The sequence below is a fragment of the Pseudomonas sp. LBUM1679 genome (assembly GCF_059695565.1).
Genome location: NZ_CP166774.1, coordinates 4,535,366 through 4,593,036 on the forward strand (window position 1 = coordinate 4,535,366; position 57,671 = coordinate 4,593,036).

General features: G+C 58.4%; 49 protein-coding genes and 2 pseudogenes (2 of these 51 running past the window's edge). 20 read left to right on the forward strand and 31 right to left on the reverse strand.

Features of this window, described 5'->3' with window-relative positions; genetic code table 11:
- From ACA062_RS20635 to ACA062_RS20650, 4 genes are all read right to left on the reverse strand, one after another.
- Nucleotides 1–1,126, reverse strand: partial view of a DUF1302 domain-containing protein gene (locus ACA062_RS20635; protein WP_497452757.1) — the 5' portion only. The gene continues 551 nt to the left of window position 1, outside the view; the window shows 1,126 of its 1,677 coding nt (coding positions 1–1,126); its start codon is at nt 1,124–1,126; its stop codon lies beyond the left edge, outside the window.
- 107 nt (nt 1,127–1,233) lie between these two features.
- The gene (locus ACA062_RS20640; protein WP_497452758.1) at nt 1,234–2,454 is read right to left on the reverse strand and encodes an acyl-CoA dehydrogenase family protein; all 1,221 of its coding nucleotides are present in this window, start codon (nt 2,452–2,454) and stop codon (nt 1,234–1,236) included.
- Nucleotides 2,455–2,509: 55 nt separating this feature from the next.
- On the reverse strand, nt 2,510–3,046 hold the full coding sequence (locus ACA062_RS20645; protein ID WP_154850504.1) for a flavin reductase family protein: 537 nt from the start codon (nt 3,044–3,046) through the stop codon (nt 2,510–2,512).
- An 81-nt stretch (nt 3,047–3,127) separates the two neighbouring features.
- Nucleotides 3,128–4,018 carry a VOC family protein gene (locus ACA062_RS20650; protein WP_497452759.1) on the reverse strand — a complete coding sequence of 297 codons (891 nt, stop codon included), beginning with the start codon at nt 4,016–4,018 and terminating at the stop codon, nt 3,128–3,130.
- Between the two features lie 421 nt (nt 4,019–4,439).
- Between ACA062_RS20650 and ACA062_RS20655 the strand changes: the two genes are divergently transcribed.
- Nucleotides 4,440–6,296, forward strand: coding sequence for a sigma 54-interacting transcriptional regulator (locus tag ACA062_RS20655; RefSeq protein WP_497452760.1), 1,857 nt, complete (start codon nt 4,440–4,442; stop codon nt 6,294–6,296).
- Between the two features lie 86 nt (nt 6,297–6,382).
- Here ACA062_RS20655 and ACA062_RS20660 read toward each other — a convergent pair whose 3' ends face one another.
- The 3 genes from ACA062_RS20660 to ACA062_RS20670 are packed head-to-tail and all read right to left on the reverse strand — an operon-like array spanning nt 6,383 to nt 9,163.
- Nucleotides 6,383–6,961, reverse strand: a complete 579-nt coding sequence (locus ACA062_RS20660) for a cysteine hydrolase family protein (RefSeq protein WP_497452761.1) — start codon at nt 6,959–6,961, stop codon at nt 6,383–6,385.
- A 19-nt stretch (nt 6,962–6,980) separates the two neighbouring features.
- Nucleotides 6,981–7,712, reverse strand: coding sequence for an SDR family NAD(P)-dependent oxidoreductase (locus ACA062_RS20665; protein ID WP_497452762.1), 732 nt, complete (start codon nt 7,710–7,712; stop codon nt 6,981–6,983).
- Nucleotides 7,709–9,163 (reverse strand): FAD-dependent oxidoreductase, encoded by a 1,455-nt coding sequence (locus tag ACA062_RS20670; protein WP_497452763.1) that lies wholly within the window; start codon nt 9,161–9,163, stop codon nt 7,709–7,711. The genes ACA062_RS20665 and ACA062_RS20670 overlap by 4 nt, the downstream gene beginning before the upstream one ends.
- A gap of 97 nt (nt 9,164–9,260) precedes the next feature.
- Here ACA062_RS20670 and ACA062_RS20675 point away from each other — a divergent pair, with 97 nt between their 5' ends.
- The gene (locus tag ACA062_RS20675; RefSeq protein ID WP_497452764.1) at nt 9,261–10,211 is read left to right on the forward strand and encodes a LysR family transcriptional regulator; all 951 of its coding nucleotides are present in this window, start codon (nt 9,261–9,263) and stop codon (nt 10,209–10,211) included.
- A gap of 60 nt (nt 10,212–10,271) precedes the next feature.
- Here ACA062_RS20675 and ACA062_RS20680 read toward each other — a convergent pair whose 3' ends face one another.
- The 4 genes from ACA062_RS20680 to ACA062_RS20695 are packed head-to-tail and all read right to left on the reverse strand — an operon-like array spanning nt 10,272 to nt 14,219.
- A complete protein-coding gene (locus ACA062_RS20680) occupies nt 10,272–11,231 on the reverse strand; it encodes an electron transfer flavoprotein subunit alpha/FixB family protein (RefSeq protein WP_497452765.1) in 960 nt (319 codons plus the stop codon).
- A complete protein-coding gene (locus ACA062_RS20685) occupies nt 11,228–12,016 on the reverse strand; it encodes an electron transfer flavoprotein subunit beta/FixA family protein (RefSeq protein ID WP_497452766.1) in 789 nt (262 codons plus the stop codon). The genes ACA062_RS20680 and ACA062_RS20685 overlap by 4 nt, the downstream gene beginning before the upstream one ends.
- A 2-nt stretch (nt 12,017–12,018) precedes the next feature.
- Nucleotides 12,019–13,398, reverse strand: a complete 1,380-nt coding sequence (locus ACA062_RS20690; RefSeq protein ID WP_497452767.1) for an FAD-dependent oxidoreductase — start codon at nt 13,396–13,398, stop codon at nt 12,019–12,021.
- Nucleotides 13,395–14,219 (reverse strand): aspartate/glutamate racemase family protein, encoded by an 825-nt coding sequence (locus ACA062_RS20695; protein ID WP_497452768.1) that lies wholly within the window; start codon nt 14,217–14,219, stop codon nt 13,395–13,397. The genes ACA062_RS20690 and ACA062_RS20695 overlap by 4 nt, the downstream gene beginning before the upstream one ends.
- A gap of 349 nt (nt 14,220–14,568) precedes the next feature.
- On the opposite strand from ACA062_RS20695, the gene ACA062_RS20700 reads away from it, so the two are divergent.
- Nucleotides 14,569–15,918 (forward strand): carbohydrate porin, encoded by a 1,350-nt coding sequence (locus tag ACA062_RS20700; protein ID WP_497452769.1) that lies wholly within the window; start codon nt 14,569–14,571, stop codon nt 15,916–15,918.
- 73 nt (nt 15,919–15,991) lie between these two features.
- The gene (locus tag ACA062_RS20705) at nt 15,992–18,355 is read left to right on the forward strand and encodes a membrane-bound PQQ-dependent dehydrogenase, glucose/quinate/shikimate family (RefSeq protein ID WP_497457466.1); all 2,364 of its coding nucleotides are present in this window, start codon (nt 15,992–15,994) and stop codon (nt 18,353–18,355) included.
- A 60-nt stretch (nt 18,356–18,415) separates the two neighbouring features.
- Here the strand turns inward: ACA062_RS20705 and ACA062_RS20710 are convergent, their stop codons facing one another.
- Nucleotides 18,416–19,372, reverse strand: a complete 957-nt coding sequence (locus tag ACA062_RS20710) for a threonine dehydratase (protein ID WP_497452770.1) — start codon at nt 19,370–19,372, stop codon at nt 18,416–18,418.
- A gap of 105 nt (nt 19,373–19,477) precedes the next feature.
- Here ACA062_RS20710 and ACA062_RS20715 point away from each other — a divergent pair, with 105 nt between their 5' ends.
- Nucleotides 19,478–20,323, forward strand: coding sequence for a helix-turn-helix transcriptional regulator (locus tag ACA062_RS20715; RefSeq protein WP_497452771.1), 846 nt, complete (start codon nt 19,478–19,480; stop codon nt 20,321–20,323).
- Nucleotides 20,324–20,516: 193 nt separating this feature from the next.
- Here the strand turns inward: ACA062_RS20715 and ACA062_RS20720 are convergent, their stop codons facing one another.
- From ACA062_RS20720 to ACA062_RS20730, 3 genes are all read right to left on the reverse strand, one after another.
- Nucleotides 20,517–21,257 carry a hypothetical protein gene (locus ACA062_RS20720; protein ID WP_497452772.1) on the reverse strand — a complete coding sequence of 247 codons (741 nt, stop codon included), beginning with the start codon at nt 21,255–21,257 and terminating at the stop codon, nt 20,517–20,519.
- 175 nt (nt 21,258–21,432) lie between these two features.
- The gene (locus ACA062_RS20725; RefSeq protein WP_497452773.1) at nt 21,433–21,837 is read right to left on the reverse strand and encodes a DUF2251 domain-containing protein; all 405 of its coding nucleotides are present in this window, start codon (nt 21,835–21,837) and stop codon (nt 21,433–21,435) included.
- A gap of 79 nt (nt 21,838–21,916) precedes the next feature.
- Nucleotides 21,917–22,690, reverse strand: coding sequence for an IclR family transcriptional regulator domain-containing protein (locus ACA062_RS20730; protein ID WP_497452774.1), 774 nt, complete (start codon nt 22,688–22,690; stop codon nt 21,917–21,919).
- Between the two features lie 145 nt (nt 22,691–22,835).
- Between ACA062_RS20730 and ACA062_RS20735 the strand changes: the two genes are divergently transcribed.
- From ACA062_RS20735 to ACA062_RS20750, 4 genes are all read left to right on the forward strand, one after another.
- Nucleotides 22,836–23,654 (forward strand): shikimate dehydrogenase family protein, encoded by an 819-nt coding sequence (locus ACA062_RS20735; protein WP_497452775.1) that lies wholly within the window; start codon nt 22,836–22,838, stop codon nt 23,652–23,654.
- A 32-nt stretch (nt 23,655–23,686) separates the two neighbouring features.
- Nucleotides 23,687–25,465: an FAD-dependent oxidoreductase gene (locus ACA062_RS20740; protein WP_497452776.1), complete on the forward strand. Its 1,779-nt coding sequence runs from the start codon at nt 23,687–23,689 to the stop codon at nt 25,463–25,465.
- Nucleotides 25,434–25,754 carry an NIPSNAP family protein gene (locus ACA062_RS20745; protein WP_497452777.1) on the forward strand — a complete coding sequence of 107 codons (321 nt, stop codon included), beginning with the start codon at nt 25,434–25,436 and terminating at the stop codon, nt 25,752–25,754. Before ACA062_RS20740 ends, ACA062_RS20745 begins: the two co-directional genes overlap by 32 nt.
- Nucleotides 25,755–25,840: 86 nt before the next feature.
- Nucleotides 25,841–27,586, forward strand: a complete 1,746-nt coding sequence (locus ACA062_RS20750) for an FAD-dependent oxidoreductase (RefSeq protein WP_497452778.1) — start codon at nt 25,841–25,843, stop codon at nt 27,584–27,586.
- Between the two features lie 73 nt (nt 27,587–27,659).
- Here ACA062_RS20750 and ACA062_RS20755 read toward each other — a convergent pair whose 3' ends face one another.
- From ACA062_RS20755 to ACA062_RS20765, 3 genes are all read right to left on the reverse strand, one after another.
- Nucleotides 27,660–28,976: an MFS transporter gene (locus ACA062_RS20755; protein WP_497452779.1), complete on the reverse strand. Its 1,317-nt coding sequence runs from the start codon at nt 28,974–28,976 to the stop codon at nt 27,660–27,662.
- A 226-nt stretch (nt 28,977–29,202) separates the two neighbouring features.
- Nucleotides 29,203–30,261 (reverse strand): Ldh family oxidoreductase, encoded by a 1,059-nt coding sequence (locus ACA062_RS20760; protein WP_497457467.1) that lies wholly within the window; start codon nt 30,259–30,261, stop codon nt 29,203–29,205.
- A gap of 153 nt (nt 30,262–30,414) precedes the next feature.
- On the reverse strand, nt 30,415–31,362 hold the full coding sequence (locus ACA062_RS20765) for a LysR family transcriptional regulator (protein WP_497452780.1): 948 nt from the start codon (nt 31,360–31,362) through the stop codon (nt 30,415–30,417).
- Between the two features lie 101 nt (nt 31,363–31,463).
- On the opposite strand from ACA062_RS20765, the gene ACA062_RS20770 reads away from it, so the two are divergent.
- Nucleotides 31,464–32,780, forward strand: a complete 1,317-nt coding sequence (locus tag ACA062_RS20770) for an L-fuconate dehydratase (protein WP_497452781.1) — start codon at nt 31,464–31,466, stop codon at nt 32,778–32,780.
- A 114-nt stretch (nt 32,781–32,894) separates the two neighbouring features.
- Here ACA062_RS20770 and ACA062_RS20775 read toward each other — a convergent pair whose 3' ends face one another.
- Nucleotides 32,895–33,590, reverse strand: coding sequence for a tRNA (adenine(22)-N(1))-methyltransferase (locus tag ACA062_RS20775; protein ID WP_497452782.1), 696 nt, complete (start codon nt 33,588–33,590; stop codon nt 32,895–32,897).
- A gap of 255 nt (nt 33,591–33,845) precedes the next feature.
- Between ACA062_RS20775 and ACA062_RS20780 the strand changes: the two genes are divergently transcribed.
- The 6 genes from ACA062_RS20780 (at nt 33,846) to ACA062_RS20805 (ending at nt 39,785) form a co-directional block, all read left to right on the forward strand.
- On the forward strand, nt 33,846–34,145 hold the full coding sequence (locus ACA062_RS20780) for a hypothetical protein (protein ID WP_497452783.1): 300 nt from the start codon (nt 33,846–33,848) through the stop codon (nt 34,143–34,145).
- A gap of 173 nt (nt 34,146–34,318) precedes the next feature.
- Nucleotides 34,319–36,445 carry a TonB-dependent receptor family protein gene (locus tag ACA062_RS20785; RefSeq protein ID WP_497452784.1) on the forward strand — a complete coding sequence of 709 codons (2,127 nt, stop codon included), beginning with the start codon at nt 34,319–34,321 and terminating at the stop codon, nt 36,443–36,445.
- A 425-nt stretch (nt 36,446–36,870) separates the two neighbouring features.
- Nucleotides 36,871–37,680: a transporter substrate-binding domain-containing protein gene (locus ACA062_RS20790; protein WP_497452785.1), complete on the forward strand. Its 810-nt coding sequence runs from the start codon at nt 36,871–36,873 to the stop codon at nt 37,678–37,680.
- 55 nt (nt 37,681–37,735) lie between these two features.
- On the forward strand, nt 37,736–38,410 hold the full coding sequence (locus tag ACA062_RS20795; RefSeq protein ID WP_497452786.1) for an amino acid ABC transporter permease: 675 nt from the start codon (nt 37,736–37,738) through the stop codon (nt 38,408–38,410).
- A complete protein-coding gene (locus tag ACA062_RS20800) occupies nt 38,407–39,063 on the forward strand; it encodes an amino acid ABC transporter permease (RefSeq protein ID WP_497452787.1) in 657 nt (218 codons plus the stop codon). Before ACA062_RS20795 ends, ACA062_RS20800 begins: the two co-directional genes overlap by 4 nt.
- A complete protein-coding gene (locus ACA062_RS20805) occupies nt 39,060–39,785 on the forward strand; it encodes an amino acid ABC transporter ATP-binding protein (RefSeq protein WP_497452788.1) in 726 nt (241 codons plus the stop codon). The genes ACA062_RS20800 and ACA062_RS20805 overlap by 4 nt, the downstream gene beginning before the upstream one ends.
- 53 nt (nt 39,786–39,838) lie before the next feature.
- On the opposite strand, the gene ACA062_RS20810 is transcribed toward ACA062_RS20805, so the two are convergent.
- From ACA062_RS20810 to ACA062_RS20830, 5 genes are all read right to left on the reverse strand, one after another.
- Nucleotides 39,839–41,071, reverse strand: coding sequence for an amino acid aminotransferase (locus ACA062_RS20810; protein ID WP_497452789.1), 1,233 nt, complete (start codon nt 41,069–41,071; stop codon nt 39,839–39,841).
- A 226-nt stretch (nt 41,072–41,297) separates the two neighbouring features.
- On the reverse strand, nt 41,298–42,110 hold the full coding sequence (locus tag ACA062_RS20815; protein WP_497452790.1) for an aspartate dehydrogenase: 813 nt from the start codon (nt 42,108–42,110) through the stop codon (nt 41,298–41,300).
- Nucleotides 42,107–42,874, reverse strand: coding sequence for an alpha/beta fold hydrolase (locus ACA062_RS20820; protein WP_497452791.1), 768 nt, complete (start codon nt 42,872–42,874; stop codon nt 42,107–42,109). Before ACA062_RS20820 ends, ACA062_RS20815 begins: the two co-directional genes overlap by 4 nt.
- Nucleotides 42,875–42,881: 7 nt before the next feature.
- The gene (locus ACA062_RS20825) at nt 42,882–43,403 is read right to left on the reverse strand and encodes a cupin domain-containing protein (protein ID WP_497452792.1); all 522 of its coding nucleotides are present in this window, start codon (nt 43,401–43,403) and stop codon (nt 42,882–42,884) included.
- A gap of 360 nt (nt 43,404–43,763) precedes the next feature.
- Entirely contained in the window at nt 43,764–44,516 is a 753-nt protein-coding gene (locus tag ACA062_RS20830) for a dienelactone hydrolase family protein (protein ID WP_497452793.1), read from the reverse strand.
- Between the two features lie 713 nt (nt 44,517–45,229).
- Here ACA062_RS20830 and ACA062_RS20835 point away from each other — a divergent pair.
- Both ACA062_RS20835 and ACA062_RS20840 read left to right on the forward strand, forming a co-directional pair.
- Nucleotides 45,230–46,156 (forward strand): annotated as a pseudogene (locus ACA062_RS20835) (PDC sensor domain-containing protein); the annotation flags it as partial.
- Between the two features lie 333 nt (nt 46,157–46,489).
- Nucleotides 46,490–47,014 (forward strand): annotated as a pseudogene (locus ACA062_RS20840) (methyl-accepting chemotaxis protein); the annotation flags it as partial.
- Nucleotides 47,015–47,181: 167 nt separating this feature from the next.
- On the opposite strand, the gene ACA062_RS20845 reads toward ACA062_RS20840, so the two are convergent.
- The 5 genes from ACA062_RS20845 to ACA062_RS20865 form a co-directional block, all read right to left on the reverse strand.
- Nucleotides 47,182–48,201 carry a proline racemase family protein gene (locus ACA062_RS20845; RefSeq protein WP_497452794.1) on the reverse strand — a complete coding sequence of 340 codons (1,020 nt, stop codon included), beginning with the start codon at nt 48,199–48,201 and terminating at the stop codon, nt 47,182–47,184.
- 88 nt (nt 48,202–48,289) lie between these two features.
- Entirely contained in the window at nt 48,290–49,774 is a 1,485-nt protein-coding gene (locus tag ACA062_RS20850; RefSeq protein WP_497452795.1) for an aldehyde dehydrogenase family protein, read from the reverse strand.
- A 5-nt stretch (nt 49,775–49,779) separates the two neighbouring features.
- Complete coding sequence (locus tag ACA062_RS20855; RefSeq protein WP_497452796.1) at nt 49,780–50,367, reverse strand: NIPSNAP family protein; 588 nt, start codon at nt 50,365–50,367, stop codon at nt 49,780–49,782.
- Between the two features lie 10 nt (nt 50,368–50,377).
- A complete protein-coding gene (locus ACA062_RS20860; RefSeq protein WP_497452797.1) occupies nt 50,378–51,130 on the reverse strand; it encodes an SDR family oxidoreductase in 753 nt (250 codons plus the stop codon).
- Nucleotides 51,131–51,206: 76 nt separating this feature from the next.
- Nucleotides 51,207–52,859: a choline dehydrogenase gene (locus tag ACA062_RS20865; protein WP_497452798.1), complete on the reverse strand. Its 1,653-nt coding sequence runs from the start codon at nt 52,857–52,859 to the stop codon at nt 51,207–51,209.
- 544 nt (nt 52,860–53,403) lie between these two features.
- Here ACA062_RS20865 and ACA062_RS20870 point away from each other — a divergent pair.
- Both ACA062_RS20870 and ACA062_RS20875 read left to right on the forward strand, forming a co-directional pair.
- Nucleotides 53,404–54,444 (forward strand): LacI family DNA-binding transcriptional regulator, encoded by a 1,041-nt coding sequence (locus ACA062_RS20870; protein ID WP_497452799.1) that lies wholly within the window; start codon nt 53,404–53,406, stop codon nt 54,442–54,444.
- Nucleotides 54,445–54,695: 251 nt separating this feature from the next.
- Nucleotides 54,696–55,637 (forward strand): cupin, encoded by a 942-nt coding sequence (locus tag ACA062_RS20875; protein WP_497452800.1) that lies wholly within the window; start codon nt 54,696–54,698, stop codon nt 55,635–55,637.
- A gap of 41 nt (nt 55,638–55,678) precedes the next feature.
- Here ACA062_RS20875 and ACA062_RS20880 read toward each other — a convergent pair whose 3' ends face one another.
- Together ACA062_RS20880 and ACA062_RS20885 are read right to left on the reverse strand one after the other, a co-directional pair.
- Nucleotides 55,679–56,587 (reverse strand): LysR family transcriptional regulator, encoded by a 909-nt coding sequence (locus ACA062_RS20880; RefSeq protein ID WP_497452801.1) that lies wholly within the window; start codon nt 56,585–56,587, stop codon nt 55,679–55,681.
- 71 nt (nt 56,588–56,658) lie between these two features.
- Nucleotides 56,659–57,671, reverse strand: the 3' portion of a protein-coding gene (locus ACA062_RS20885; protein WP_497452802.1) for an MFS transporter. 190 nt of this gene lie beyond the right edge of the window; the window shows 1,013 of its 1,203 coding nt (coding positions 191–1,203); its start codon lies off the right edge, out of view — the gene reads right to left on this strand; its stop codon occupies nt 56,659–56,661.

Sequence of the window (57,671 nt, forward strand, 5' to 3'; positions counted from 1 at the left end):
CCGAAGTTTCAAACCCGATATTGACGTCACCAAAGCCGCGGTTGGCGCTGAAGCCGTAGGCACGGATGTCCTCGGGGAACACCAGCATGTACTCGCCGATCTGGTCCACGCGACTGCCTGCGCCAACCCCGGGACGCAGCTGAACCTGGAAGTTCTTGTCGTGGTAGTTGATGGCGTACAGGCCGAAGTCGGTATCCAGTGCCTCGGAGCGGTAGCGCAGCTGCACACCCCACTGCCCGCTGTCGCGGGCTTCGACGTCTTCGCCGCGATAGAAGGATGCCGCTGGCACACCGTTCGGCAGACGTCCCACGACAATCCTTTCGCCGCCTTCATCCAGCAGGTCGGCCGGGCTGAAATAGCTGCCCGCCCCGGGAATGCGCGTACGCTCCCACTCGAACTGGTAGTAACCGCCGACCGAGATCGTCGGCGTGATCTGCAATTGGGTGGAAAACTGTTTGACCGGTAGCCCAAGCTCCTTGAACTGCGAGTTGGGTACGGTCAGCGCACGTACCGCATCGATCGGTTGCTGGCCTGCGGCAATACCGTTGCCGCCGTAGAACAGGCTTTCACCGTAGAGCAACGAGTGTTGGCCCAACCGCGACACGCCCCACATTTCATCGCCCACATCATAGTTGACGTAGACAAACGCATCGCGGAACTCCGCGTCCCGCCCGTGCAAGTCACGAGTATCTTTAGTGAACCGGTCATAACGCACACTGTAGGCGTTGGCAGTACCTGGTGAGTCGTTATCGTTGCCCTTGTTGTACACATCGTCGTACCAGGCCGCGCCGCTGACCCGCGCGCCGACCTTCTGGTAGGAGATGTCGAATTCGGAGAACAAATCCAGGCGGTTGGAGATCATGCCCTTGTCGAAATTGCGGTCGCCATCGTCCAGGTTCGAGTCCGCGACCAGCTTGTCGTGCTGGTCCTTGACGCGCCAGGCGTTGGAATACTTGACGTTGGTATCGAAGCGAACCTTCAGGTCGGAACTGCCGGTATCGAACTCCATCGCCTGTGCGCTGGACAACACTGAGCAGCCGAGCAAAGCCGCTGCCAGGCGGGTCAGTCGTGGACGCTGGGCAGCCGAACGGACACAACCGGGTGCTCGGTTCTGATGTATAGACATTAAAAGACCTCTGCGACAGTAAGCCGATTTTTGTTTTTATGAGTGACCGCCGAGGAAGCGGTAGTCGGGTCTCGTCGGGAGGAATGCCTTCCTCCCGATCCAGCGATTCAGTCGTTGAGCGATACCGGGTCCAGGCCGAAGATCATCGGTGGCAGTTGCTGCCCCAACAGATAGGCGCCGAGCATGCCCGCCGTGTCATCGGCATTCTGGGTAATGTGGTTGGACGCGGCGATGACGTCGCGCAGGATGCGCTGCAGTGGATTGTTCAGGTAAATGCCACGGGCCGACGTGGCCTTGAACAGCAGCATCACCGCCTCTTCGCAGTCGCGACCGACCCGGGCGATGTCGAGCATGTAGTGCACGCGGTCGAAGGCCGGCACCAGTTCGCGGCGCTCGACGTATTCGCTGCTCTCGGCCAGCATTTGCAGGAGCCGCGCACGGGCTGAACGCACCCGGACCACCGCATTGCCCAACCGGTCCTTGACGTACGGGCTCAGTGCCGCCCCAGCGCCGTCGGTGGTGTTGGTGCGTACGCTCATCTGCCGGATGTACTCATCGATCCCGCCCTGGGCCATGCCCACGAGCAATGCTGAAACAGCACCGAAGAAGATCTGGTTGAACGGATACAGATAGTTCGCCGGACGTTCGCTGTAGGTGTATTGAATCAGGCTGTGGGCACGGTGATGCGGCACGAACGCATGCTTGATCACCAGGCTCTTGCTGCCGGTACCGGCCAGGCCGAAGGTGTGCCAATCGTCTTCGATTACCCATGCGGAGCTGGGCACCAGCATCGACATGCGATCGATCACCTGACCGCTGGCATCACGCCGCAGGCCACCGAGAAACGCCCATTTGCCGTGATCGCAACCGCTGGAAGTTTTCCAGGTGCCGCTGATGTTGAAGCCACCCTCGACCTCTTCGACTTTGCCGAATGGCGGGTAGGACGAGGCTGTGATGACCGCGTTGTCGTCACCCCAGACATCCAGGCAGGCTTGCTCTGGCAACGAACCGTATTCCCACTGGTGGATACCCAGGATCATCATGTTCCAGGCACTGCTGCAGCAGCCGCGACCCAACTCCATCAGGACCTTGTAGAACACCGCGGGCGCCATCTCCCAGCCGCCATATTCCTTGGGCTGCAGGATCTTGAAGAAACCGGCGTCGACGAACGCCTCGATGGTCTGGCTGGACACCATCCGGTTCTTTTCCACTGACTCGGCTTTTTCCATCAGCATCGGAATCAACCCACGCGCGCGCTCGAGCAATTGCGCTTCGGTTGGAATCGCCTGGGCATCCACGGTCTCGGTTGGCTTGACGAAGTTGTTCATAGGTCTGTGATCTCTGGTTTATTGTTTTGTCTGCACGTTGAAAGCCGTCAGGGCTTCACTTGAGCGCAGCGAACCTGCTGTTGAAATACACCAAGGGGCCGTCCTGCTCTTGCAGGCCCCGGACACCGACGACTTCTCCGATAAACATGTCGTGGGTGCTGGCCGGGATGACTTGCTCCAACCGGCACTCGAAACTCACCAGCGCGTCTTCGAGCAAAGGCACGCCAGTGATCCCCGACTCCCAGCAACCTTCTGCGAAGCGCTCCTCGCCGCTGACCCCTTCGATCATTCCGGCAAAGCGTTTGGCAATGAATTCCTGGTCATGGGCCAGCACATTGATGCTGAAAGCGCCGGCGCGCTGAATCACTTCATGCGCCCGAACATTACGGTTCACGCAGATCAGCAACCGCGGCGGGTCGGCGGTGATCGAACACACTGCCGTCGCCGTCAGCCCGGCTCTCTCGCTGTCACTGCCGCTGGCGATCACCACACAGGCACCGGCCAGATGGCGCATGCCCTTACAGAAATCAGCGGTGGCCACCGTCGGCGGAATCACTGCTGGCGTACTACTTGATTGAATGGCGTTTAACATCTGGAAACCCTCACTGTGTCGCAGGCACGGGTGGCCCGCCGGCGTGATTGCTGCATGACCAGGCCGGCAGCCCGCTGTGGATCAGAGAACGATGTTGCGTTTGTGACCCCAGTCGCTCATTTTGTTGAACGCCTTCACTTCCCAATGCTGATCGTCAATGACCACCCCGCCCCAACCCATTTCGAAGTTGAACCCCGAAGGGGTCTGGGCATAGAAAGAAAAGGTCCTGTCGTTCGGGTGATGACCGAGTTCGAGAATGATCGGGATGCCCGCCTTGATGCAGCGGTCGTAGGCCAGGCCGACGTCGTCCATGTTCTGCACCTGGACCATGAAGTGGTTGAGCACCTTGGGGCTGGGCGCCTGCGCCGTGGCGATGGAATGATGACGGCCCGTTGCGGTGTGGAAGAACGTGGCGTCCACCACGATTCCCGGTTGCACTTCTTCCCGGATGTAATCGCTGACTCGCAGCTTCAACACATCCTTGTAGAAGCTCACGGTTTGCGGCCCGTTCTTGGCAAACGGCAGGAGGTGGCCGATGCCCAGGTCGCCGGTGACAAAACTGCCCTTGAGCACTGTCGAACGAAACACGTCGTTCAGACCTGCTTCGCTGTGGCCGAAGAAAAACTCGTGAGTGAAACCGTTCGGGTCCTGGATGCTGTACGCCTTTTCCACCCTGCGCCGCTGCAACAACTCACTGGACAGCACTTCGACCGCAACCTCTTTTTCACGCAGCTCGCCAACATAACTTTCAAGCTCCTGCTCGCTGCGAAACTGCCAGCCGGCCACCAGGATGTCGTCGATCGGATTCTTTTCCAGGAAGAATCGCTGGGCGTATTCATCCATGCGCAAGGTCAACCCCTGCTCGTCGCGATTGGCCACCTGCATGCCGATGATGTCAGTGGCCAGCCACTGCCACTTATCAAGGTCGCTTACACCGAATCCTGCGTAGGCCAACGAGTGAATTTCTGCCACTTGCCTGCACCTCATCTTGTTTTTGTTGTTCTGCTCTTTCTGATGACGCTTTGAAGAACAGCTGTTGAAGGGACAAGAGCAAGCGCTGTGCCAGCATTTGATATTTAAAAAAGTAATAATTTATTCTTTATTAATCAAACAGATACAGTCGACAAACAATGACTGTTCATCCGCAATCAGCGTTTTCACCCATGCAGGCGGATTTACGAAAATTCGAAAATTCCGAATTTCATTCAAGGATTTTCGTCAATCCCGGGCAGGGGGAAATAAATCGACTGGAATGCAGTGAATGGATAGCGCACCCCGGGCAGCTTGTGTTTCAGTGCGCTCAGCCAGTGAGGGCGCTCATGACATTTCTGGCACGCGTCTGGCATCGGATATCGCTACTTGCCTTCTATAACAAAAAACACAGGCTCATTTGATGACGACTCCTCCAATCGATAGCGAAGCGCGTTCGCGGCAGTCGCGTAATCGCAATGGCATTAACATCATCACCGACCTGCGCTTCCCGGACATGCAGGACCTGGTCGACCGGCTGTATTTCAACCCCAAGGAGGGACTGATCTGGCTGGGCGATAAACGCATGATGCTGATGCATGTAGAGGCGTTCGGGGCGTTGCGTCAGGAGCTGCTGGAAAGCAACGGCGTGGAGTTCACCCGAGGCCTGTTGACCCGAGTCGGCTACATGACGGGGCAGCGTGATGCCGACCTGGCGATCCAGGCCCGCGGCACGGGTAATGAACTGGACATCGCTGCGGCCGGGGGGCAGTTGCACGCCTTGTCCGGCATCGTCGAAGTCGCACCGGTGTGTATTGAGTTCGATCACGCAAAGGGCTTCAAATACGGCGAGTTCACCTGGAAACGCTCCGTCGAAAGTGACGTGCATATCGCCGCCAACGGGGTCAGTACCGACCCTATTTGCTGGATGGAAGTGGGCTATAGCTCAGGGTTCATGAGCCGCCTGATGGGCCGTCGCTTACTGGCCAGGGAAACCCAATGCCAGGGCTGCGGACATGATCTGTGCCGGGTCATCGTCAAGCCGGTCGAGGACTGGGACAACACCGAAGATGATCTCAAATACTTCCAGCCACGGGTCACCGACCATCGCCGGACACAACCGGTCAAGCCTGCAAAAAACACCCCCGTCAAGACGGCGCCGTCGCCCTTCGGACTGGAAGAGAGCCAACCGTCGGTGACCGAATTCGGCCGCCCGGTAGGCAGCTCCGCCGCCTACCACATCGCCATGCATAAAATTCTGCGGGTGGCAGGTACCAATGCCACGGTCCTGCTGCTGGGTGAGAGCGGCGTCGGCAAAACGATGTTCGCCCACGAGTTGCATAGCAACAGCCTGCGAGCCAACACGCCTTTCATTGAAATCAACTGTGCAGCAATCCCCGAGCAACTGATCGAGTCAGAACTGTTCGGTGTTCAGCGCGGCGCCTATTCGGGCGCGACTGACCCGCGTCCAGGGCGTTTTGAAATTGCCCATGGCGGCACGATCTTCCTCGACGAGATTGCCACCTTGAGCATGACCGCCCAGGGCAAACTGCTGCGAGTGCTGCAAAGCGGTGACCTGGAACGATTGGGCAGCAATAAAACGATCAAGGTCGACGTTCGGGTCATCGCCGCGACCAACGAAGACCTCGCCACGGCGGTCAAGGCCGGTCGGTTTCGCAGTGACCTGTTCTATCGGCTGAACGTGTTTCCGATCACCATCGCCCCCTTGCGCGAACGCAAGGACGACTTGCCCTTGTTGCTCGACACGGTCATGCGCAAATTGTGCGCCCTGCACGGCCGTCACTTGACCGGTGTGACGCCCAGAGCGCTGCAAGTCATTCTGGATTACCACTGGCCAGGCAATATTCGCGAGTTCGAGAACGTCATCGAGCGGGCCATCATCCTCTCCGACGACGGTGACATGCTGGATATTCGTCATCTCTCGGGCCTCGATGCCTTGGGCGGGCAGCTCGAACGCATCGGTACCGTCAGCTGGGACAGCGGCCCGGCCATCGGCATTCGCATGCCCCAGGTCGACGTTCCAGGCGTAGGGTTGGCGCAACAGGACAATGCAAGCCATGACCAGCTGCTCGCGGTCGCGCAACGCACCCTGCAACGGGGGCCGGTACGCCTGAGTCAGATCGAGCAGGTGTATATCGAAGTGGCCATGCAGCTCAGCGAAAATAACATCTCGCGCGCCGCCACCTTACTGGGGCTGAGCCGCGCGCAACTGGATTATCGACTGAAAAAAATGTCTTCGGACGAATCCGGCGCCCAGTGATTGTCGTAGAGACAACACCGGGCGATAGCGGACTTCAAGAGAGGGCCGGGATCGCCTCGGTGGCGGATCCCGGTGAGCGTTGGCGATCAGTCGAAAGCGACGGCCGAGTCAATGCTGGTGCAAAAGCGCGCGATACTGGCCATGGAGTTTTCATGCTCTTGCGCCGACGGCGATGCGCAACAGTCTTCCAGTACCAGCACATCGAAATCCCGATCGTGGGCATCTCGTACCGTGGCCTGGACCACCGCTTGAGTACTGACACCGCTGCAGTAGATGCGCTCGATGCCTTCGCGACGCAACAGCACTTCAAGGGAGGTGCCATAGAAGGGTGAAACCCGGTGTTTAACGATGTTCCACTCGTTCGCCAAGGGTGCCAGCTCATCATGCACTGCGCCGCCCCAGGCGTCCTTTTTCAAAATGCCGTTTTTTGCGATGGCGCCGAACACCTGGGAGGCGGGATTGGCTTCGCGATGGTCGTCGGAAAACGCTACCCGCACAAACGCCACCGCAATGCCTTTGTTGCGCGCTTTAGCAATGGCCGCTGCCGTACGGGCGATCAATTCGCGGCTGCGTACCTGCTCGCCCAGCGGCCCCTTGCCACTGGCCCCGTCGGGGTGAACCAGGTCGTTTTGCATGTCCAGAACCAGATAAATACTTTTCATCATGCTTTTCCCTTGGTTTGAATCAGTCGCACCACAGTGCACCGTTGATATCGAGGATTTCCCCGCTGATAAATCCTGCCTTGTCCGACAGCATGAAGCTGACGGCCGACGCCACTTCTTCGGCTCGGCCCATGCGTCCCAACGGGATCAGCGCGCGCAGACTGTCCGGGAAGGACGTGGTCATTTCAGTGGCGATCGGGCCTGGCGCCACGGCGTTGACCCGAACCCCGGCGCTGGCCAATTCCTTGGCCAGGAACAGGGTCATGGTGTGCACCGCCGACTTGGACATGCCGTAAGCGACGCCACCGGCTCGCGTCTGTTCATTGGCATCCAGCCAAGGGCGGGCGTTGCCACCGTTCTTGCCGACCACTGAGCCGATGTTGACGATGCTGCCCTGCTTGCGCTCGGCCATCAGTTGGCCGATCAGCTGACAAGGAATGAGCGTGCCCTGCACGTTGACCCGCATCACCCGTTCAAACTCCGAAACCTTGAGTTCCAGCGCGCTACCCGTGGACAAGACTCCCGCGACATTGACCAACGCAGTGATAGGCCCCATGTCATCTTCGATCTGCTCGACCACATCGCGCACGGCGATGCGCGAAGCCACATCGCAGGAATAGAAACGCGTGTTCGGGCCCAGCACCCGCGGCTCGGCCAGGTCCAGTGCCGCGACCTGATAACCTTCGCTGCTCAGCAGCTTGCACACCGCACTGCCGATGGCACCGCCAGCACCGGTCACTACAGCGACACTCATTGCGCACCCCGCTGCTGCATCGCGGCCTGGCCCGCCAGGCGGCCGAACACCAGGCCTTTGAGGACTGAAGTGCCACCGGCGTAGTTGCCAAAATACAAGCCCACGGTTTCACCGGCGGCGTAGAGGTTGCCTATCGGCTGACCGTCGGCGTTGATCACCTGCGCTCGCTCATCCACTTTCAGGCCACCAAAAGTGAACACGTTGGCGGAGATGATCGGGTAGGCGAAAAACGGGCCGGCATCCAACGGCAGTGCCCAGTTGCTTTTAGGCGGTTGCAGGCCCTCGGTGGCCACACCATCGAGCTGCAACGGCTTGTAGTCCCCAGGGACACAGGCGGCGTTATAGCGGCCCACGGTCTCTTGCAAAGTGCTTGGGCAAACACCCAGTTTCGCGGCCAGCTCGGCCAGGGTGGCCCCTTCGATCGCGGCCTGATCGGTGCGGATCGCCAAGCGGTAGTTGGGGACGTCCTTGACCTTCTGATCGAGAATGACCCAGGCAATGCCTTCATCCTGCTGATAGATCTGCCGCGTGACCCGTTCGTACCAGGCATCCACCGTACCCGGTGCTTCGTCAGTGAAGCGCAACCCCTGTTTGTTGATCAGGATGCCGTAGGGGAACACGAAAATCGACGGCTCGGAGATGCCCGAGCGCGGGTCCACGGGCTCGGCGTGATAGCTGCCGTAATCACCACTGGCCGCGGCGCCGACGTCCAGCGCCATTTGAATGCCTTCACCGCGGTTGTAATAGGCGCCCTTGCACACCGGACGCAAATACACCGAACGTGGCCCCAGGTAGCGGCTGAGCATTTCGGTATTGCCTTCAAAGCCACCGCTGGCCAATACCACGGCACCACGGAAAACCAGATCGCCCTGCAGTCGTGAAAGGGCCCGGATGCCGAGGACCTTCGCATAACCTTCGATCAATAATTCACGCCCGGAGGTTTCATAGAAAAACTCTGCGCCCAGGGCCTCGGCTTTGGCCGCCAGGGCTTCGACGATGGCCTCGCCGCCGCCGACCGGCAACAGCCGTGGCTGGGTGCTGGTCAGGAATTGGGTCGGCAGGAAATCGAACTTCACGCCGTGGCGCTTCAACCATTCAATGGTGCCTGGCACTTGTTCGGCGAAGGTGCCGATCACACTGGCGTCCACTGAGCCCAGCGCGCGGGTCTGTGCCGACCAGTCAGCGCGATCGGCGAGGGTTTCGGCGACAAAATCCGGGTCCTGGTAATAGCCGGAATGCTCGGCCAGGAACTGGTCGAAATCGTCGGTCACCTCGGTATGGCTCTTCATACGCAGATAGGCCTCGGTGAAGCGGCTCTGCCCGCCCCGCTCTTCTCGACTGGCCCGTTCCAGCACGGCCACGCGCAGGCCGCGTTCGGCGCCTGCCACTGCCGCCGACAGACCGGCAACACCGCAGCCCACCACAATCAGATCGAAGTTTAATTCAGCCATGGGTAGTTCCTCTCTTGGTGGCTGGTACTATAGAAATCGCTGCCCCTGGGTTCGAGCCTGACGCGGCTAATGGGCTATTAGAAAAAGGTGAAAACCGATGGACAGACTCTGGGCAATGCAGGTGTTCGTGCGCGTGGTGGAATGCGGCAGTTTCAGCCGCGCCGCCGAGTCGCTGGACATCGCCAATGCCACCGTAACCTCCAGCGTGCGCAAGCTGGAGGACTACCTGGGGGTGACCTTGTTATCGCGCAACACCCGCTCGTTGCGCTTGACCGACGACGGCGAAGGTTATTTCCAGCAGTGCAACCAGGTACTGCAGCTGGTCGCCGATATGGAAGCTCAGGTTCGTCAGAAGAAAGGTGAGATCAGCGGACAGTTATGCATCGAGTCGCCGGCAGCGTTCGCCCGTGCCTTGCTGTGCCCGGCGCTACCGGCCTTTACGGCGCAGCACCCCGGCTTGTCCGTGGCGTTGCGCCAGACAGACCATGCCGAAGACCTGATCGCCACGGGCACCGACGTGGCGATCCGCATCGACTCGGTCAATGACGCCGATCTGGTCGCCCGTCCGCTGTATCAAGCGCACTACGTGGCTTGCGCTGCACCCGGGTTACTCAAACGGATCGGCACTCCCGAACAGCCGCAGGATCTGCAGCCCAAGCACTGCCTGGGGATTTTCGGTGCCGGTCGCTACACCGTATCGGACTGGACCTTTGCCTGCGAGGGCGAGCAACACCAACTGACGCCCCGTGGCGACCTGCACTTCAACAGCACCGACGCGCTGATCCAGGCCGCCCTGGCCGAGCAAGGCGTCATCTATGTCCTGGACGTGTTCGTCAACGGGCTGATCCGCAGCGGCGAACTGGTGGAATTGTTTCCCGACTGGAGCACCGGTAGCCGCAGCTTTTACACGGTGACGCCCAAAGCGCGTTTCATTGCGCCGCGCACCCGTGCGTTCATCGACTTCATCCTCGCCACCCTGGATGCACAGCGCCGTCCGGCTTCGGGCGCGAGCATCGCGGTACGGCAAGGACGCCGCGGGCTCGTTTAGCGACCTCGTAACGCTTGAAAAATGCCAGCCACTAGCGTGGACTGGCATGTGCCCGGGGCCCTATCGCAACTCATCCAGTAACGCAGGCAGCAGCGTTTCCCAAGGGGCTACGATGCCCAGGCTTGCGACCTTGAAAATGTCCGCTTCGGGATCCTTGTTTATCGCCACGATACAGCTGTCCAGGCTGACCCCGGCCAGATGCTGCAGGGTGCCGGAGATACCTACCGCCAGGTAGATCTGCGGGCTGACGAACTTGCCTGACACACCCACCTGACGCAACACGGGCACCATGCCTGCATCCACCGCGGGCAGGCTGCCGCCCAGTGTTCCGCCCAGGCTCAACGCCAGTTCCTCAAGCAACGCAAAGCCTTGCTCATTGACCCCTCTTCCACCGGACACCACCAGCGTGGCACCCTCCAGAGGCGGCAGGTGTTGGCCGCTTTCACGCTTATCCAGGGTCAGCGCCCCGGGCAGGAGACCGTGCAGTTCGATGGTGAACACATCAGCGTCGGCTTGCGCATTCAACAGCGGAGTACCTGCGCGCAAGCAGGCGAAGGCTGGCCCCCGGGTGATCTCCAGGCAGAGGCGCATGCGCCCACCCCATGCCGCGCGTTCCGCCAGCAGCGTATCGCCGTCAAATCCCAGGGCCAGACAGCGCCCCAACGCCTGACCATCGAGACAATCGGCCAGCAGCGCCGCCAGCTCTTCACCTTGCGGGCCGGGTGGCAGCAACACCAACGGCACGTCGCCGCCCAACCGGGGAATCGCCCTCAGCGTTTCGCCGACCGCCGCGACCAGCACCTGGGGCTCATCGCATTCACCTAACGCCGCCTGCACGGACTGATACACCTGTCGTGCCCCGGCCCGCATCGCCCACTCAGCATCCCGGGCACTGGGCTGGCTGCCGATCAGCACCGCCGCGAAGCCCTCCGCGCCACTGACCTGTTGCGCTGCACCCAGTGCCGCTTCCAGCGCCTGAGCGCCCCAGGCCTGGGGAATGACCGTCAGAACTCTGCTCATGGCTTGACCCCTTGCTCTTTTAACCAGCTGGACAATGCTTTGGCCTGCTGGCCGACATCCCCGTCCAACAACCGACACTGCCCCAGACGAGGGATCACCGGCGCGGCGTGTAGCCGTGACAGGGTCATCCCCGTACGCACCGGGGCCGACGCAGCGACATGGGAAAAGGTCATGCGCTTGGCCTGCATGACGTTTTTCATCAGGGGATGGCGCAGCTTGTTGCGTCGATCATTGGTCACACTCGCCAACAAGGGCTGATCGACCCGCAGCCACTCCTCACAGGTGCCGCGCTCGCGCATCAGACACAGTTGCTCGCCTTGCCATTGGCCAGACTGGGCCATGGCAAACTGCGGTCTGCCAAGACTGCGTGCGAGCAATACCGCGATACTGCCTTCATCCAGATCACCCAGTTCACGCCCCACCAGCACCAGTTCGTGCCCGTAATAATCGCGCTCAATCAGCCCGGCAATCTGCGCGGCTGTCTGGCGGGCGTCCCATAATTGGCAGGGTTGCAGCGCCAGGCATTGCAATGAATCGGGACGAAAAGCCGCGACACTGCGCAGCAGGTTTTCACTGTTGGCGCCGTCCAGCAGCAACACATCGATCTGCGTTGTGGCGCACGCGTCCCGCAGTTTCAACGCGACTTCCAGCGCAGCCTCGTCGAACGGGCTGAGTACACGCCGGGGCGATCCTTGCTCATCGATCATCGCCTGGCTGTTCAAACTGATGGGGTGCAACGGGAAACGGATATCCGCGACGCCCGCCAACAGGACAAGAATCTTCATGGTCAGCCCTCGCTCGCAGTGCCTGGCCGGGTGCCGGCCAAACGTCCGAATACGGCGGCCTTGCCGAGCGCCGACCCCGTCATATAGGCGGCGCCGTGAAAACCGCCGATCATCTCTCCCGCCGCCAGCAACCCCTCGATGGGCTCGCCGAACACATCAAGCACACGCAAATCCGTGTCGACGATCACGCCGCAGTAGGTACCGAACACCGCTGCCGTCGACGGGTAGGCATAAAAAGGCGGGCGCTCGAGGGTGCGCAACTGGCCGTGACGATGCACCAGATGCCGACGGCCGAATTCCGGTGGCTGCCCCTGGCGAACGGCATCGTTGTACGCGGCCACTTCGGCCAGCAACACCTCTTCAGGCACTTCGATCAGCCGCGCCAACTGTTCCAGCGTCTGCGCCTCGATGAACAGCCCCTCCTCCAGGCGCCGGGTGAAGTCGAGGATGCGTACCTGGTTGTCACCACTGTCCATGATGTCCTGGTCCAGGATCTGGTACCCCACACCGAATGCCTGTTGCATCACCGCATCGCCGAGCAACTTGTAGGACTGCGATTCGTCGACAAATCGCCGACCGTCCTGGTTCACCGCAATGGCGCCTTTGTAAACGGCCAGGCAGGCGTGATGGTTGTGCTCGTCCATCGGGTGTTTGCCGAACGTGCCCTTGATGTAGGGCAGGTCACGCACATCCGCGCCCAAGGCCCAGGCCATGCGCAGGCCGTCGCCTTCATTGCCTTCGCCACCGATGAACACCGCATTGTCGTATTGCGGGACAAAGCGGTGAATCAACTCACGGTCCTGAACAAAGCCACCGCTGGCCAACAACACCGCGCTGCGGGCCATGATTTGCTGCTGCTCTCCGTTGCGCTCGATAGAGGCCCCAGTCACCCGCCCCTCTTCATTGCGCAACAAGCGCCGGGCACGGCTGTGCAGCCAGACTTCGACCTTGTCCGTCGCGAGCGCGGCCAATTGCAGTTGGCGCACCATGTCGGCCGGATCGACGTTGTGCACCCGGGGTACCGACTGCCCCGAGGCGGCCTCGATGACATCGGCAAACACCACCCCGTTGTCCTTGAGCCATTGATAGGTCTCCAGTTGGTGGTCGGTGTACAGCTTGACCAGGGACTCGTCGCATTCACCCTTGCCCACATCGACCAGGTCATCGAACAGCCGCTGCGACGAATCCTCAATCCCGTGGGAGCGCTGCAGATCGGTGCCGGCGAAGGCCAGGCAACCGCCGCTCATGGCCGACGAGCCACCGGTTTGCGCGGTTTTTTCCAGCACGACCACCTGCAAACCCGCCTGGGCTGCACTCAGGGCCGCGCAAAAACCCGCCAGCCCGCCACCGATGACCAGCAGGTCGCATTCGTAATGATTCATAGCTGTGCTCCCCCTTGCAGGAACGGGGTCAGGCCATAAAACTCGAATATCTCCCGAACCCGGTCAGGTGCCGGTTGAGCCGAGAAATAACCACGGTTGCAAGTGCTGGTCCCATTGGCGCGGCGCAAGTCCACCATGGCTTCCGCTTGCTTGACCCAGGCGCCGAGCGAATCGAGGACCGGCACACCGTCGACTTCGTTGACGCCATGGGTGGCCAGCAACACGTTAAGCGGAGCTTCCCCGGGAATGATCACCTCGGCACCTTGCGCAATCAGGCCGCGTGCAGCGCTACGAAAGCGCTCGATCAGCGCAGTGGGGTCGGTGAAGGCTGCCAGGACGTCGGCAAAGTGGAAGCCGACATGACGCACCCCGGTCAACCGCCCGGCAAGACCATGGCGCGCCGCATTTTCAGTGATCTGCCCCGCCAGTTCGTTGATGAACACCAACACCCCGAAGGTACGACCCAGCATGCACGCAGTGAGCATCGCGGATTCGCCATACCCCACCACCGGTATATCCAGCAGGCTGCGAGTCTCCTTGAGCGCCGGCTCCGGCAGCGTGCTGATGGCGTACGCATCAAAACCCTGGTGCTGGGCATTGATGCCCGCCGCCATGAACTGGATGCCATGCAAGTACTGCAGCGCCGAATACTTGATGTCATCGCCGGGATAGTGATTGCGGTAGGTGCCTGGGAGCATCCCGTGCAGGTGGATTTCCGTACCCGGGCGGGCAACCTTGCGAAAATGTGCGCGCAACGCTTCGTCGTAAGCACCCAGGTCGCTTAGAACAGTAAAACTCTGATGCCAGATACGGATGCTCATCGGTGTCCTCATTCATGAGCCAGGGCCCGGGCACCCAACCTTGCGGTCGACTTGCCTGGCCACCCTGGCGAATAGTTGATGAGGAATTATTAGCGCAGCGTCCCAGGGCTGAGTAGGCGCTGGGGTTGAACGGGCCTTTCAACAAAACCGCAAGATCGGGAAAAGCCCGACCCGTGAAAGGCGCAATTCCCGCGTGGCAGTATCCCCATGAATTTATTGAATTAATTGAATCGATCAAATAGATAGTTAGCTAGCTACTCATGTAGTTACAATTGCCTTTACTACAAAGGTTCGCTGGGCTGTCCATGAGCGCTGGATGCTTGGGGCAGACGGTAGAGGATGCTATCTAATGAAACCCACCATCACTTTCGCCGCGGCTGCAGGATGTATCTTCAGCCTCGGCTTCGCCATGAATGCCGCTGCCAGTGAGCCGATGTTTTCCTCATCGTCTCGGTGGATGACGGGCGACTGGGGCGGGCTTCGAACGGAGTTGCTCGAGAAAGGTTATGACTTTCAGTTCAGCTACCAGTCGGAAAGCGCCGCCAACGTCAACGGTGGTTATGATCACGATCGGGCTGCGCGGTACACCGACCAGTTCAATTTGGGCACAGCCATCGATCTCGAAAAAGTTCTGGGTTGGCAGGACGCCAGCTTTCAACTGCTGATCACCGAGCGCAGTGGCCGAGACCTCAGCAATGATCGGCTGACCGATCCGCGTACGGGAACCATAGCGTCCTCGGTTCAAGAGAACTATGGACGCGGTCAAACCTGGCGCATTACCACGTTGGCGTATCAGCAAAAGTTTTTTGACGATGTGCTCGACATTAAAGTGGGCCGCTTGCCGATAGGCAGCGACTTCGATGCAACCGGCTGTGTGTTCCAGAACAACTCCCTGTGTGGCGGCCTGGTCGGACACGCCTCGACGGTGTGGTACAACTCGCCCGTCGGGCAATGGGGCGGGCGGATCAAGGTCAACCTGACCCCTGAAATCTATGCCCAGGTGGGGGCTTATGAATACAACCCGACCCTGTTGGACAGTAACAACGGGTTCAAGCTGAACACCTCTGGCCGTGAAGGCACGACCTACGTCGGCGAGCTGGGCTGGACGCCTGCATTGGGCGCGGCCGGCATGCCCGGCAAATACATGGTCGGTGGCTACTGGAACAGCGCGACCGCCAACGATGTGCTGGAGGACCGCAACGGCAACTTCAAGCAAGTGACCGGCGATGCGGCGGACCAGCTGGATGGGCGATACGGGATGTACGCCTACGCCCGTCAACAGATCACCAGTGTCAAAGGCGATCCCAAACGCGGGCTGAGCCTCTTTGCCCATTACTCCCAGTATGACAAACGCAGCAGCACCCTGGACTGGCAGGCCCAAGTCGGCGCCATCTACGCGGGCCCCTTCGATGCACGACCTCAAGACGCGGTCGCGATCGGTTTCAGTCAGCTGCACGTCAACCCGGCGTTGTCGAAAAATCAGCGCCTGCACAACACCGTCAATTCCCTGAATGACTACGATGATCCCGCTTACCAGCCTGTTCAGCGGGCCGAGTATGCCGCCGAGATTCATTATGACTTCAAGTTGACGCCGTGGCTGATGGTGCGTCCGAACATTCAATACCTGGCCAATCCGGGTGGGGTTCACGAGGTGGACAACGCTACCGTCGTGGGCCTGACCGTCAACACGGTTTTTTGAACCGACAAAAAAGCCGGACTAGCGTCATGGAAGTGCCATGGCCGATGTTCCTGAACCCCACACGAGGTGTGAAATGATACTGAGAGTTACCGGCGTTATCCTGGCACTCATAGGGCTCGCCACCCTATACATGGGAGGCCACCTGATACTCGTCGGAGGCTCGCCCGCTTACGCGATTATTGCGATCTGCCTCCTGATCACGGCCGTGCTGCTGTTCCTGAGGAAGCGGGTCGCGCTGACATTCTATGCAGCGGTCATGTGGGCAATCCTGATCTGGATCATATCGGAGGTCGGCTTCGACAAGTGGCAATGGATACCCCGGGGCGATCTCTTTGCGCTGATTGGTTTCTGGCTGGCCCTGCCATGGGTAACCCGCGCCCTTTACACCGGCGAGAACAAAAAATTTCATCCGGCATTGGGCGGCACGGTTGCGGTCATGATGGTGCTCGTCGTCGGGATCATGTTCTATGACCCCTACCCGGTTCAGGGCGACATTTCCAATCCCGTGATCAGCCAGAAAACCGATGCCCCTGCCGAGGACTGGACGGCTTATGGCGGTAACAATGAAGGGCAGCGATTCTCCAAGCTCGATAAAGTAAACGCCGAAAACGTCAAGAATCTGCAAGTCGCCTGGGAATACCACACCGGCGACCTTCGCGATCCTGGCAAGGATGCGAGCGAGTACACCTTCGAGGCCACACCGCTCAAGGTCAATAACCGGCTGTACATCTGTACTGCGCACAATGAAGTGCATGCGCTGGACCCGGTTTCCGGCAAGCTGGCCTGGAAATACGAACCGACCAAAGACCCTTCGTACCTGGTGCAGCACCAGACCTGTCGCGGCGTCAGTTATTTTGCAAAGGCCAACAGTGAGACTGCCGCGCCCTCCTCCAGCGGCCAATGCCAGAAACGCATTATCACCACGACGGCTACTGCGAAGCTGATTGCGCTGGATGCCGACACCGGCAAACCCTGTGCGGATTTCGGCCAGGAGGGTGTCGTTGACCTCACGGCCAACATGGGCCCACTGCGACCGCACGCACTGATGCAAACGGCAGCGCCACTGGTGGCGGGTGACCTGGTGATTCTGGGCGGCTCGGTCATGGACAACGGCTACAACAGCGGCAACCCGTCCGGTGTGATTCGTGCCTACAACGTCATGACCGGCGAGCTCGTCTGGAATTTTGCTCCAGAGAATCCGGATCACACCTCACCGATCGATCCGGCTGGGCAATACCAGCAAGACACTCCTGTTGCTTGGGCAACCCTGAGTGCGGATGTAAAAAACAATCTGGTTTACGTGCCCTTCGGCAATGCCTCCCCTGATGAGCTGGGGCTGCAACGCAACCCGGACAGCAACGTCGAGAAGTTCCGGGATACGCTGGTGGCCCTGGATCTCAACACCGGCGCATTCAAATGGAAATTTCAAACCTCCAACAATGACCTTTGGGATCGAGACAATCCATCCCAGCCTTCCATCATGGATATCGGGCCCAAAGGACAGGAGCAACCGGCGATTTTGCTGCCGACCAAGGTAGGCAATATCTTCGTATTGAATCGGCTTACCGGCGAGCCGATCGTACCCGTGGATCAAGTCGCGGTTTCCGATAAGGGCGGTGTGCACGGCGAACGTTTTGCCAAGACCCAGCCCGTATCGCGTCTCAACTTTATCCCGGAACCGCTGAAAGAAAGCGCCATGTGGGGACTGACCCCGTTTGACCAGATGTCGTGCCGCATTGCCTATAACGAGCTCAATTACACGAATAACCCCTGGACCCCTTCCAGCGAAACCGGCTCGCTGATCTTTCCTGGCAATATCGGTGCCTTCAACTGGGGCTCGATTGCCGTGGATCCGCAACGCCAGATTGCCATCGGCGCGCCGGTACGGCTGGCTTACAAATATACGTTGATCAAGCGCGATGCGAGTACCGAGGAAAAACGCCTGTTCACGGCCGATAAAACACCCTACTGGAATGAAAACTTCCAGGGTGACTACGCCATCAACATCAAGCAATTTGCGTCCGGACTGGGCATTCCTTGCATCGCACCGCCGTGGGGTCGAATGGTGGGTGTCGACCTGCTGACCGGGAAGACGCAATGGATGCGTCGTATCGGTACCACCAAAAACTTGAAGACGTCCTTCTTGCCAGGGGCTTTCCCTATCGGTTTACCCATGGGCATGGTGGCTCACGGCGGTCCGCTGGTTACAGCAGGCGGTGTCATATTCCACGCGGCTACCGCAGATAATTTCATTCGTGCGTATGCCATCAATAATGGGGAGCTGCTTTGGCAATATGAGCTGCCCGCCGGCGGGCAAGCGACTCCATCGACTTATGTCGGTGAGGATGGCAGCCAGTACATTGTCATTTCTGCCGGCGGCCATGGTTCCCTTGGGACAACATTGGGCGACAGCGTCATCGCATTCAAATTGAAATAGCACTCTGTGAGGCCATGCAGTGCATGGCCTCTCAACGGCTGGTGCTTATGTCGCCCTCGGTCACCCGATCACGTTTGCATACACCGCCCTGTCGACATTCCCGCCGGACAAAATGACCCCCACCCGTCTTCCCGCCATGGCTTCACGCTCCTGAATGAGCGCCGCCAGGGCCGCCGCCCCCGCCCCTTCCGCCAGGTTGTGGGTATCGGTGTAATACACGCGCATGGCCTCGGCTATCTCGTCCTCTGTGACGGATACGATCCGCGCCGCCGCCGCACCGTAGATGGCGAAGGCTTCAGGAATCGGTTTACGAACGGCGAGGCCGTCGGCAAAGGTATTTGCCGTCGCGGTTTCGCAAATTTCTCCCGCTTCAAAAGAAAGTTTTGCCGCTGCCGCCTCGGTGGAAACCACCCCCACCACTTCTGTTTTCAGGCCCAGCGCATCGCGCGCGGCGATCACCCCACAAACCCCGGAGCCACAGCCGATCGGCACGTAGACGGTATGCAGGTCCGGCGCCGCCTTGAACAGCTCCAGCGCGTACGTGGCCACGCCTTTGACCAATTCGGTGTGGAACGGCGGCACCAGATAGAGGCCCTCCTCTTGCGCCAGGCGTGCAGCCTCTTCCCGGGCTTCATCGAAATCGCGCCCCCATTCGACCACCTCGCCGCCGAAGCCGCGCATGGCATGGTTTTTTTCTACCGAGTTGCCCTCCGGCACTACGATCAATGCGCGCAAACCCAGCGCGCGTGCCGCCAGCGCCAGGCTCTGGCCATGGTTGCCGCGGGTAGCGGTGACAATGCCGCTGGCGGTGGGGTGCGTGCGTTTGAGCCAGTGCATGAAGGTAATGCCGCCACGCACCTTGAAAGCGCCCGTGGGCGTATGGTTTTCATGCTTGACCCACACCGTGCACCCCAACCGTTCAGCCAGCAATGGCCAAGGGTACTGGGCGGTGGCAGGCATGACCTGGTACACCTGGTGGGCCGCTTGTTCGATGTCATCGCGAGTCAGTCTGTGCATGAGCACTCTCCCTGAGGTTTTGCCCAGTCTAGACGCGGTGCCCATCCGCCGGCTTTCAGAAAACCGACCTGACTTTTGTGCCGCGTCTTGACTACTATGGTGCTCATGAACCCTCGAAACCGCCTGGCACCATCGCTCCTGACCGAACCGGTCCGCCGTGTCGAGGCCGGCCCCTGGGCGATCGAATTGTTGCCCGGTTCCGCCTACGCTGCCCGATACGTAGCGACCCATGCGGCGATCGGCTTTGCCTTCGACAGCCAGCAAGGCCAGCACGCCATCGGCAGTGATCGAGTGCTGCCGTTCGTTGCCACGCCGAACGGCCTGGCGTTTGTCCCTGTCGGCTGTGACGTGTTGTCCGAGTCCGCCGAAGGCGGTGAATACCTGCGGGTGATGCGCGCTGACGGCCTGGTGTTGAAGGGGGAGCGGGCCTTCAACAATCGCATCGATCCGCAGGCCATCAGCCTTGCGCGGCAAATGCGCAACGCGCTGTTGCACGCCTCGCTGGATGACGATTGGGAGGCCTGGGCGCTAGCCTTGGCTGAACGGGCCATGGCGCAGGAGGCGTTGCCGACGCCGCCCCAAGGCTCCATCACCGCCAGCCGCATGCGCCTGCTCGATGAATTCATTGACGCCGGTCTTGACGGTGCGCTGAGCGTGCAGGCAATGGCCGGACTGTTTGAATTGTCCGAAGGATTTTTCATGCGGGCCTTCAAGCACGCCACGGGCAAAAGCCCGCACAGTTACCTGATCGACCGCCGACTCGCCAAGGCCCGTGCCCGGCTGCGCGACTCGACAGCCAGCCTGTCCGAGATCGCCCTCACCTGCGGCTTCAACTCCCAGGCGCACATGGCGACTGCTTTCAAGCAACGGCTGGGTGTCAGCCCGGCGCAATTACGAACATATTCGAGGTCGGTACAGACCGGGTTATTGGATAGCAGAATCCTCCGCTGAGTAACGGCAAGATCAAAAGATCGCAGCCTCGCTTCGCTCGACAGCTCCTACTGGGGCACGCTGCCCGATTGCCTCAACGGGTCCGTTGAAGTACCGCGACAGTCGGCACCGCCCGGGCCCTTTGTGGGAGCCGGGCTTGCCCGCGATGAGGCCGGTACTGCCAACGCCAAATTCTGGAATCGCAGCAATCCGCTCAGCTGTAATCGAAAGTAAACAACACCAACCCCTCAACAGGCTCATAGAACATGACGATGAGGTCTGCGCCTGCGGTTCGATAATGCCAGCCAGGTACGCTTGCCACGTGGAAAAAACGGTTACCTGCCGGGCTCAAGGGGTAGACGTTCGAGTCACCCCGATCGGCGTCACGTTCAACGATGTGCATGGGAAACTCGACCGCTTCCACCCAGTTCGCCACGCCGTCGACTTCACCACCCAACTGCTTGACGAATTCCACGGGATGATTGGCATCCCAATCCAGGCGGGCCAGCGTCCCGCTGCTTTTGAACCCGTCAGCCGCGGCTGCGAAGGCGATATCCTGTTCGGTGTAATGTCGCTCCAGATCAGCTCTGGCGCCCGGATGAGGGTCAGCCAGATCCGCGTTGCCCTCATGAAGAAAGAAGTATCGCGGGTCACCGCAAAGACGATAGCGTCCTTGTTCGACACTGAATCCGATCCAGTTCGTTTTCAACAGGTCGCCATGGTACCCATCCCACTCGGTCAACTCGCCTACCAGACATTCATACGGCTCCAGCGGGCTGAGCATGTACAGCACACCCGACCATTGCGGGTTCAAGGTGCTGATATCAATGCTGAACAGGGGGTGCAAGTGCTTGCCCAGTTCCATTTGATCAGCCACGAAAACTTCTTCGACGCTGGGGAACGGCACCATGCCTTGGGGGACTTTGGTGAAGTCCGGCGCGTGATGGTCGCTCATTCGAATTATTCCTTTTTCGATCTTAATAGTGGCGGCCAGAAGCGGACGTCCGTGACCTGCGTTTACAGGTCTACGACCTCATCAGAGGTCACGAGTTTGTCTCGGATCGAAAAAAGGGACGATTTATCTTCCTCTGGAAGATAAATCAGCCCCCCTTTTCCTCAACGGGCATGCCTCAGGCAAACAATTTCAGCGCTTCGTCATTCCACTCATGGCCATTCTCAGACCAGCCTTTACCCGCAGAAGGTGGGAATCCGGAACGGCAATAGCCTTGCTTGCCGGCAAAATCAAACACTGCGTGGGGATGGTCGTTGATCAACAGCACAGCCTTGCCATGGTCCATGGACCAGCCGATCTTCACCGTCGAGGATTTGTCCCGATCAGATATGTCGGCGACATTATAGATATGCAGCGCATCCTGGATCGGGTTGTCACTGTCCGAGGTATCCAGGGCATAGAAATAGCCGGTGTCTTCATCGTCCTCGAATACGACGACAAATGAACCTTCTTGCGCAGGCGCCTCTGCTACGGTGGCGCGACCTACGTTCAACTCATGCTCTGCTGCGATATAAATGGGCATGCGGGCGATCCTTTGCACGGTGATAGATGAAGGCATCGATGATGCCTAGCTCGGCGCCACGCTCGCAAGTGCTACGAAACTAGAGGGTCATGATTGGCCTTAGCAATGCTTGCCCTTCATACAATGTGGACAGATAACGTTCGCGTATTTGCTCGAGGGTCATTCGCGAGGCGTGGGTGGTGAGGGTCAAGGTTGCCTGCAACCGCCCTTCCCGATCCATCAACGGCACGCTCAGAACCCGCATCCCCACTTCATACTCCTGATCCACCAGGACATAGCCACGCTCGTTAGCCAAGGCGATTTCGGCGCGAATGCGCGCCTCATCGGTCACCGTATAAGGGGTAATGGCCCGTGGCGGGTTGCGGGCGAAATAGGTGTCGAGCGCCTCCGCTGACAGGCTCGCCAGCCAGAGCCGGCCACTGCCCGTGCAATACATCGGCACCCGTGAGCCGGGGCGGATCGACATTGAGGTGATATGGCTGTAGCGGCTGCGCACGATATGCACGATGTCATCACCGTCGCGAACGCCCACAGACACGTGTTCCTGGGTGGTTCGCGCCACCTGTTCGACGATGGGACGCAGCATGCGCGGCAACACCGCCGAATCGACATAGGCCTGGCCGATACGCAATGCCTTGGCGGTCAGCCAATAATAACGGCCATCTGTCTGCACAAAGTCGTCATGCACCAGCGTCAGCAAGAAGCGCCGGGCGGCACTCTGGGTCATGTCGGCCAGTCGGGCAGCCTCAGGCACACTCAGGCGCGGATGCTCCTGGGAAAACAATTGCAACAGCGCCAGTCCCTTTTGCAGGCCGACGATCAAATCCCGTTGATGGATAGTGGGCTGCTTCATCGCTACGACTCTTATTCAAACCAATAATGCGATTATCGCACTGATGATGCGATTATCAACGTAAACACCTCGCAGCTTGATTGTTCGCCTCCCTCCTCGCTTGCAGTATCGGCCCCACAACACAGCCAATAAGCGGGAACATCAAATGATTCAGGCTTCGACTGAACTGGTCGCCATCGTCGGCTCACCTGTTACACAGGTGAAATCGCCGGAAAACTTCAACCGCTGGTTCGCTGATCACCAGCAAAACGTTGCCATGCTGGCCATCGACCTTGCGCCGACCGCCCTGCAGAACTTCATTGAGACCTTGCGTGGCTGGCAAAATCTGCGCGGTTGCGTGGTCACCGTCCCCTACAAACAGCTACTGGCCGGCCGTCTGGACAGCGTCAGTGAGCGCTCGGCGGCGCTGGGCTCGGTCAACGTAATCCGGCGCGAGGCCGACGGCCGGCTGGTGGGCGATATCGTCGACGGCGAAGGTTTTCTCAGTGCTGCGCGCCAGCAGGGGTTCAATCCGCAAGACAAACAGGCGTTGGTGATCGGCACCGGCGGTGTCGGCAGTGCGATTGCTTATTCACTGTGTCAGGCCGGGATCAGTCATCTGGTCATCAGCGACTTGAGCGCGGAGCGCGTCGAGATGCTCGGCGAACTGTTGCGCGATGCTTTTCCCGAGATCGTGATCAGCGCCAGCCCCGCCTCGCTCGAGCACTTCGATCTGGTGGTCAACGCCTCGCCGGTCGGCATGGGCGCCACCAGCGATGAAGGCCCGCTGCCGTTGCCGCAAGTTCTGATGCAAACCCTGCAAAAGTCGACGCTGGTTGCCGATGTCGTGACTTCGCCAGCCGTGACGCCTTTTCTCGCCTTCGCCCGGCTGCGTGGTTGCCCGATCCAGACCGGTCCGGAAATGGCCCTGGCGCAACTGGGTAACCTCGGCCACTTCATGGGCGTAACACCGCTGCAGATCTGATCTGCAGCCGTGTCCTCGACAGGCGATAGACAATGAATATGACGACTACCCACCTCGCTGCCGGTGCCGACCTGGTCTACGACGTGATTGTCCTCGGCAGCGGTGCCGCCGGTTTCGCTGCGGCGGTGACCGCCAGTTGCCGAGGCCTCAAGGTCTTGCTGGTGGAAAAGACCGAAGCCTTCGGCGGCACCTCGGCGATCTCAGGTGGCGCGGTCTGGCTGCACGACTCCGATCAGGCCCGGGCCGCCGGGCATCACCTGAGCGCCGAACAGATGCGCCGCTATCTCAAGGAAGTGATCGGCGCTGGCTACAACCCGGCGCTGATCGATTCCTTCATTGACAATGGCCGCGAAGCCTTGGGTTTTCTGGAGACCCACAGCGATCTCAAATACAGCCTGCGGCCACTGTCGCCCGACTATTACCCGGACTTGCCCGGTGGCACGCAAACCGGTCGCGCCCTGGAAATCGACGAGTACGACGGGCGCAAGCTTGGTGAACACTTCAAAGACCTGAAGCGGCCACCGGATGGCATGCTGCTGTTCGGCGGCATGATGGTCAATCGTGTCGACATCCAGCACTTCCTCAGCTTCAAGCGCTCGCCGAAATCCCTCTGGCACTGCCTGAAACTGATGAGCCGCTATGCCATCGATCGCCTCAACCATCCACGCGGCACGCGCCTGACCGTGGGCAATGCCTTGATCGCCCGGCTGGCAACCACCGCCTTCGCCAATGGCGTCGACTTGTGGCTTCAGGCGGCACCCGATGCGTTGCTTGTCGAGCAGGGAACCGTAAAGGGTGTGCAGATCACCTGGAGCGGACAAACCCGCAAGGTATTTGCCAAGGGCGGCGTGGTATTGGCCATGGGAGGATTTGCGGCCGGTGCTCAAGCCGCTGAACAGCGGCCAGCGACGGACTCGGAACACTGGAGCATGTCACCACCCGCCAACGTTGGTGACGGACAACGACTGGCCGCTTCGGTCAACGCAGCCATTGGCGACAACCTTTCGGCGAATTTCTTCTGGGCGCCGGTCTCGGTGCTGCGCAAGGCCGACGGCAGCGTCGAGCGCTTTGCGCATCTGGTGACCGATCGGGCCAAACCCGGAGTGATCGCGGTCAACCGCGCCGGGCGACGTTTCGTCAATGAGTCGGACTCCTACCACTGCTTCGTCGAAAGCATGTTCGCCAACGGCGGCGCCAATGCGCCCTGCTGGCTGATCTGTGACAGCGAAGCCTTGAACCGATACGGCATGGGCCTGGCCCGTCCGCGACCGGTCGATAACAGCGCGTTGATCGACGCCGGTTATCTGCTGCGCGCAGACAGCCTCGCCGAACTGGCCCTCATCGCTGGCATCGATGCCACGGCTCTGGAGCAGACCCTGACGCAGTTCAACGCCGATGCAGCCCTTGGCGTCGACAGTCTGTTTGGTAAAGGCAGCAGCGCCTACAACCGCTACATGGGCGACCCGCATCACGGACCCAACCCGTGCCTGAAACCGCTGCACAAGACGCCGTTTTACGCCATTCGCCTGTTTACCGGTGACCTCGGCTCCGCCCGCGGACTGGTCACCAACAGCCAGGCCAACGTGCTCGACCGCAGCGGCGCACCGATCCCCGGCCTGTACGCCGCCGGCAACGAAATGAATTCGATCATGGACGGCACCTACCCCGGTCCCGGCATAACCCTCGGCCCCGGCATCACCTTCGGTTACCTCGCCGCCATTGATATCGCAGCCCGTCTTGACCGCAGCACAACCCAAGAACCCCGCACTGGAGAACAGCATGTACTACGAACTGCGCACCTACACGATTAAACCGACCGGCCTTGGCGACTGGCTCGCCTTGTACAAAAACGCGGCACTGGCCGTGCAGCAGGAGCACCTGGGCAACCTGGTCGGTTTCTTCACCACCGAAATCGGTGAGGTCAACCAGGTGGTGCACATCTGGGCCTATACCAGCCTCGACGATCGCATGGCCCGTCGCAACGCCATGGCAGCCGATCCGCGCTGGCAGGACTTTGCCCGGCAGAACAAGGAGCTCGACGCCGTGGTGACTCTAGAGTCGCGCCTGCTGCGCCCGACCGACTTTTCACCGTTGAAGTAACCGTCGTCCCGTTGAGCCGCTTCCGCCGGGGAGCGGCCAGCCCCGCCCCCCGCCCCACTCGAAAAAAAACAATAATGGAGGTCGCCATGAGCGTCTTGCCGTCGATTAACGTCGACGACCTTATCTGTGATGTCCTGGTCATCGGTTCCGGCGCCTCTGGCCTGGCGAGTGCCGTCACCTGCGCCGAGCTAGGCCTCGACGTCATCGTGGTGGAAAAAGAACCCGTGTTCGGCGGCACCAGCGCCTGGTCGGGCGGTTGGCTGTGGATCCCCCGCAACCCGTTGGCCGTCGCCGAAGGGATAGTTGATGAACTCGAACAGGCGCGGATCTACCTGCGCAACGAATTGCAGACCGATGTGCTCGACCCACGCATGGAGATGTTCCTCGAACAAGGCCCGAAGATGGTCGAGTTCTTTCAGCATCATACCGAAGTCCAATTTTTCTCCGGCAGCAAGATGCCTGACTTCCATGCCAGCGAAGGCTTCGCCAGAGGCGGTCGCTCGGTCTGCGCCCAGCCGTACGATGGTCGTCGACTAGGTCCCTGGATCAAAAAGCTTCGGCGTCCGTTGGATATCATCAGCCTTGCCGGAATGGGCATTGCCGGTGGCGCCGATCTCAATCATTTTCTCAATGCCAGCCACTCTGCGCCATCCATGCTGTACGTCGGCAAACGCCTGTTGCGCCATGCCCGCGACCTGATGTGCCACGGCCGGAGCATGCACCTGGTGAACGGTAATGCATTGGTAGCCCGGTTGCTGAAAAGCGCGGTGGATCGCAACGTCCGGCTGTTCACCGATACGCCGGTACATGAGCTGCTGCATGAGGATCAGCGTGTGGTCGGCGCACGTATCGAGGGCACTGGACGCCTGCTCGACATCCGTGCACGACGAGGTGTGGTGATGGCCTGCGGCGGTTTCCCCCACGACCGGCAGCGTATTGCCCACCAGTTCACCCATGCACCTGATGGCACCGGACACTTGAGCGCTGCTCCCAAGGGCAATACCGGCGACGGTTTGCGACTGGGTGAAAGCGTCGGAGCTCGCGTTGCATCCGACTTGCCGCATGCCGCTGCGTGGGCACCTGTCTCTCGCGTGCCGCGGGAGGACGGTGGTTTCAGTGGCTTTCCACATTTGATGGAGCGGGCGAAACCGGGTTTTCTCGCGGTGCGTCAGGATGGCCGCCGCTTCGTCAACGAGGCCGACTCTTACCACGACTATATGTGCGCACTGTTCGAGGCCACCGGACCGGGAGAAACCCCGGTGTCCTGGCTGATCTGTGACCACCGCGCCCAGCGGCGCTATGGCCTGGGTTGGTCCAAACCATTTCCGTTCCCGACGGCGTCATATGTTCGCAATGGCTATCTGTTCAAGGACGCGACCCTGGCCGGACTGGCACGCCAATGTGCGATTGATGCAAAGCAGCTGGAAGCCACGGTAAGCACCTTCAATCAGCACGCCGAGAAAGGCTGCGACCCGCTCTTCCGGCGCGGTGAGTCGTTGTACAACAAAGCTCAAGGGGAAGCCCTCCATGGTCCCAATCCGTCCCTCGGCAGCCTGCGCCAGGGACCGTTCTACGCCGTCAAGCTGGTTCCCGGCAGCCTCGGTACCTTCGCCGGGTTGAACACTGATGCCTGTGCTCGGGTACTGGACAACCAACAAATGCCGATTGCCGGGTTGTTCGCCGTGGGCAATGACATGAACAGCATCATGAACGGTTACTACCCAAGCGGTGGCATCACCCTCGGGCCAGGCATGACGTTTGGTTACATTGCAGCAAGAACACTTGCCGGCCTGACGGATGAGGCAGAAGGAGGCGATTGCCCGCCCGAGTAACCTGTTGTGAACGCCGCCGCGACCGTCAGGCACCGCCTGGGCAGTACCGACGGCCGTCGATGACTCCGGGCCCTTACTCGGTCACACCAACGATGTGCTCAGGTGCAGGCTCGGCATCGCTGATCGGTGCGTTGAGCAGCAGGTAGTACGCCAGGGCTGAACACAGCGCCACCACCGCACTGATCATGAACGCGGTATTGAACGAACCCGAGTACTGGATGCTGAAGCCGGTGACGATCGGCGCGACGGAACCGGCGATGTAGCCGCCGAAGTTCTGGATCGAACCGAACGAGGCCACCCGGCGGCTGTCGACGATGGTGTTGACGATCATCCAGGCCGTAGCGCTGGCCATGTTGATGCTGAACAGCGCCAGGCACAGCAGGATGATGCAACCGGTAAGGCCGGTGACAAACGACAGCGGCACGGTGAAGAGCGCAGCCAGTACCAGGCCCGTGATCACGCCGAACTTGCGGCTGGCCAGGATGCTCATGCCACGGCGTACCAGCCTGTCGCAGAAGCGCCCGGCGACGATGGTGCCCACTGCGCCGAAGCCATAGGCCAGCGACACCAGCCACGCGGTCTTGTACAGGTTCATGCCATGTTCGCGTTCGAAGTAACCTGGCAGCCAGGTCAGGTGCAGCCACAGCATGTAGATCACGCCCATGAAGCCCAGGACCGCACCCCAGGTGCTGCGGTGCTTGAACAGGTCGAGCCAGCCGGCAAAGTAGGAAACCTTCGGTGCCTTGGGGTCGGCCGCTTGCACTTGGGGGCTTTTCTCGGTCGGCAACGGTTTGCCTTCAGCCGCAAGCTCGGCCAGGTACTGCGCCTTGCTCTTGTAGAAGGTCAACCAGCACACGGCCAGGACGATACCGATCGCACCGGTGATGATGAACATTCCGCGCCAGCCAAAGTTGACCATGAACAGCGTCAGCAAGGGCGGCGCCAGGCATGGGCCCAGGCAGGTCGACGACCAGACGATCCCGGTCGGCGTACCGCGCTCGCTGGCATCGAACCATTCGGACAGGGCCTTGGCCGCCGAAGGGAACATCGGTGCCTCGCCAATCCCCAGCAGCACGCGCAGGCCCATGAAGCCGGCGAAGCTGTTGACCATGCCGAACGTCGACTGAGCCACCGACCAGGCCAGCAATGAAGCGCCCAGGGCGATCTTGCTGCCCAGGCGGTCGATGATCATGCCCATCGGCAACTGCGCAAAGGCGTAGGCGATGGAGAAGGCCGACAACAGAATGCCCATCTGCGAAGGGCTGATCATCATGTCCTTCTGGATCGAGGTATTGGCGATCGACAGCGCACTGCGGTCCAGGTAGTTGACGATGCCGATCAACAACAGGAATACAACGGTGATGTTTTGATACTTCTTCAGTGGTTTCATCTGTTGGCCTTTATTATTGTTATTGCAGCGGTTTCAATGCCGGGCCGATCCATCATCCGGTGGCACACTCATCCTTGGTCTCTACAAAACTATCCGGGCTGACACGCCCCCCCTGTAGGAGCGAGCTTGCTCGCGAAGGTCGTGAACGATAACGCGTAAAACCAGACGCCCAGCGGCGCCCTCGGGTTTTTCGCGAGCAAGCTCGCTCCTACCGGGTCACGCCGACTCATTGATTCAGCGCCGGCTGCTGCAACTGCGCGGCGCACTGGTTGAGGTCATCGATCACCTTCTGCGACAGGCTCACGCCTTCGCGCAACGCTTGCTCGCGCAGCTTCAGGCCGGCCTGGCCCGGCAAGCGCACCGGGCGCTCGGGGTCTACCGGACGGCTGGCCAGGATCAGCTTGCTCAGGAACGAACTTTCGTCGGTGAAGGCGTCCAGCCCGCCGAAGAAGCGCGGGTCAATCACCACGGCCGTGGCCGAGGCGCCCCACTGGCCAGGGGTGTCCTTGCGCCCATGGCCAGCCAACCCCGAGGTCAGGGCCTCGACCAGAATCGCCAGGGCAAAGCCCTTGTGGCCGAAGGCCTGGCCGCCCAGGGGCAGAATGCTGCCCGGCGGCGTGGTGAAGAAGTCGGCCGGATCATTGCTCAGTTGTCCGTCGTTGCTCATCAGCACCGGGTGCGGCAGTGGGCTGCCAGCCTCGCGGCACTGGCCGACCAGGCCCAGGGTCACGGTGGACATGCTCACATCCAGCAGGATCGGTTCGCCCCGGGTCGGGATGCCGGCGGCAATCGGGTTGGGCGTGTAGATCGGGTCGATCCCGCCATGGGCGCACACCAGTCCCACCGACGGGTCTGAGGAATAGACCATGGCCACCAGGCCCCGGTCAGTGAAAGGCTTCAGGTAAGCGGCCAGGCAACCGATGTGCGAGGCGCGGCGTACCACGGCGATCCCGATGCCCTGCTCCGTGGCGCCCTTGGCCGCACAGTCCAGGGCGCGGCTGACACAATAAGGGCCGAGCACATAGTGGCCATCGAACAAGGCGGATATGCCGCTGTCCGAGACCTGCTCGAGCAACCGGGCACTGGCCTTGACCTGCCCCGTCAGCATGCCGCCGATATAGCGGCTCACCAGGTTGAGGCCGTGGGTGCGATGGCCCAGCAGCTCACCTTCGAGCAGCACCCGGGTCACCACCTGGGCAACCTCCGCATCGGCCCCGGCTGTTTCGAACAGTTGCTCGACGAAGGTGGTGAGTGTTTGTGCGTCGTAACGGGTTCTGGCAATCAGGGACATGGGACCTCTCGGGGCAGTACGGCGGACTTCTTGTTATGGCTCGCCCGTTCTGTGACGGGCGAATTTGCGATAACTGTAGGGAGCCGGCCTCAACATTCCCAATGAGATGATCCGATCAATCGATAACCGGGCGTTATCGAGTTGCCGCTATTGCCCGCGCAAATACTGCAGCAGCGTATTCAACGCCACCGACCTTGGCCGGGAACGCAAGGTCAGCAGGCCAATGTTGACCATGGAAATCGGCAGCTCGACCGGCAAGACAGCGACCATGCCATAGCGCGCATAATGCTCGGCCACGTCATTGGGCACTACCGCGATCATGTCCGAAGCCTCGAGCATCGCCGTGGTCGCGAGGATCGACGCGGTTTCGACAATGTCCAGCGACTGCACCATACCGCTGGCCTGCAGGGCCGTTTCCACCCGGCGGCGCATGGGGCTGCCGATGGGGTGCAGGACCCAGGTCAAGGTGATCAAGTCGGCCAACTGCAGTGGCGAGGCACCCGCCAACGGGTGACCCGCCCGGGCGATCACGCGCATCTGCTCGCCGTTGTCGAACAGCTCGATGTCCAGGTCCTGACTGTCGCTCTGATCCGGCAAGCGCCCCAGCACCACATCGAAATCGCCGCGCAGCAAGGCCGGCAGCAAGGTATCGCTGGTACCCACCTCAATGGAAATCCGCACCTTGGGGTGATCGCGCTTGTACGCCAGCACCGCTTTGGTCAGCAGCCGGGGCACGGGCCCCATCACGCTGCCGACGCGCACCCGTCCCATGGCCCCGCGCTCCAGTTCCGCGATCTGCGCCTGGGCCTGCTCGAACTCATGCAGCGCGCCCTGGGCGTAACGGATCATCACCTCACCATAAAGAGTTGGCTGCATGCCGCGGGGCAAGCGTTCGAACACGCGCACGCCGAGGCGCTCTTCCAGTTGCTGCAACAGCAGGCTGGCGGCCGGTTGCGTGGTGTGCATCGCCGTGGCCGCCCGGCGCAGGTTGCCGAACTCACCCAAGGCATTGAGCAAGGTGATTTGCCGGCTGGAAATTTTCAGGGCGCCGAAACTACGGGGTGTGATCGTGGTGGTTTCTGGATCTGGAGACATATCAAATCCGGTATCGCTACTTAGGAAACCGTGATTATGCCTGTATCGCTCGGCGACCTACAGTCGAGCCTCCAACTGGTCATCGAGCACAAGAGCCCACCATGAGCATTCGAATCACCCAGCTGAGCGTTCGCGACATCCGTTTCCCCACTTCCCTGTCGCTGGACGGCTCCGATGCGATGAACAGCGCGCCGGACTATTCCGCGTCCTACGTCGTGCTGCACACCGACGCCCCTGGCGGCCTGGAAGGCCACGGCCTGACGTTCACCATCGGCCGTGGCAACGAGATCTGCGTGGCGGCCGTGCAATCCCTGGCCCCCATGGTGGTCGGCCTGACCCTGGAAGAGATCGTGGCCGACATGGGCGCCTTCTGGCACACCATCACCGTGGGCGACAGCCAACTGCGCTGGCTGGGCCCGGAAAAAGGCGTGATCCACCTAGCCACCGCGGCCATCGTCAACGCCATCTGGGACCTGTGGGCCAAACACGAAGGCAAGCCCGTGTGGAAGCTGTTGGCCGACATGACCCCGGAACAATTGGTGCGCTGCCTGGACTTCAGCTACGTCACCGACGTGCTCACCCCGGAAGAAGCCATCGCCCTGCTGCGCCGCCAGGTGCCGGGCAAGGCCCAGCGTGAGGCGCAGATGCTGCGCGAAGGCTACCCCGGCTACACCACCGCGCCGGGCTGGCTCGGCTACAGCGAAGACAAAATGCGCCAACTGGCCCGGGTCGCGGTCGCGGACGGCTGGACCCACATCAAGCAGAAAATCGGCGCCAACCTGGAAGACGACATCCGCCGCGCAACGATTTTGCGCGAAGAAATCGGCTGGGAACGCACCCTGATGATGGACGCCAACCAGGTCTGGGACGTCGATGAATCGGTCGCCAACATGCGCCGCCTGGCCGCGTTCGAACCGCTGTGGATCGAAGAGCCGACCAGCCCCGACGACATCCTCGGCCATGCCAGCATTCGCCAGCGCATCGCACCGATCGGCGTCGCCAGCGGAGAGCATTGCCACAACCGGGTGATGTTCAAGCAGATGTTCCAGGCCGGTGCACTGGACTTCTGCCAGTTGGACGCGGCGCGCCTGGGCGGCCTGAACGAGGTGTTGATCGTGCTGCTGATGGCCGCCAAATTCAACGTGCCGGTCTGCCCCCATGGCGGGGGTGTCGGTCTGTGCGAGTACGTGCAGAACATCGCCCTGTTCGACTACATCGCCGTCTCGGCCTCGCTGCACAACCGGGTCCTCGAATACGTCGACCACCTGCACGAGCACTTCCTCGACCCGGTGGTGATCCGCCGCGGCCGCTACATGCCACCGCAGCGTGCGGGCTACAGCATCGAAATGACCGCTGAAACCCTGGAGCGTTACCAGTATCCCGACGGGCAGGTGTGGCTCGATATCGCCCGCACCTGATCGTCACACCGCCGCGACCGTTCAAACAAGGCTTCTAGCGCGCATTGTTCAGGAGAGCTTTCGGACCTTCTTTTCATCGCTCACGGCTTTTCGTATCAACCCTGGGCCGCGGGCTCAAGCCAGCAGCTCGGTGATCCACCGGGCCTGCCGGGCGATCTCTTGCACCTTCTCCTCGGGCACGGCCTGCCGCGCCCGGTCGAAGCTGCTCAGGGTCTTCTGCTTCTGGCGCAGCAGGCGTTGCCACTTGGCCAGGAACACCGGGCTGCGTGCCTGCATCTGCAGCGGGCCGAAGTACAGTTCCTCGGGGCTGTACACCACCGGCCCGGCGCGTTCGGCGACGATGATTTCGTAGTAGAAACGGTTTTCCCGCAGCAACTCTTCGCAGAGGATGCGGTAGCCATTGTCCATCAGCCATTGGCGCAGCGGCTGCTCGCCGCCGTTGGGCTGCAGGATCAGCCGCTCCCGCCCGCTCAGGTGCGCCTTGCCGCTGTCCAGGATGTCGCGGATCGTCTCGCCGCCCATGCCGCAAATGCTGATCGCCGTGATCCCGTCTTCCGACTCGATCGCCGCCAAGCCATGGGCCAGGCGCACGCTGATCCGCGGCTCCAGGCCGTTCTCGCGCACGGTGCGTTCAGCCGAACGGAACGGCGTCAATGCCACCTCGCCGGCCACCGCCGCCGCGATCGCGCCACGGCGCATCAACGCCACCGGCAGGTAGCCGTGATCCGAGCCGATATCGGCCAGGCGCGCACCGGCGGGCACCTGCGCCGCCACACGCTCCAGGCGCATCGACAATGTCTGTTCGTTCAACTGCAGTTCCTTTTCACCACGGACGCCCCGCACTTAGGGCCGGATCGGGGTGCGATTCTGTCGAGCAACGCCGGGCATTTCAAATTTATTGCTGTAAGGGGCTCGAAACCTGCCACCCGCATGAGACTATTTTCAATCAGCAACACACCGAGCACCAAAAGCGCTGGAATGCAGCTCTCAACATCAGCCTACCGTCTAATCTGATGAGTACCCGGCTGCACACACGCTGCCAGCCGCCTCCTGCAGGAAAAGGCCATGACCGCAAAAACACCACACCACCGCGCGTCATGGGTTCTGCCCTCCCTGCTCGCCATCAACCTGGCGTTGCTGGCGGGATGTTCAGGCAAGACGACCACGGCTCGCTATTCGGCGTCGAGCCTGGGCTCGAACTGCTATGCCAAAGCACTTCCGACGTCCGGCGAGGGTGGCCTCGCCTGGGGTGACACCTTGAGCATGGCGCGCAAGAAATCCCTGAACAACTGCATTCGCTACGCCGGCCGTTCCGGTGGCACGCCGGATACCTGCCAAGTGGTGCTGGCGGAGTGCAGAAAATAAGAGTGCAGAAAATAAGAGTTTAGAAAATAGGCGTACAAAATAGGAGCACAGAAAATAGGCGTGCAGAGAATAGCGTGCAGATATTCGCTCACTTAAATTAAACATGTGCTCCCTTCGTTCTTCTCTACGTCGCAGTTCTCACTGCCCGTTCCTGTCCGTCTGGAGTTCTCTCGATGCCCTCGCCCAAATCCTTGCCCGCTGCGTTGCTGGGGCTGGCCCTTGCCTATCCGGCCATGGCCGAGACCCAAGGCCTGGAGCTTGGACAAGTGCTGATCGGGGCTGAGGACCGCAGCGGTGAAGACGCCTCGATCGAGGACGCCAAGGCCCGACTGGCCGAAGTGCCCGGCGGCACCAATGTGGTCGACCTGCGCCGCGCCCTGCAAGGCCGCGTGGCCAGCAACCAGGATGTGCTGGCTTATCAACCGGGGGTCTATGCCCAGTCTGCGGGCAACGAAGGGGTCAAGATTTCGATTCGCGGATCGGGGATCAACCGTGCACCGGGCGCCCATGCTTCGGGTGTGTACGCCATGCTCGACGGCCTGCCACTGACCGGCCCGGGTGGCACGCCTTATGAATTGCTGGAGCCGCTGTGGCTCGACCACGTGGAAGTGCTGCGCGGCGCCAACGGTTTCGACCGGGGCGCGCTGGCCTTGGGCGGGGCCATCGATTACATCAGCCACACCGGCTACGACGCACCGCTGTTGCAGGTGCGTTACGCCATGGGCAGCCACGGTTATCAGCAGCGCCAGGTCAGCTCCGGGCAGGTGCTGGGCGACTTCGACTACTACGTGGCCACGACCGACGCGCGTGCCGACGGCTACCAGGACCACACCGCCAGTGACAGTCAGGGCGTCATCGCCAACTTCGGCTATCGCTTCAACCCGAACCTGGAAACCCGCTTCTACCTGCGTTATCGCCAGACCGACAATGACCTCGCCGGGCGGGTGACCAAGCACTCCATCGAGCACGACCCACGGGCAGCCAACCCCGCTTACGTGGCGCGGGACGACAGCCGTGAGCAACCGGGCAGCACCTTCATCGGCAACAAGACCACCTACTACATCGACGACGATTCGAGCCTCCAGACCGGCCTTGTCTACCACGACTACCCCATGGACCTGCGCGAGGGCCCCAACCGCTTGAAGGTCGCGTACACGGACGTCAGCGGCACCTTCGACTACAAGCGACGCGACACGCTATGGGGCCTGGAAAGCCGGAGCACTGCGGGCCTGCGTGTCACCAAACACCTGCCCAATGCCGGCGCCAGCGAATCGGTGCGCATCCCCACCGGCAACACCGCAGGTTATGCGCCGGGCTCGCCCATGCGCGACTTCACCTACCAGGGTTCGGACACCGTCCTGCATCTGGGCAATGACCTGGAGATCGCCGACGACCTGTGGCTGACGACAGGCCTCGCCGCCATTTACACCCGCCGCGAAAGCGCCGTGACCTACCCGCAAGGCGGTGGCAAGACCAGCCTGAACGACTGGGACTACGCCCCGCGCCTGGGCTTGCGCTACCAACTGACACCCGAGCTGCAGCTGTTCGGCAACCTCAGCCGCTCGGTCGAAGCGCCACACCCCTGGTCGCTGATCTACAGCGCCGACCAGCGCTTCCCGGCCGGCAGCGGCGTCGCCACAGGCGCCCAGCGCGACCCGATCAAGCTGCAAAACCAGACCGCGACCACCCTGGAAATCGGCGGCCGCGGCGACAGCACAATGGGGCAATGGAGCCTGGCCTGGTACTACGCCCAGGTGCACCACGAATTACTCTCGGTGTTGCCGGATGCCAACGCCATCACGCCCTACGAACTCAACGCCAGCCCCACCGTGCACCAGGGCGTGGAAGCCAGCCTGCAGAGCACGCTGTGGTCGCGAGACGACGGCGGCCAACTGAGCCTGCGCCAGAGCTACACCTTCAGTGACTTTCATTACCGCGACGACGACCGCTTCGGCGACAACCGCCTGCCAGGCCTGCCGATGCACTACTACCAAGGCGAACTGCGCTATGACTGGCCCCAGGGCTTCTTCGCTGCGCTCAATACCCAGTGGGTGTCCAAGGTCGCGGTGGATTACGCCAACAGCTACTACGCCGACCCTTACGCGCTGTTCGGCGCGACCCTGGGCTACAACGCGCCCAAGGGCGACTGGCAAACCTGGCTGGATCTGCGCAACCTGACCGACCAGCACTACGCGGGCACCGTCACGCCGGGTTACGACGACAAGGGCCTGGACGCGGCACGGTCCACGCCGGGCGAGGGTCTGGCGATGTATGTCGGGGTGTCGTGGAGCCTGCGTTGAGGCCTTGGCGAACCCCGGGCCCACGACCTTCGCGCATCAGTTGAAATGCTGAACAAGGCCGCGCGACACTCGATTCATCGCTATGGACAGTTGGCGTTCGCTTTTGAGGCCCCATTGTTTATTCACCGCGCGCAACGTTACTTTCCGGAATCTTTTCGCCCCTAAAATGTAATCGCTTACACACAATGCTCCGATTTTGCACACAAGCAGCGCTCAGCAAGACCTATCAAGGACACCATACGAAACAGCGAATTCTTGACAAAAATCGACGATATCTAAGCCTTTAGCGCATTAAATCGTTCATTAGCGGTAGATTTTTATCTTTGATTTCTCCTGGGTTCCTGCAACCGAACAGGCAGCTGGCATGACTTCTGCTTTGTTTATGTAATGGATTACATTGCGTAACACCATCGTGGAGATAGGAAATGAACGTTCAACAAAAGCTCGGTATCACACTTGCCTTGGCTGCGACGATGACCGCGGCTCAGCCAGCCATGGCCGATAAGCTCGACGATGTCATTTCGTCTGGCGAGCTTAAATGCGGGGTCATGCTCGACTATCCACCTAACGGCTTCCGTGACGCTGCCAACAACCCTGCAGGCTATGACGTTGAGTATTGCCATGATCTGGCGAAAGCACTTGGTGTGAAGCCGACGATTGTCGAAACCTCATCTCCTCAACGAATTCCTGCCCTGTTGTCGAGTCAGGTCGACATTTCCATAGCCAGCGCAACCATCACCCTGGAAAGGGCAAAAACCGTTGCCTTCACCTCTCCCTACTCCTCCTACAGTTTTGTAGTGGTCTCTCGGAAAGACTCATCCATCAAAACCTTTGAAGACCTCAAAGGCAAACGTGTTGCGGGGGTCCGCGGTGCGGCCGAGGATGCGTTGTTCCAGAACGTCTTCAACCAATGGAATGTCCCGGACGGCAAGTACTTGACGGTCAGTAATGACAGCGATCGGAACCTCGCCCTGGCCCAAGGCAAAGTGGACGCGTTTATCGTCAACGTTCAGGCCGCGGTCGAACTGGAAAAACTCCCCCAATTCGCGGCTTTCCACACCTGCTGTGATGCCCCCTTCCCGAAGGACACCGTAGGGATGATGGTGACACGCGAAAATACTGATTTCCTGCGGTTCACTAACTTGTTCCTTCGCCAGCAACAAGTGACCGGCCGTTATGCCGAGCTTTACAAGAAGTGGTACCAGGCCGATGCCCCAGCCTTGGACAGGCTTTAAATAAGCTGAAGGCGCGGGTGTAAGACTCGCGCCAAATTGAAAGAGGAGCGATGCCTTGAACTATCACTTTCAGTGGGGGCCGGTCTGGAAAGCGTTACCCGAACTGCTACCAGGCTTGATCATGACACTCGAACTGGCTTTATTGTCGTTCGTCTTGGGAGCGCTGATCGCGTTCGTACTGGCACTAGGTAAATCGTCAAATAATAAAGCGGCGAGAGGGATCTCCGTCACCTGGATCGAGATCGCACGTAACACCCCCTGCTTGTTCCAGATCTACATGGCGTACTTCGGCTTGGGTGCCTTGGGCATCGATCTGGATTCCTTTTATGCGGTCCTGGGAGCCATCACTTTCAATACCGCCGGCTATCTGGCTGAAGTCATCCGGGGCGGCATCGAAGGTATAGATCAACGACAGTACCGGGCAGGTGCAGCGTTGGGTATGAATCGGTGGCAAACATTCATTCGCATTATCCTTCCGCAACTGGTGCCCTTGATTCTGCCCGGAGCGGGTAACCAGCTGATCTGGAGCCTACTCAATACATCACTGGGCATGGTAGTAGGTCTACAGGAGCTGACCGGCGCAACCTATACCGCTCAGTCGCTGACTTTTCGCTCCTTCGAGTTTTTCATCATCACTGCAGTCGTCTACTACATGCTGGCCAAACTGGTCACGCTGGCGCTGTTCGGTGCAGCGCGGCTTTACGCAGGGAAAAGGAGCATTCGAGCATGAGCAGCGTGCCACTCTTCTCCGGCCTGCAGCCGAGCGACCTTATCTACCTGTTACAGGGCGCGGGATACACGCTTTGGCTGGCACTTTGGGCAATCGTCCTGGGCACTGTATTGGGCTTTCTCATGGGGTGGCTCAGGTCGGTATCCAGACTGGGCAACCGCTTGATTGTCATCCTGGTGGATGTCTCGCGCTCAGTGCCACTGCTGATCCAGCTAATCGTGGTCAACGCTGCCCTCGCCGCCTTTCGTTATCCCTTGAGTCCCTTTGCCTGCAGTGCCTTGGTACTGACCTTGTACATGGCCTCGTTCTGCTCGGAAATCTACAAAGGCGGTTTCGAATCGGTGCCTGTCAATCTGCAGAAAGCAGCCCGATCACTCGGAATGAGTTATCTGCAAGCCTTCGCCACCGTTACGGTCCCGATCATGCTGCGAGGTACTTTTGCCTCATGGATAGGCATTGTCCTTGGCGTGCTCAAAGACACTTCGTTGGCGGCAGTCATTGGGTATATCGAGCTTCTACGTGGATCACAAATCATCGTTACCCGAACTCAGGAGCCTCTCTTGGTGCTACTGATCGTGGGCCTGTTTTACTTTTTGTTGTGCTACCCCATCGCTCGTCTGGGCGCCAAAGTCGAAAAAGGTTTACGCCAATGATCGAAATCAAAAACGTCCATAAGTCCTTCGGCAACCTGAGCATCTTGAAGGGCGTCGACATGAGTGTGGAAAAAGGTGAAGTGGTCTCCATCATCGGGCCCAGCGGATCAGGCAAATCCACGCTGTTGCAATGCATCAACGGCCTGGAAAGCATTGACGATGGCAACATCTGTGTCGATGGCATCGACGTGTTCTCCCGCGCAACAGACCTCAATGCCCTGCGTGCCAATGTGGGTATTGTGTTTCAGCAATACAACGTATTCCCACACCTCTCGGTGCTCGACAATGCGGCCCTGGCGCTGAAAATCGTGCGAAAGATGAAACGACGAGACGCAGAGGAAGTCGCACACGCGCAACTCGAAAAAGTCGGATTGGCGAGCAAAGCGAAGATGTCACCTAATCAGCTATCGGGTGGTCAGCAGCAGCGCTTGGCTATCGCTCGCGCGCTGGCAATGCAACCGCGCTACATGCTCTTCGATGAAGTGACTGCCGCACTGGATCCTCAATTGGTCCGCGAGGTCCTGGATACACTTCTGATGTTGTCTACAGAGGGAATGACGATGGTACTGGTGACACATGAAATAGCCTTTGCACGAGAGGTTTCCAGCAGGGTCGCGTTCTTCGACGCGGGCAAGATTGCTGAGATCGGCCCTCCTGGGCAGGTAATCGATGCACCGGTAAACGAGCGAACGCAACAGTTTCTTTCCCACCAGATTCACTGAAGGAATTGAACGGCGGCACTCATGTTTATGAGCGCCGCACCTTTCCCTACCGGTCAAGCAAAATAGAGCGGCGATTGTGATGCTCCATTTTTGCTCCAGTACATGCTCGCAAAAGCATTGGCGACACGTTCAATATTGCCTTCATTCAGACCGGACATGCAGACCCTGCCGCTACCGATCAGGTACACACCCGACTCCATGCGTAGCCTCAGCACCTGCCCTGCATCAAATCCTGTGTAACTGAACATTCCTTTTTGTTGAAGAAAAAACGAAAAATCCTGTTCAGGCAGGGCAGCAGATAACCGGGAGGCCAGTTGTCTGCGCATATCGAGAATGCGCAGTCGCATCGACTCCACTTCAGCGCGCCAGGAGGCCTTCAAATCGGCGTCACTCAACACCTTAGCTACGATTTGAGCACCATGACGCGGAGGGCTTGAGTAGTTCTTCCGGATAGTTGCCTGAAGCTGTCCAAATACCTTTTGTGCCACGTCTGCGTTGTCGCAGATGACTGACAGGCCACCCACTCGCTCTCCGTACAGCGAGAAAATCTTTGAAAAGGAGTTACTCACTAAACAGTTGACACCGGCATCGGCCATGGACCGAATCGCATAAGCGTCGTCGTCCATACCGTCACCGAAACCTTGATAGGCGATATCCAGAAACGCAATCAACTCACGGTTTTTGACCAGTGCTGTAATGACATCCCACTGTTGCCATGTCAGATCGGCGCCAGTCGGGTTATGGCAACAAGGGTGCAGCAAAACGATGCTGTACGCTGGCAAGGTTTCAAGCGTTTCAACCATCGCATCAAAGATTACGGCACCTGTCGCCGGATCAAAGTAAGGATAGGTATTCACCTGGAACCCTGCTCCACCGAAAATGGCGTGATGGTTTTGCCACGTTGGGTCACTCACCCAGACTTGCGAATCGGGGTAATAGCGCTTGAGGAAGTCTGCCCCCACTTTCAGAGCACCAGAACCTCCCACGCCTTGGACTGTGGCGATCCGTTGTTCCCGTACAGCGCGATGATGCTCGCCAAACAAGAGGCTCTGAACACCAGCGCGATAAGCCTCCAACCCCTCCATTGGCAGATAAAGCGAGGCATTCTTTTCTTCGAACAGCTGCGTCTGCGCAATCCGGGCTGCAGCAGGAAGAGGGATCTGACCGAAGTTGTCGTAGTACAAACCAATACTCAAGTTGATCTTGCCTTCCCAACGATCCTTATCGAAGGTCTCCATCAAGGAAAGGATTGGATCGCCGCCGTACGGCTCGACATGGTTGAACATCTGCAGCACTCCTGAATGGGTGAATACTTAGTACAACTTCGGCCCGGCCGCCTTGATCGCGCCGCTCACATCGGACTGCAGAAAACTGCAGCGCAGGCCTCTGTCCAGCACAGGCAATCTCAAAAATGCACCCCAGGCTCACTTGGACAACGGACAAATAAAAAGCGGCGCAAGCGCCGACTTTTTTATGTTGTATACGTTTACATTGCAGCGAATGAAAATTGCTTTAAAACACCAGGGTCAGTAGCTGCTTACTGACAGCTTCTTCAATACTCAAAGCCGCTAGCCAGGAAGTCTTGGGGTTGTCCGGCAAAGGGTTGTTCGCCAAACGGATCGACAACTCCCCAAAGGCACCTTTGGCTTGGACTTCATGAACATTTTTATCCACGCCTGGATCAGCGACGAGCTCAACTTGGGTGTTATCAAACCCCACACCGGACAATGCAACTGCCGCGGTCACATTGGCGTTCTTTGGAAAACGGATCGAGGCCTGCGCGGCAGTTCCGCGAAAAATGGTCGTTGGCACCGTGATCGTAGACAGATCGAAATCGTCCTCTGCTGGCGACCCGGCCCAGGCACGCGGAGGCTTGCGGCCCACGTATACAACTTCATCCAAACCAGCCGAACGAGCGGAACGCAAGGCATCAAGCCCACCAATTGCGCCTGAGACAAGAATCAACCGCGCATTGCCACTCTGAGCGGCCTGCTCAAGGCTTTCACTCAGCGCCCTATCTGCCAGCGCACCGATCGAAGCGATGACGACATCGATACCTGCTTTAAGAAACTCCGGAACGCAATGCACCACAGCAGAATGCCCTGCGCATTCAATGACCAGGTCAGGTTTCCAATCGATCAATCCCTGCAACTCGGTAAACAACTCCAGGCGATGCTCCTGGATATAGGCGTCACCATGAGGAGCATGGTCAATAGCCGCGAATGATGCGCCAGTCAGATGCGAAGTTTGCAGCGCATTGAGTACGCGCTTGCCAATTGCACCTAAGCCAATGATGCCGACACGGGTAATTTTACGACTACTCATTCGAGTGACTCCCAGAATTGTTTTAGTACAGCGGTATAAGCATCCGTGCGAGTAACAGGGGCGAAATGGCCGCCGCTCAACTCAATCAGCTCTGCCCCGGGAATGAGGCTCGCCAACTCCTGCGAATGGTGAAATGGAATGACGTAATCATCCTCAGCCCCGACCACCCTGGTGGGTACGGCGAGGTGACTCAACTCGTCGCGACGGGTGTAACTGAGCAACATATCCATCCGCGCCTGCGTCATGTCGACATCAACGCCGCTGGGTTCATCAAAGTTCAGCGCACCCGGTTCAGCAACGTGCTCGCCATACCACCAGGAGGGATAAGCCACCAGTCGTGTAAGTGCCGTATAGGCGGTACCGCCCAACTGCGCCAGCAAGTATTTGCGGTAGGCAAAAAAGTCCTGAAATCGTTTATCAGGACGAGCCCAACCACTGCTCAAGACAATGCTGCTTACCCGCTCCGGGTGCTCTAATGCAAAGGTCTGCGTAACCAAAGAACCCGTCGAATGACCGACCAGATGCGCCCGCTCGATACCCTTTTCATCGAGTATCTTCAAGAGCGCCGCCGCAATACCCGGTATTGTCGGAGGGCCTTCAATGCCGCTTTGACCTACACCGGGATGATCGAAAGTTATCACTCGGTAGTCTTTGCCAAGCCGATCCGCGACAGGCTGCCAAAAAGAAGACAACCCGCCGAGGCCCGAAATCAGCACCACCGGATGACCCTGCCCTTTCTCCAAGGCGTAGATCTGTTTAGACATGTCGTTCTCAGTTCTTGGTGTAAGCAAAGATGCCGGAGGATTCGATCTGTTCGATGTTGGCTGGACGCTCAAACGGTTCTGGTGCTGGCTCGCCATGCTGACGCGGACGGCCGACATCGCGGAAGAAGGTTTCCAGACCACTCGGATTCATGAACCAGACCCAATGCAAGTCGACATCGCCATCATTGAGGAAGGTGTGGGCGTTGTGCTCCCCGAGGAACAAGGTCACACCCGGCTCAAGTTTATAATCTTTGCCGTCGACGACTGCCGAGCCCGTGCCCGATACGAAGTGCAGCACTTCTTCATTTGCAGAATGGGCGTGCTCGCGGACGCGACCGCCTGGCGGCAGCATCTGGGTACCTACAGAAAAATTGCGGTTCATCTTGAACAGTTGTGGGGATACCGCTACCGACACGTAACCATTGGCGGGTTTTGGCTGCCAGTAGCTGACTTCAGTTTCCCGGGTGACGTAAACCAGAGTGCCTTTGGATTCGGCCTCTGCGCCTGGAATGTTTTTGGGATCTGTCATTGTTATCTCCTTCGAGTTTTACAATCTGGATACGGTTAGGTTCAGCCGAATGTAATCGTTTACATTTCAATGCGTCAATTCTAGAACTCAGCTCGCTAAACAGGCATTGCCGTTTGGGGGCACGAAAAGCACCGCCCCTTTCGCCTCGCTCTGAAATTCAAATAACCTCAGATGGCAAGTGAACGAATGTACGATTATTTGTAATCGTTTACCGATCAATTCGCAAGCGGTTTTTCAGCCACTGGTCAGATTCATCCCCCAGCGCGTTGCCGCTCAACAGTACCTGCCAGTCCCAGGAAGTTAAAGGCGTGTTAAAGGCACGGAGGCTGCGTACTCATTCATTAACGTAGTTGTCCCTGCTTACAAATGCGCCGCTAAAAACTCAAGCGTTCTCGCTTTCGCCAGCAAGGCGTCTCGCCTCGAGTAGCTGGCTCGAAAAGGACAGTTGAAGCCATGCTGAGCACCGTCGTAGACATAAACTTGCGCATCACCCGCGGCGTGAACCCTTGGCATAATTCGCCCCACTTCCTCAACTGGCATCAAATGATCCAGCTCAGCGAAATGAAATAAAAATGGGAACTCGAGCTTTTTCAACTGCTCAGCGTATGCCGCTATTCCACTGCCGTAATAGCTCACGCCCGCGGCCAGCCTAGGGTTACCGGTCAATGAAAAGGCAAGGCGTCCCCCCATGCAAAAGCCCATCACTCCCACCTTTTTTCCATTGACTAGAGGACTGTCCACCAGAAAATCCACAGCCAGGCTCAGATCCGAGCCCGTCAGGGGGTAATCGAGCGCTTGATAATGCTCATACGCAACCCGGGTATGAGGCTCGCTGTAATCCAGATCCAGTTTCGTTTCTTGCCGCCAAAATACATCGGGTGCCAGCACGACAAAGCCCTCAGCGGCGTACTGATCCGCAAGTGCGCGAATGTGTGCGTTCACTCCCCAGATTTCCTGCAAGATCATCAAACCCGGCCCTTCTTCCCTGGGTGGAAGCGACAAATAGCCAGAGAAAATTCTGGCCCCCTCCTGCTTGATCGTGACCCACTGCCCCACTTGATGACCTCCAGCAAAAAAAAACCCGCCGGTGTGAGAGCGGGTGAGGAAGAGCAACAGCTACCACAACAAGAAAAAATCCCGCTGCGCATCAGCGGGCAAATGAATGAGACAAAAACCCTAACGAAGGGATACCGCAATGCAGAAGTCGGGCGACCAACCTCACTTCCACGCGTCGCAGGCGGGTGCCCGGCGCAAGGCCCGAGAGTTGCGCTCAGCCGTGAACCAACTTTTGCCATCTCTCCACAACCAGGAAGCAGCACCCGCTGACACAACCCAAATGTAATCGTTTACATGAAGACCGTCAACACCCCAGATTCAAAAAATCCCATGCGGTGGCGAATCGTCACTGAAGCCGCGAAATACCAATAAAATCGCTTATGTAATCGTTTACGATGTCGACATGCCCAACAGTGACTCCTATTTGAGGTGATGCCATGCTCACGTCTCGATTTTCTATAAAAACAAGAATCATCCTGGCTACTGGCCTTTGCCTGCTCGGGGTAGTTTTGGGGCTCGTCGGCTTCTCGATTCACCACATTCGCCAGACATCGACCTTGGTCAATGAATCTGGCACTCGCTCACTCAAGCAAAGCGCGATGCTTTACCTTGATAGTGCGGCACGCCAACAGGCCACGGTGATTCAAGAGCGCTTCCTCAGCGCAGAAATGTTTACCCGCACCCTGGCCAACCAAGTGATGCTCTTGCGCGAACAGGCAAAACTGCGTGGCACACCGGCGCAGATTGTTCGCGAGGATCTGTTCAACCTCATGCGAACCCAGACCGCCGCCACGCCTGAAATTCTGGGGGTGGCCATCGCATTCGAGAAAAATGCACTGGATGGTTCGGACCTGTCATCCCTCGATGCACCCGAGCATAGGGGCAACGACGCGGGCCGCTTTGCAGCGTACACATCGCTTAAAGAAGACTTCACCATTGCAGAGAAAGATCTGCAGGACGATGGTGACCCGACCAAGGCCTGGTATACCTGCCCCATCAAATCCCACGCAACGTGCCTCATTGAACCGTACAGCTATGTGCTGAGCGGTGTGCCGACACTCATGTCCAGCATTGCCCTCCCCTTGCTGGAGAATGGCAAGGTGATCGGGGTTATCAGTATCGATTTGACCCTGGAGAGTCTTCAGACAATGGCCCAGGAAGCCAGCTCAGCACTCTACGACGGCCAGGCACAAATCAGCTTCATCAGCGAAAGAGGGATCGTGGCCGGGCGCAGCGCTTCAAAGGAGTCATTAGGCAAACCACTCAAAGAGGTAGATCCAGGTCAAGCGCAGTCACTTCAATATGCGCAGGATCCGGGTCAATTCCAAAAAGCCTCGTCCAGTGATGGCAAGCTGTTGATCGGGGCCCCCTTCTCGACGGTAGAAGGGACTGGCCCATGGCATGTTCTGATCGAGGTCCCCGAAACCACACTAATGGCTCCGGCAAATGCCCTTGAGCAAACACTCGAGCGCTTCAATACCGAGGGCATCATTACGCAATTGGCGGTGGGCACCGCCGTGGCACTCGCAGGTCTTTTGCTGATGTGGTTGCTGGCGTCCAGCATCAGTAAACCCATCCATCGAGTTGCCGTGATGCTGGAAAACATTGCCAATGGAGAAGGTGATCTCACCCGCAGACTGGTGTTCGAACGACAGGACGAAATGGGCGAGTTGGTGGGGTGGTTCAACCGTTTTCTGGACAAGCTGCAACCTATCATTGCTCAAGTCAGCCAAGCTGCCGCAGATACGCGTCTCACTGCCAATCAGGCATCCACTGTAGCCCGTCAAACCAGCAGCGGTATGCAACAGCAACTCCTTGAAGTGGATCAGGTCGCAACAGCCGCTCAAGAGATGAGCGCGACTTCACAGGAAGTCGCACGTAATGCATCCATGGCTGCGAATGCCGCTCGCAATGGAGACAATGCGACACAGTCATGCAAGCAGATCATAGAAACCACCACCGGTTCGATCCAGTCGCTCGCCCTGCACATGAGTCAGGCGATGAGTGACGTCCACCTTCTTGCAGACAACAGCGAGAAAATCGGCAGTGTTCTGGATGTCATTCGATCCATCGCCGAACAGACCAACCTGTTGGCATTGAACGCGGCAATCGAAGCAGCGAGAGCGGGAGAAAGCGGGCGCGGATTTGCGGTGGTCGCTGACGAAGTGCGGCACCTTGCAAAACGCACACAGGATTCGGTCAGTGAAATTCACGGGGTCATCGACAACCTTCAAAGCGGGACACGAGGTGTTGTCAGCGCGATGCAAGCTCATCATCAGCAGGCCGACGCGAGCGCCCACCAGGCTCAGCAAGCTGTCGCGGCTTTACAACTCGTCAATCAGAGCATTGAGATCATCACAGACATGAATCTGCAAATCGCCAGTGCGGCCGAAGAGCAAAGCGCAGTGTCGGAAGAGGTGAACCGGAATGTGTCAGCGATCAGGGACGTGACCGAGCTGTTGGCACAACAAGCTCAAGAGTCTGCCAGTGTCAGCCAGGCTCTCAACGACTTGGCTAACCAACAACAGCAATTGATGAGTAACTTCAAGGTTTGATGAGCATGCAGTGCGCAGCCCTTGGTTGCGCACGATTCATGTGCCTGGCTGAAACCCAGGAAGGCTGATGACTGCAGCTTGGAGGAGATGGATAGGTAAAGAAGTAAAGGCAGGTCAAGCGAAGTTGCCAAAGCCCGGTGACTTATCACCGGGCGTTGTCATCAGTATCAGCTGTTTTTACGCCAGGTATCGCTGAGGGTATAACCCGTCGGGAAAGGATCACTTGGGTCCAGGACATACTGGTGAAAACCTGTAATCCAGGCCTGTCCACTGATCGTAGGTCGGATGCCCTGACGGTCGCCGACGGTGAGTGTTTCAACAATCTCACCGACGAACTCTGTACTCAGAATCGATTCGTGGATGAACTTCTCTCCCGGTTTGATCTGACCGCGTGCATGCATCACGGCAAGGCGGGCGCTGGTCCCTGTTCCGCAAGGTGAGCGATCCAGTCGACCTGGAGAAACAATCACGCCGTTGCGCGAGCGCTTGCCCAATGGATCGTCGCGCAGAGGGCCTGCGAAGAGTGTTTGATTGATCGTATGGATTTGCGGGAGCACCGGGTGCACAGCAGGAATTTGTTCGGCAGCAGCCGCTTTGATCGTTTCGCCAACACTGACCAATGTCGCAGCTTCGTCAGGCGTGATATCAAACCCGAGCGCCTGCGCGTCAGCCAAGACATAAATCATACCGCCATACGCAACATCGACTTTGATGGTCCCCAGGCCAGGCACCTCGATATGTTTGTCGAGAGCGAATACAAAGCACGGAACGTTGGAAAACTTAACGCTCAAGCATTTTCCATTTTTGCATTCTGCTTCGATTCGAACCAAACCACCCGGAGCCTCAAGGGTCAGGCGGGTCACCGGCTCGACCATCGCAATCATGCCTGTTTCAAGCAGCGCCGTGACGGTGCAGATGGTATTGGTGCCTGACATTGGCGGGTAGAACTCTGACTCCATGATGACAAAGCCCACATCCGCTTCAGGATGCGAAGACGGGAGTACCAGGTTGACGCATTGGGTCACGCTACCGCGAGGCTCTTGCAGTAAAAACCTGCGCAGATCGTCGCCCTGGGTTTCGAGATACTTCATCTTGTCGAAGATGGTCTGTCCCGGAACATCCAGCACGCCACCGGTAATGACATCGTTGCGCTCACCCGCAGCATGGACGCTAACGACGTTGATCATTCGTTTAAAGTTCATAGGTCAACTTTCAGAAAAATGAGTGAAGTTCGACACAATGGGTCCCTTGGCAGCGCACTGCCAAGGGACGGCATCAACCTACAGTGTTCGGCAATACTGGCGTACGCGGCCCCATCTTGATGAAGGTCGACTTCACCTCGAGGAACTCGTTCAGCGCTTCCACACCGTTCTCGCGGCCGTAACCACTTTGTTTGTAACCGCCAAATGGCATCTGCACAGCGCCTTCCAGGTAAGTGTTGACGAACACGGTACCGCTTTGCAGTTTCTGCGAGACTTTCAGTGCCTTGTCCACATCTTTAGTCCACAGCCCATTCCCCAGGCCGTATTCCGTGTCGTTGGCCAACGCGATCGCCTGTTCAACGGTTTTGAAGGTTGTTACGGTCAGCACAGGGCCGAAAATTTCTTCGCGGAAAATACGATGCTCAGGCTCCACATCAGTGAAGATAGTCGGACCGACAAAGTAGCCATTGCCGAGCTCACCATCGGTAAGGCGACGACCACCGCAAACCAGTTTGGCACCTTCGTTTTTCCCGATCTCGATGTAGTTCAGCACGCTCTCCATGTGCTGGGCGTGGATGAGCGCACCGATCTGAGTGTCTTTATTCAGTGGCAGACCAATCACTACTTTATTTGCGCGCTCGACCAGCCTGGAAACGAACTCTTCAGCGACTGCCTCCTCAATCAACAAGCGGGTTCCCGCCACGCACTCTTCACCCTGATTGAGTATGACGCCAAAGAGAACACCATCAAGGGCTGCCTCCAGGTCTGCGTCTGCAAAGACAACGTTCGCCGCTTTACCACCCAGTTCAAGCGCCACTCGAGTCAAATCCGAAGCAGCGGTCGCTGCGATTTGCTTACCTACTCGAGTAGACCCGGTGAAGGAAATCATTGATACATTCGGGTGACGGGTCAGACGCTCACCCACTACTGCACCACGACCGGTAACAATGTTGATCAAGCCATCAGGGAAGCCAGCTTCCTTGGCCAGCTTGGCAACTTCGAGCGCCGTACCGGAAGTCAGCTCGGACGGCTTGATCACAACTGGACACCCAGCGGCCAGGGCGTAAGGCAGCTTCTGGAACAGGCAGACCATCGGGAAGTTCCAAGGCACGATCAAGCCAACCACGCCCCGCGCTTCGCGAGTCACCAGGGCTAACTTGTCTTCACCAAGATGGTTGTAAGCCTCGCCTTTGATCTGCCACGCCAACGAAGCAGCAAAACGAGTCAGTTCAGCGGACCACAGCACTTCACCCTTTGCATAGCCAATGGGTTTGCCGACTTCCTCTGCCTCGATGACAGCAAGACGATCAGCGTCACGCTCGATCAGATCGGCCAATTTGTTCAGCAGTTTGGCGCGTTCGGAACCGGCCACATTGGACCAGGCTCCAGACTCGTGCAGCTTGTGCGCATGCTCTACAGCAACGTCTACGTCGTGGTCGTTGCCAATGGCAAATTTTGCGAGCGAACCATTGTGCGCAGGAGAGAACCGTTCAATGTACTGACCGGTGGCCGGGACTTGAGTGGTGCCATTGATCCAGTGTTCATAAAGTCTGGTCATTTGATTCATCCTAATTCGGTTGCAGTTATTTGTTTGCCAACCACGATTGGCTTGAGTATGCGAGGGAAGATCTCGGTGATCTTGCCAGTCTGGTCGATAGGCGCTGCAAGGGAGGTACTGATCACGATCACCTGATTGGGATCACTGAACTCTGTGCTCCAAACGCCTACGATGCCACCGTGATCAACCAGCTTCGCTGCCTTCAATTGCTCGATGACTTCACCGGCTCCACCGGGGCTGCAATTGTAAGTGTGCTGGTAGCATGCCCCCGTCAGTTCGTCAGACGCAGCCTCAACGACAGGATTGAGAACCTGCAGAATCTGCCGCGTGATATGCGGCGCAGCTCGAGGTAAAAAGTCATTGCGCCAGGCATCGAGTTTCATAAGCTGCGCACGCTTTTGCGCACGATCATCCAGCGAAGCGTAACGCCAGAGATGAATGAAGCGGACTTCGTCTCCCTGGGAAATGCTCCACAGTCCCCGCAGTACGCCATAGTCATCACGACGTGTCGGTAAGCAAACGTCTTCGAACAAAGGCCAATACATGTCCCAGTAAGTTTTTTTGAAGACGTACTCTCTGAGTTCATCGATCATCGTTGCGTCCTCACCAAGCGGTATAGCCGCCATCGACAGTAAACATGGCGCCCGTCGCAAAGCTGGACTCACCGGATGCCAGGAAAAGGATTACATTTGCGATGTCGACAGGTTCGCCCATCTTGTTCAAGGGAGACCTCGCTTCCAAACCTTTCTTGAACGCAACAGGGTCCGGAACACTTTCAAATATCTTGTCGTAGTAGCTCGAAGCAATAACACCGGGAGCCACGCTGTTAACCCTGACGCCTTCCAGAGCATGATCCAGCGCCATGGCGCGCGTCAGCGCAGCGACGCCACCCTTGGCTGCAACGTAGGCCGCACGATCCTTGATACCGACGACAGAAATGGTCGAGGCCAGATTCACAACGGCTCCACCACCGCGACGGATGATTTCAGGAATGGCGTATTTGGAGCAGAGAAACACGCCCTTTAGATTGACATCAATCACCTGATCCCAAGTGTCCTCTTCAACAGTGACAACGGTGCCCAGAGTGCCAAATCCCGCATTGTTGACCAGAACATCCAGGCCGCCAAAATGGGCAACTGCCTGTTCAACCATAGCTTTGACTTCAGAGGCCTTGGAGACATCCGCCTGAACGGCAAAGGCTTGCTCACCGATAGCGCTTGCAACGCTACGTGCTAACTCGATATCTCGGTCAGCGACGACGACTTTGGCGCCTTCACTGGCAAAAAGTTTGGCCGTTGCCTCGCCGATGCCTGCACCAGCCCCTGTAATCAATGCGATTTTGTTTTGAAGTCTCATGTAAAAAATCCTGAAAGTAAGTACATCCAGCGCGTGGGAGGCCGGCTATAAACGGCCCCCTTTGAGCGTTATCGATTCAAGCTGGCTGATAGTATTTAGCGGACGTTCTGGGCAGCTTCTGACCACGAATGTCATCCGCAATCTTCTCCGCCATCATGATCACTGGAGCATTGAGATTGCCGCTGACAATCTCCGGCATGATAGAAGCGTCGACGACTCGCAGGTTGTCGATACCGTGCACACGGCCTTGGGCGTCAACCACACTGCTCTCGTCCGTACCCATGCGACATGTGCAGCAAGGGTGGTAGTTCGTGCCGGCCAAACCACGCAGTGCTTCAAGAATCTGTTCATCGGTCTGCACGGCAGGTCCCGGCGTTACTTCTTCACCGCGATACGCGTCCCACGCTGGCTGCGAAACCACATGACGAATCGCCTTGACCGCCGCGATGGCATCATCTTTGTCCTCCTGAGTTGAGAGGAAGTTGAAGCCGAACTTCGGCGCCGCCAGTGGATCCGCAGATCCCAACCACACTCGACCAGTACTGGTGGGGCGCATCAAACTGAAGAAGTACTGGAAGCCGTTTTCCAGCTTGACGCTACCATGCTGGAACTCGCCCAGCATCGGGATGAATTCGAACTGGACGTTGGGCACCTTGACGTTATCGTTGGTACGGATGAATGCACCGACTTCAAAAAAGTTGGTTGCTCCGAGACCTTTTTTGAAGAACGTCCACATCGCGCCCAGCTTGAGTTTTCCAATCGGAGTCAGCTGCTTGGCGATCGACACGTTCTGAGTTGCGCGATACTGAACTGGCGCAGCGATGTGGTCTTTCATGCCCTCCCCCACGCCGGGGAGGTCAACGACGCATTTGATGCCAAATTCGGCCAGATGCTTTGCATTACCGATACCGGAAAGCATCAACAGATGAGGTGAATGGATCGCACCTGCGCACAGAATCGCTTCGTTGTTTACGGCCAGCTCCTGTGGCTTGCCGTCGCGCAAAAAATGAACCTTCACCGCACGCTTGCCCCGGAACTCGATGCGAGTCACCTGGGCCTTGTCGCATACATGCAGGTTTTCCCTGGTTTTGTTCGGATGAATGTAAGCCTGCGAGGTACTCCAGCGAATGCCCTTGTGGACGTTACGCTGGGTGATATGCACGCCTTCCTGACGATAGCCGTTGTGATCCTTGATGTACGGATAGCCAGCCTGCACGCCCGCCTCGATGAAAGCCTTGTACAGCGGGTTATCGGCCTTGCAGGTTTGAATATGCATTGGGCCTTTGTCACCACGGTAGTCATCGCCGCCCTGGTCGAATGTTTCAGCCTTGCGAAAGTACGGCAAGCACTCGTCGTAACTCCACCCCTTGAGACCCATCGCCCCCCAATTGTCGTAGTCCCATGGATTACCACGAACCCAGTTCATGCCATTGATGGAAGACGAGCCACCGAGAACGCGGCCACGGGCTTCATAAATGGTGCGATCACCCAGTTCCTTCTCAGGCTCGGAATGGATGTACCAGTTGAAACGGTCATTCATCAAAGGGAAGCCGAGTGCCGCCGGCATGTTGATATAGATGCTTTTGTCAGAAGGACCTGCCTCCAGCATCAGTACTGATTTATTGCCATCTTCAGAAAGTCGACCAGCAATCACGCTGCCCGCGGAGCCGGAACCGATGACGATGTAGTCGTATGAGCTAGAGACCTGTCGACCGTTGATATCACGCATGATTTCACCTGAGGTACGAAGCGCCACCTTAACGCGGCGACTGTAATCGTTTACAAAACAAGCCGCAGAATAACAAAAATAATCAGCTTTGGAAGACGATTACAAAATAAATCTACGCTTGGGTGCGTTGATGGAAGCAGCATCCGTGCCAACAATATCGACCGCCGCCCTAAGGCGTTCCGGGCGTCTCAGGCAAGCATATGCCCTTCAACGATGCACTGCCAGCGATCAGAAAAGCTGTTACCGCTGGATGACGGTGCGAAGAATAGTAACAAATTCTGAAATTGATTACATCGGTCGCGTGCTATCCACGGCCCCTTAAACCGGCCCACAGGGTATGAGAGGAATGCCTCAATGTAATCGTTCGCATTTTTTTGATGCGGCGTTGATCAGAATGCAGCAAAATCCTGTCTGTCCAAGTCAGCGACAGGCGTTATGCTCCTGAGCAGGTTCGACTCTTTGGCATGATGAGCGCCTGCACCAGCCTCGATTTCCAAAATGAATCGACCGCTACGCGAGACTCCATGAATCAAGGGGATTGTTTGTGAGCACCACTCAAAAGTCATTGCCTCGCGTCAACGTGACAGACGTCGCCAAGGCTGCAGGCGTCTCCGTTGCCACGGTTTCTCGCAGCTTCAATTTGCCTCATCACGTGCGGGACGATGTTCGCGAAAAAGTCCTGCTGGTAGCCAGCAAAATGGGTTACACACCTAACTCTGCCGCCAAAGCGTTGCGCATGCGCAAAACCAATGTCATTGGCGCGATCATCCCAACGCTTGACCACTCCATATACGCGACGATGATCAACAGCTTCCAGGACAAACTGGCGGAGTATGGCTATGTCGTTTACGTCTTGAGTTGCGGATTCGATTCGGGAGCCATTTACGAAAAGGTCAAGTTACTGGTCGAGCGCGGAGCCGAGGCGCTGTTGGTCGTGGGGGATATCGCTGACCCTGAACTGACACGCTACCTCAAAGACTATCGAATGCCCGTGGTGTGCACCTACTCGTACTTCACCGACAAAGCCTTCCCTTTCATTGGTTTCGACAACTACACCGCAACCAAACAACTCATCGAATATCTGCTGGGTCTCGGGCACCGACACATGGCCATGCTTACGGGTCCTATCAAAGGCAATGATCGACAACAAGCTCGCCATCAAGCTTTCACCGACACCTTGGCCGCCTATAAAGACGATTGCAGTCACGCCATCTATGAAAGCGCAGCGGGTTACACGATTGAATTTGGCGAGCGAACGTTACGACGGATTCGTCTGGAGTCACCGCAAACCACAGCTGTAATTTGCAACAGTGACGTCATTGCTTTTGGCGTGCTCTCGGCGTGCAAAAAACTAGGCATCAACGTTCCACTGGAAATGTCCGTCGTTGGCTACGATAACCTGGAGTTTGCTGAATACCTTGATCCTCCGCTCACCACGCTGGCGATTCCGGCGAGTGAAATGGGGCTACGCAGTGCAGAAGCATTGATCTCGAACCTCAAAAACGGCTCGGAGATCAAACCTGTACTTCTCGGTACGCAGTTGATGATTCGCCAATCCAGTCACTCCATCCCAGCTGCTGTGTGACAGTTGTACGCGCGGTGTGTGCCGCGCAGTCTCCACGCCCCCTCGGTGATCTCGTTTCAAACCGAAGACTCTTTGCGGTGACACCCAAATCGTGGCACTAGCGTCATGAGCCAATTGGCAACGCCCTTTTTCGCATAACACCTGTACGTGTCGGGCGCTTAATCCTTGGCTTACAGGTTCGTATAGTGCTTTCACCTGGCGCGTCAGACTCTTCTCGCCCGTTGCCTCAAACGACAATCAAAGGTGAAACCGTGAATACTCAATTCAAACCTGTGACCGGCACAGAATTGCCAGCCCATGAATTGGAAGCCGAATATTTCGAGTACAGCAAAGCTGCCAACCCGATCAGCGCCAACCTCATTACCCGAATTCCTTACCACAGCTTCTCTGCCTCGCTTTACGACTCCGGAGCTTCGCGCTTACTGCCATTGGATCTGAGTGCCGCATTGGGCTGTGAAGGACCGGCAACCGGCCCCGGCTTATGCGCCAACTTTATCCGCCTCAATGCTGGAGACTCGCTGACCTTGGCACCGAACGCGACTTCGCAGGTGCTCTACGTTATTGCGGGCAGTGGCAGCCTGACCCAAGGTCAGCACCATTTCGAATGGAACAAAGGATGCTTCATTGCGCTTCCAGGTATGGATGCCACAGAGCTCAAGGCCACCGAAGATGCGCGCTTTTACTACGTACATGACGAACCGCTACTGCGCTATCTGGGTGTTACTCGCACAGAGGATCGTTTCAGTGCCACGCTCTACCCTGCCGAAGTAGCCAATGCCAAATTGCGCGAAGCGGCTGAAGATCCGCGTGCTCAGGACAGAAGCCGCATCAGTATTTTGCTGGGCAATCGTAATTTCCCGCAGACGCGCACTGTGACGCACGTGCTCTGGGCCATGTACGGCATTCTCCCGGCCGGTTCGATTCAGAAGCCCCACCGCCACCAATCGATTGCATTGGACTTCATCATCGATTGCCCTGAGGGCTGCTATACCTTGGTCGGCACGGAGCTCGATGCCAATGGCCAGATCCGCAATCCCACCCGCGTCGATTGGACACCTGGCCTGGCATTCGTGACGCCACCAGGTTACTGGCACGCTCATTTCAATGAGTCGGATAGCGAAGCATTTCTGATCCCCATCCAGGATGCGGGATTGCAGACACATTTGCGCTCCCTGGATATCCGTTTCAGTTAACGCCATCAAACCCGCGTGACGATCAAATCGCCACGCGGTATTCATCGTTGCCAGTACGGCGGTTCGCCGATGTGCCGGACCATGAAATCAATGAAACAACGCACTTTCGAAGACACAATTCGCTTGGGCGGATAAACAAACCATAGCGAAGAAAGCACTGGCGAAAGCTGCGGCTCCCACTGGGGCAGCCATCTCACGAGCCGCCCATTGCGCAAGCTTTGCGCGACCAGCCAATCCGGCAGAAACGCTACGCCAAGACCTTGCTCGGCAGCGATAAGCTGTGCGTCCAGATCGTTAGTTCGCATATTCCCATTCAGCGTTATCTGCACCCGTTCAGCGCAATGAATAAACACGATCTCGTCGCCGTGATGGGAGTGGAGAATGGCTGGCCCGTCCATCAATCCCATTGGAGTATCCGGCTCCTTGTTTTGAGCAGCGAACACCGGGCTTACGCAGATCACAAGCCGCTCTTCAGCCAGTTTGCGAGCCTTGAGTGTCGAGTCAGGTAACACCCCAATTCGAATGGCCAAGTCCACACCTGACTTGATCAGGTTGACCTGCGACTCGTCCAGGGTGATCTCTACCTTGATTTTCGGGTGCGCGATGAAAAAGTCACGAAGACATGGCATGACATGATGCCGGCAGAAAGCGGGGGGAAGGTTCAACTTCAGGACGCCACGCGGCTCCTGATTGAGCGCTGACGCTGCTGCTTTGGCGTCCTCCAGTTCATCGAGCACCTTGCGGGCATGAAGCAGGAAAGTTTCACCGCCCTCCGTCAAATGCAGGGTTCGCGTAGAACGATTGAATAGCGCAATACCTAAATCCTGCTCAAGCTCTTTAATATAACGAGACACTGTTGAGGCCTTGATGCCCAACCGGTCAGCAGCGCGTGAGAAGTTGTTTTTGTCTGCAGCTTCAACAAAAGCCGTCAGTGCTGCGAAATAGTCCAAGAAATACCTCACTGCGTGGGTCAGGGCCAATTACATCCTGGCAGATGAAATTGGCGCCTCAACCTTCCACCTTATGAGCAAGCGGCTTGCGCACGGCGATGCTCGATGGCACGGCGGTCAATTCGAGTTTTACGCAGATGGCTGCTCATCAGCAGCAGAAACGCCACAACCGGAACTATCATCGCCATTTTTAGCCCCACACTCTCAGACAAGAAACCAATGACCAGAGGTGCAAGCAAGAAGCCGGTGTAGCCCAGCGTGCCATTCATTGCCAGACCCAGGCCCGGAGCCCCCGGAAAAGCACGACTGGCCTGACTGTACAACAGGGGAGTCATATTGGAGAGCCCGAGACCCACTGCAATGAAGCCCACAATGGACGTAAGCGGTTGAGGGACGACGATCGCAAGGATCAATCCAAGTGCACCAAAAGCACCTGAAACCGTTAACAGCCAATTGACTCCAAAACGTCGGATCAAGAAATCTCCAGCCAAACGCCCAATAGCCATAGCCAGACTAAACGCGCCGAAAGCAAAAGCGGCGACACTGGTACTGGCATGACTGACATCCGTCAGATAAAGCGAACTCCAATCGATCAACGTGCGCTCGATGAACAGAGCCAAGAAGGTCAAGCCTGCGATACACATCAATGCGCGATTCGGCCACGAGAACCCCTTCGAAATAATGGAGGTCTTATTGTCCTGAGGCACTGGCTGAAGATCGCCCAAAAATCGGGTGGCAGCCAGCGTAATGCCACCCATCAACACGCCTGCCAGCGAAAGACACTGAACAACGCCCAGTTTGTCCGACAACAACGTAGCCACGGTCGACGCGCCAGCAAGCCCGCCAATGCTGAAGACGGCGTGAAAGGACGACATCAACGGCCGCCCGCGCTCGGCTTCGATAAGCGCGCCGTGAGTATTCATCGAGATATCGAGAATACTGTTGGTGACACCTAACAAGAAAATCGCCATGGACAGACCGACCACAGAGTTGGCCAGAGCACAAAATGGAACGACGAATGCAACCAGCAGGCCGCCAATCAATAAGGTGTTGCGGCTTCCCAGGCGCGTGACGAGCGCCCCTG

Coding starts and splice junctions, on each gene's coding strand:
- ACA062_RS20645 (WP_154850504.1), bottom strand. CDS start 3,046: ATGTTAAACGCCATTCAATCAAGTAGTACGCCAGCAGTGATTCCGCCG.
- ACA062_RS20790 (WP_497452785.1), top strand. CDS start 36,871: ATGAACGTTCAACAAAAGCTCGGTATCACACTTGCCTTGGCTGCGACG.
- ACA062_RS20740 (WP_497452776.1), top strand. CDS start 23,687: ATGAATATGACGACTACCCACCTCGCTGCCGGTGCCGACCTGGTCTAC.
- ACA062_RS20735 (WP_497452775.1), top strand. CDS start 22,836: ATGATTCAGGCTTCGACTGAACTGGTCGCCATCGTCGGCTCACCTGTT.
- ACA062_RS20660 (WP_497452761.1), bottom strand. CDS start 6,961: ATGATGAAAAGTATTTATCTGGTTCTGGACATGCAAAACGACCTGGTT.
- ACA062_RS20640 (WP_497452758.1), bottom strand. CDS start 2,454: ATGAACAACTTCGTCAAGCCAACCGAGACCGTGGATGCCCAGGCGATT.
- ACA062_RS20745 (WP_497452777.1), top strand. CDS start 25,434: ATGTACTACGAACTGCGCACCTACACGATTAAACCGACCGGCCTTGGC.
- ACA062_RS20800 (WP_497452787.1), top strand. CDS start 38,407: ATGAGCAGCGTGCCACTCTTCTCCGGCCTGCAGCCGAGCGACCTTATC.
- ACA062_RS20765 (WP_497452780.1), bottom strand. CDS start 31,362: ATGTCTCCAGATCCAGAAACCACCACGATCACACCCCGTAGTTTCGGC.
- ACA062_RS20750 (WP_497452778.1), top strand. CDS start 25,841: ATGAGCGTCTTGCCGTCGATTAACGTCGACGACCTTATCTGTGATGTC.
- ACA062_RS20710 (WP_497452770.1), bottom strand. CDS start 19,372: ATGCACAGACTGACTCGCGATGACATCGAACAAGCGGCCCACCAGGTG.
- ACA062_RS20725 (WP_497452773.1), bottom strand. CDS start 21,837: ATGCCCATTTATATCGCAGCAGAGCATGAGTTGAACGTAGGTCGCGCC.
- ACA062_RS20855 (WP_497452796.1), bottom strand. CDS start 50,367: ATGATCGATGAACTCAGAGAGTACGTCTTCAAAAAAACTTACTGGGAC.
- ACA062_RS20865 (WP_497452798.1), bottom strand. CDS start 52,859: ATGCGTGATATCAACGGTCGACAGGTCTCTAGCTCATACGACTACATC.
- ACA062_RS20825 (WP_497452792.1), bottom strand. CDS start 43,403: ATGACAGATCCCAAAAACATTCCAGGCGCAGAGGCCGAATCCAAAGGC.
- ACA062_RS20845 (WP_497452794.1), bottom strand. CDS start 48,201: ATGATCAACGTCGTTAGCGTCCATGCTGCGGGTGAGCGCAACGATGTC.
- ACA062_RS20810 (WP_497452789.1), bottom strand. CDS start 41,071: ATGTTCAACCATGTCGAGCCGTACGGCGGCGATCCAATCCTTTCCTTG.
- ACA062_RS20675 (WP_497452764.1), top strand. CDS start 9,261: ATGGACAGACTCTGGGCAATGCAGGTGTTCGTGCGCGTGGTGGAATGC.
- ACA062_RS20665 (WP_497452762.1), bottom strand. CDS start 7,712: ATGAGTGTCGCTGTAGTGACCGGTGCTGGCGGTGCCATCGGCAGTGCG.
- ACA062_RS20705 (WP_497457466.1), top strand. CDS start 15,992: ATGATACTGAGAGTTACCGGCGTTATCCTGGCACTCATAGGGCTCGCC.
- ACA062_RS20860 (WP_497452797.1), bottom strand. CDS start 51,130: ATGAGACTTCAAAACAAAATCGCATTGATTACAGGGGCTGGTGCAGGC.
- ACA062_RS20695 (WP_497452768.1), bottom strand. CDS start 14,219: ATGAGCATCCGTATCTGGCATCAGAGTTTTACTGTTCTAAGCGACCTG.
- ACA062_RS20785 (WP_497452784.1), top strand. CDS start 34,319: ATGCCCTCGCCCAAATCCTTGCCCGCTGCGTTGCTGGGGCTGGCCCTT.
- ACA062_RS20850 (WP_497452795.1), bottom strand. CDS start 49,774: ATGACCAGACTTTATGAACACTGGATCAATGGCACCACTCAAGTCCCG.
- ACA062_RS20805 (WP_497452788.1), top strand. CDS start 39,060: ATGATCGAAATCAAAAACGTCCATAAGTCCTTCGGCAACCTGAGCATC.
- ACA062_RS20730 (WP_497452774.1), bottom strand. CDS start 22,690: ATGAAGCAGCCCACTATCCATCAACGGGATTTGATCGTCGGCCTGCAA.
- ACA062_RS20700 (WP_497452769.1), top strand. CDS start 14,569: ATGAAACCCACCATCACTTTCGCCGCGGCTGCAGGATGTATCTTCAGC.
- ACA062_RS20820 (WP_497452791.1), bottom strand. CDS start 42,874: ATGTCTAAACAGATCTACGCCTTGGAGAAAGGGCAGGGTCATCCGGTG.
- ACA062_RS20815 (WP_497452790.1), bottom strand. CDS start 42,110: ATGAGTAGTCGTAAAATTACCCGTGTCGGCATCATTGGCTTAGGTGCA.
- ACA062_RS20680 (WP_497452765.1), bottom strand. CDS start 11,231: ATGAGCAGAGTTCTGACGGTCATTCCCCAGGCCTGGGGCGCTCAGGCG.
- ACA062_RS20770 (WP_497452781.1), top strand. CDS start 31,464: ATGAGCATTCGAATCACCCAGCTGAGCGTTCGCGACATCCGTTTCCCC.
- ACA062_RS20670 (WP_497452763.1), bottom strand. CDS start 9,163: ATGGCTGAATTAAACTTCGATCTGATTGTGGTGGGCTGCGGTGTTGCC.
- ACA062_RS20720 (WP_497452772.1), bottom strand. CDS start 21,257: ATGAGCGACCATCACGCGCCGGACTTCACCAAAGTCCCCCAAGGCATG.
- ACA062_RS20715 (WP_497452771.1), top strand. CDS start 19,478: ATGAACCCTCGAAACCGCCTGGCACCATCGCTCCTGACCGAACCGGTC.
- ACA062_RS20755 (WP_497452779.1), bottom strand. CDS start 28,976: ATGAAACCACTGAAGAAGTATCAAAACATCACCGTTGTATTCCTGTTG.
- ACA062_RS20655 (WP_497452760.1), top strand. CDS start 4,440: ATGACGACTCCTCCAATCGATAGCGAAGCGCGTTCGCGGCAGTCGCGT.
- ACA062_RS20690 (WP_497452767.1), bottom strand. CDS start 13,398: ATGAATCATTACGAATGCGACCTGCTGGTCATCGGTGGCGGGCTGGCG.
- ACA062_RS20780 (WP_497452783.1), top strand. CDS start 33,846: ATGACCGCAAAAACACCACACCACCGCGCGTCATGGGTTCTGCCCTCC.
- ACA062_RS20685 (WP_497452766.1), bottom strand. CDS start 12,016: ATGAAGATTCTTGTCCTGTTGGCGGGCGTCGCGGATATCCGTTTCCCG.